This window comes from Neptunicella marina (assembly GCF_014270035.1).
Lineage (GTDB): Bacteria > Pseudomonadota > Gammaproteobacteria > Enterobacterales > Alteromonadaceae > Neptunicella > Neptunicella marina.
On the sequence record NZ_JACNEP010000002.1, the window covers coordinates 230,687 to 288,357 of the forward strand.

The 57,671-nt window shown below is 38.2% G+C and carries 45 protein-coding genes (2 of these 45 running past the window's edge); 9 read left to right on the top strand and 36 right to left on the bottom strand.

All coding sequences use genetic code 11. The annotated features are described in order from the left end of the window. From H8B19_RS19200 to H8B19_RS03500, 9 genes are all read right to left on the bottom strand, one after another. Positions 1-827, bottom strand: the 5' portion of a protein-coding gene (locus H8B19_RS19200; protein ID WP_186505387.1) for a glycosyltransferase. Its footprint begins 886 nt before the window's first position; only the first 827 of its 1,713 coding nucleotides appear in the window; it begins with the start codon at positions 825-827; the stop codon falls past the left edge of the window. 7 nt (positions 828-834) lie between these two features. Beyond that, positions 835-1,770 carry a sulfotransferase family 2 domain-containing protein gene (locus H8B19_RS03465; RefSeq protein ID WP_186505388.1) on the bottom strand — a complete coding sequence of 312 codons (936 nt, stop codon included), beginning with the start codon at positions 1,768-1,770 and terminating at the stop codon, positions 835-837. A 20-nt stretch (positions 1,771-1,790) separates the two neighbouring features. Beyond that, positions 1,791-2,675 (bottom strand): glycosyltransferase family protein, encoded by an 885-nt coding sequence (locus H8B19_RS03470; RefSeq protein ID WP_186505389.1) that lies wholly within the window; start codon positions 2,673-2,675, stop codon positions 1,791-1,793. 11 nt (positions 2,676-2,686) lie between these two features. After that, a complete protein-coding gene (locus H8B19_RS03475) occupies positions 2,687-5,137 on the bottom strand; it encodes a sulfatase-like hydrolase/transferase (RefSeq protein ID WP_186505390.1) in 2,451 nt (816 codons plus the stop codon). Between the two features lie 7 nt (positions 5,138-5,144). Continuing rightward, the gene (locus H8B19_RS03480; RefSeq protein ID WP_186505391.1) at positions 5,145-6,320 is read right to left on the bottom strand and encodes a glycosyltransferase family 2 protein; all 1,176 of its coding nucleotides are present in this window, start codon (positions 6,318-6,320) and stop codon (positions 5,145-5,147) included. A gap of 11 nt (positions 6,321-6,331) precedes the next feature. Further along, positions 6,332-7,318 (bottom strand): hypothetical protein, encoded by a 987-nt coding sequence (locus H8B19_RS03485; protein WP_186505392.1) that lies wholly within the window; start codon positions 7,316-7,318, stop codon positions 6,332-6,334. Between the two features lie 24 nt (positions 7,319-7,342). Further along, positions 7,343-9,289 (bottom strand): rhamnan synthesis F family protein, encoded by a 1,947-nt coding sequence (locus H8B19_RS03490; protein WP_206683161.1) that lies wholly within the window; start codon positions 9,287-9,289, stop codon positions 7,343-7,345. 3 nt (positions 9,290-9,292) lie between these two features. Beyond that, positions 9,293-10,348 carry an HAD family hydrolase gene (locus H8B19_RS03495; RefSeq protein ID WP_186505393.1) on the bottom strand — a complete coding sequence of 352 codons (1,056 nt, stop codon included), beginning with the start codon at positions 10,346-10,348 and terminating at the stop codon, positions 9,293-9,295. An 83-nt stretch (positions 10,349-10,431) separates the two neighbouring features. Then, positions 10,432-11,358 carry a glycosyltransferase gene (locus H8B19_RS03500; protein WP_186505394.1) on the bottom strand — a complete coding sequence of 309 codons (927 nt, stop codon included), beginning with the start codon at positions 11,356-11,358 and terminating at the stop codon, positions 10,432-10,434. A 101-nt stretch (positions 11,359-11,459) separates the two neighbouring features. Here H8B19_RS03500 and H8B19_RS03505 point away from each other — a divergent pair, with 101 nt between their 5' ends. Continuing rightward, the gene (locus H8B19_RS03505; protein ID WP_186505395.1) at positions 11,460-12,230 is read left to right on the top strand and encodes a sulfotransferase family protein; all 771 of its coding nucleotides are present in this window, start codon (positions 11,460-11,462) and stop codon (positions 12,228-12,230) included. Between the two features lie 43 nt (positions 12,231-12,273). Here the strand turns inward: H8B19_RS03505 and H8B19_RS03510 are convergent, their stop codons facing one another. From H8B19_RS03510 to H8B19_RS03570, 13 genes are all read right to left on the bottom strand, one after another. Further along, complete coding sequence (locus H8B19_RS03510) at positions 12,274-14,949, bottom strand: hypothetical protein (protein ID WP_186505396.1); 2,676 nt, start codon at positions 14,947-14,949, stop codon at positions 12,274-12,276. 52 nt (positions 14,950-15,001) lie between these two features. Then, complete coding sequence (locus H8B19_RS03515) at positions 15,002-15,832, bottom strand: sulfotransferase domain-containing protein (protein WP_186505397.1); 831 nt, start codon at positions 15,830-15,832, stop codon at positions 15,002-15,004. Between the two features lie 123 nt (positions 15,833-15,955). Further along, positions 15,956-17,923 (bottom strand): SET domain-containing protein, encoded by a 1,968-nt coding sequence (locus tag H8B19_RS03520; RefSeq protein ID WP_186505398.1) that lies wholly within the window; start codon positions 17,921-17,923, stop codon positions 15,956-15,958. Between the two features lie 44 nt (positions 17,924-17,967). Next, positions 17,968-19,713: a tetratricopeptide repeat-containing sulfotransferase family protein gene (locus tag H8B19_RS03525; RefSeq protein ID WP_186505399.1), complete on the bottom strand. Its 1,746-nt coding sequence runs from the start codon at positions 19,711-19,713 to the stop codon at positions 17,968-17,970. 11 nt (positions 19,714-19,724) lie between these two features. After that, positions 19,725-21,131 carry a hypothetical protein gene (locus H8B19_RS03530; RefSeq protein ID WP_186505400.1) on the bottom strand — a complete coding sequence of 469 codons (1,407 nt, stop codon included), beginning with the start codon at positions 21,129-21,131 and terminating at the stop codon, positions 19,725-19,727. 247 nt (positions 21,132-21,378) lie between these two features. Continuing rightward, positions 21,379-22,824, bottom strand: a complete 1,446-nt coding sequence (locus H8B19_RS03535) for a hypothetical protein (protein WP_186505401.1) — start codon at positions 22,822-22,824, stop codon at positions 21,379-21,381. A gap of 384 nt (positions 22,825-23,208) precedes the next feature. Continuing rightward, entirely contained in the window at positions 23,209-24,144 is a 936-nt protein-coding gene (locus H8B19_RS03540; RefSeq protein ID WP_186505402.1) for a type II secretion system protein GspK, read from the bottom strand. A 2-nt stretch (positions 24,145-24,146) separates the two neighbouring features. Beyond that, positions 24,147-24,725, bottom strand: coding sequence for a PulJ/GspJ family protein (locus H8B19_RS03545; RefSeq protein WP_186505403.1), 579 nt, complete (start codon positions 24,723-24,725; stop codon positions 24,147-24,149). A 22-nt stretch (positions 24,726-24,747) separates the two neighbouring features. Continuing rightward, positions 24,748-25,170: a prepilin-type N-terminal cleavage/methylation domain-containing protein gene (locus H8B19_RS03550; RefSeq protein ID WP_186505404.1), complete on the bottom strand. Its 423-nt coding sequence runs from the start codon at positions 25,168-25,170 to the stop codon at positions 24,748-24,750. Beyond that, entirely contained in the window at positions 25,154-25,564 is a 411-nt protein-coding gene (locus tag H8B19_RS03555; protein WP_241737457.1) for a prepilin-type N-terminal cleavage/methylation domain-containing protein, read from the bottom strand. The genes H8B19_RS03550 and H8B19_RS03555 overlap by 17 nt, the downstream gene beginning before the upstream one ends. After that, the gene (gene gspG / locus H8B19_RS03560; protein WP_186505406.1) at positions 25,524-25,943 is read right to left on the bottom strand and encodes a type II secretion system major pseudopilin GspG; all 420 of its coding nucleotides are present in this window, start codon (positions 25,941-25,943) and stop codon (positions 25,524-25,526) included. Before gspG ends, H8B19_RS03555 begins: the two co-directional genes overlap by 41 nt. A 16-nt stretch (positions 25,944-25,959) precedes the next feature. Further along, positions 25,960-27,150, bottom strand: a complete 1,191-nt coding sequence (locus H8B19_RS03565; protein ID WP_186505407.1) for a type II secretion system F family protein — start codon at positions 27,148-27,150, stop codon at positions 25,960-25,962. Further along, positions 27,147-28,856, bottom strand: coding sequence for a GspE/PulE family protein (locus tag H8B19_RS03570; protein WP_194362612.1), 1,710 nt, complete (start codon positions 28,854-28,856; stop codon positions 27,147-27,149). The genes H8B19_RS03565 and H8B19_RS03570 overlap by 4 nt, the downstream gene beginning before the upstream one ends. A 99-nt stretch (positions 28,857-28,955) precedes the next feature. Between H8B19_RS03570 and H8B19_RS03575 the strand changes: the two genes are divergently transcribed. The 5 genes from H8B19_RS03575 (at position 28,956) to H8B19_RS03595 (ending at position 33,666) form a co-directional block, all read left to right on the top strand. After that, positions 28,956-29,885: a hypothetical protein gene (locus H8B19_RS03575; RefSeq protein WP_186505408.1), complete on the top strand. Its 930-nt coding sequence runs from the start codon at positions 28,956-28,958 to the stop codon at positions 29,883-29,885. Continuing rightward, on the top strand, positions 29,882-30,463 hold the full coding sequence (locus tag H8B19_RS03580) for a hypothetical protein (protein WP_186505409.1): 582 nt from the start codon (positions 29,882-29,884) through the stop codon (positions 30,461-30,463). Before H8B19_RS03575 ends, H8B19_RS03580 begins: the two co-directional genes overlap by 4 nt. After that, complete coding sequence (locus H8B19_RS03585; protein WP_186505410.1) at positions 30,456-30,944, top strand: hypothetical protein; 489 nt, start codon at positions 30,456-30,458, stop codon at positions 30,942-30,944. The genes H8B19_RS03580 and H8B19_RS03585 overlap by 8 nt, the downstream gene beginning before the upstream one ends. A 6-nt stretch (positions 30,945-30,950) precedes the next feature. Then, the gene (locus H8B19_RS03590) at positions 30,951-33,104 is read left to right on the top strand and encodes a type II secretion system protein D (protein WP_186505411.1); all 2,154 of its coding nucleotides are present in this window, start codon (positions 30,951-30,953) and stop codon (positions 33,102-33,104) included. Between the two features lie 97 nt (positions 33,105-33,201). Further along, a complete protein-coding gene (locus tag H8B19_RS03595) occupies positions 33,202-33,666 on the top strand; it encodes a hypothetical protein (protein WP_186505412.1) in 465 nt (154 codons plus the stop codon). Between the two features lie 438 nt (positions 33,667-34,104). Here the strand turns inward: H8B19_RS03595 and H8B19_RS03600 are convergent, their stop codons facing one another. From H8B19_RS03600 to wecA, 12 genes are all read right to left on the bottom strand, one after another. Continuing rightward, positions 34,105-40,785: an FG-GAP-like repeat-containing protein gene (locus H8B19_RS03600; protein ID WP_186505413.1), complete on the bottom strand. Its 6,681-nt coding sequence runs from the start codon at positions 40,783-40,785 to the stop codon at positions 34,105-34,107. A gap of 25 nt (positions 40,786-40,810) precedes the next feature. Next, positions 40,811-42,058, bottom strand: coding sequence for a hypothetical protein (locus H8B19_RS03605; protein ID WP_186505414.1), 1,248 nt, complete (start codon positions 42,056-42,058; stop codon positions 40,811-40,813). A 22-nt stretch (positions 42,059-42,080) separates the two neighbouring features. Next, positions 42,081-43,238 carry a polysaccharide pyruvyl transferase family protein gene (locus H8B19_RS03610; RefSeq protein WP_186505415.1) on the bottom strand — a complete coding sequence of 386 codons (1,158 nt, stop codon included), beginning with the start codon at positions 43,236-43,238 and terminating at the stop codon, positions 42,081-42,083. Between the two features lie 55 nt (positions 43,239-43,293). Then, on the bottom strand, positions 43,294-44,364 hold the full coding sequence (gene rfbB / locus H8B19_RS03615; RefSeq protein WP_186505416.1) for a dTDP-glucose 4,6-dehydratase: 1,071 nt from the start codon (positions 44,362-44,364) through the stop codon (positions 43,294-43,296). Between the two features lie 52 nt (positions 44,365-44,416). Then, positions 44,417-45,271: a dTDP-4-dehydrorhamnose reductase gene (gene rfbD, locus H8B19_RS03620; RefSeq protein WP_338401485.1), complete on the bottom strand. Its 855-nt coding sequence runs from the start codon at positions 45,269-45,271 to the stop codon at positions 44,417-44,419. Positions 45,272-45,285: 14 nt separating this feature from the next. Continuing rightward, the gene (rfbC, locus tag H8B19_RS03625) at positions 45,286-45,831 is read right to left on the bottom strand and encodes a dTDP-4-dehydrorhamnose 3,5-epimerase (RefSeq protein ID WP_186505417.1); all 546 of its coding nucleotides are present in this window, start codon (positions 45,829-45,831) and stop codon (positions 45,286-45,288) included. Next, positions 45,831-46,712 (bottom strand): glucose-1-phosphate thymidylyltransferase RfbA, encoded by an 882-nt coding sequence (rfbA, locus tag H8B19_RS03630; protein WP_186505418.1) that lies wholly within the window; start codon positions 46,710-46,712, stop codon positions 45,831-45,833. Before rfbA ends, rfbC begins: the two co-directional genes overlap by 1 nt. 38 nt (positions 46,713-46,750) lie before the next feature. Beyond that, on the bottom strand, positions 46,751-48,199 hold the full coding sequence (locus H8B19_RS03635; protein ID WP_241737458.1) for a KpsE/RkpR family capsule polysaccharide export protein: 1,449 nt from the start codon (positions 48,197-48,199) through the stop codon (positions 46,751-46,753). A 3-nt stretch (positions 48,200-48,202) separates the two neighbouring features. Next, positions 48,203-48,853 (bottom strand): ABC transporter ATP-binding protein, encoded by a 651-nt coding sequence (locus H8B19_RS03640; RefSeq protein WP_186505419.1) that lies wholly within the window; start codon positions 48,851-48,853, stop codon positions 48,203-48,205. Next, positions 48,850-49,635, bottom strand: coding sequence for an ABC transporter permease (locus H8B19_RS03645; protein ID WP_186505420.1), 786 nt, complete (start codon positions 49,633-49,635; stop codon positions 48,850-48,852). Before H8B19_RS03645 ends, H8B19_RS03640 begins: the two co-directional genes overlap by 4 nt. A 10-nt stretch (positions 49,636-49,645) precedes the next feature. Beyond that, the gene (locus tag H8B19_RS03650) at positions 49,646-51,382 is read right to left on the bottom strand and encodes a polysaccharide biosynthesis/export family protein (protein ID WP_241737459.1); all 1,737 of its coding nucleotides are present in this window, start codon (positions 51,380-51,382) and stop codon (positions 49,646-49,648) included. 502 nt (positions 51,383-51,884) lie between these two features. Then, positions 51,885-52,949 carry a UDP-N-acetylglucosamine--undecaprenyl-phosphate N-acetylglucosaminephosphotransferase gene (gene wecA / locus H8B19_RS03655; protein WP_186505421.1) on the bottom strand — a complete coding sequence of 355 codons (1,065 nt, stop codon included), beginning with the start codon at positions 52,947-52,949 and terminating at the stop codon, positions 51,885-51,887. Between the two features lie 564 nt (positions 52,950-53,513). Between wecA and H8B19_RS03660 the strand changes: the two genes are divergently transcribed. The 3 genes from H8B19_RS03660 (at position 53,514) to galE (ending at position 56,451) form a co-directional block, all read left to right on the top strand. Further along, the gene (locus H8B19_RS03660; RefSeq protein WP_186505422.1) at positions 53,514-55,061 is read left to right on the top strand and encodes a peptide MFS transporter; all 1,548 of its coding nucleotides are present in this window, start codon (positions 53,514-53,516) and stop codon (positions 55,059-55,061) included. 74 nt (positions 55,062-55,135) lie between these two features. Continuing rightward, positions 55,136-55,435 carry a DUF6170 family protein gene (locus tag H8B19_RS18945; RefSeq protein ID WP_241737460.1) on the top strand — a complete coding sequence of 100 codons (300 nt, stop codon included), beginning with the start codon at positions 55,136-55,138 and terminating at the stop codon, positions 55,433-55,435. Next, on the top strand, positions 55,432-56,451 hold the full coding sequence (gene galE / locus H8B19_RS03665; protein WP_186505423.1) for a UDP-glucose 4-epimerase GalE: 1,020 nt from the start codon (positions 55,432-55,434) through the stop codon (positions 56,449-56,451). Before H8B19_RS18945 ends, galE begins: the two co-directional genes overlap by 4 nt. A gap of 50 nt (positions 56,452-56,501) precedes the next feature. Here the strand turns inward: galE and H8B19_RS03670 are convergent, their stop codons facing one another. Beyond that, positions 56,502-57,521: an NAD-dependent epimerase/dehydratase family protein gene (locus H8B19_RS03670; protein ID WP_186505424.1), complete on the bottom strand. Its 1,020-nt coding sequence runs from the start codon at positions 57,519-57,521 to the stop codon at positions 56,502-56,504. Between the two features lie 22 nt (positions 57,522-57,543). Further along, positions 57,544-57,671 carry the 3' end of an MlaA family lipoprotein gene (locus H8B19_RS03675; RefSeq protein ID WP_338401486.1) on the bottom strand. Its footprint extends 661 nt past the window's final position, so 128 of the gene's 789 nt are visible here — the last part of the coding sequence; its start codon lies beyond the right edge, outside the window — the gene reads right to left on this strand; its stop codon occupies positions 57,544-57,546.

Here is a 57,671-nt window from a genome sequence, read left to right on the forward strand (position 1 = left end):
GCAATTCCACTGATTTTTTTCAATACTTTTGTGCCCACAAGATCCGTTATTAATTCAGCGTAATGAGGACGGTGCAACAGAGTAAAACTAATATGCGTAGGATAAAATTTAGCATTTTCGATGTACTGCTCTATAAACCAAGACGCGATACATCCAACATCTATATTATCTACAGACATCAAGAAATGTCGAACATTCCTGAGATAAATTCCACTCCTTATGTATGCTGTTGTTATCTGTAAATCCGGATTCCAGTCAGGATAAAATTTAGGTGAAAATCGACTATTTTTTTCCAACGAATCAGTATCAACATAGGCTATGTCAGCATTTTTAGTAAAGTGATTTAGGGCTATCAGTAATAACGAGTGAACATAATCACCATTAAAAATCAAAAATGTAGGATTTTGTATACAATCGAAATCAGCATCTCCAAAATGCAAAATTTTTGCATTTTCAAGGCTATTCTTAATTATTTTCTGAAATTTTGAAGAGAATTCTGGCAGTATAAACCAACAATTCGCAAATGGGGTTTCGAGATTTTTTATCCCATCAATTGTAATTTTTAAAGCTACTAAATCTGTAGTTGGACACAAAATAATTAAGTCGACTTTCTCATCAATTATCGGAAGTAAACTCAGCTCCGTGTTTTGTAATTCTATATTATCCTGGTATAGCTTCTGTTCCAGTTGCTCTCTGACCAAGCGATGCTGAATCAATTGGGTTCGATACCAATGTGCTATTTTAGTATGTTGTCTTAGTTTCAATCTCCAGGTAACTGGCATTAAGCGTATTAGTAACTTTAATGTTTTAATTCCAAAATATTTCACTTAACACCTAATACATCGGGAGTGGTTGTTTTGTATGATTATTTATTAGTTCTATCTTATCGTAAGGATTAGTTTTAATTGAATATCTAAAACCAACATACCCCAATCGATTTACACCAAGTTTTCTTAACGGTGCGTGAAAACCGTTTGCTACTAATGTTGATACTTTTTCCCCATTTATAATCATGTCTAGCATGACCGGTTCGTCTGAATTTTCATAAAAAGCAAAGCCATTGATGACATTCCGTTTAGGATTGACCTCCCAAGACCCATGCATAAAAGGTTGCCCTGAAAACAAAGATATTTTCTCCCTCCACATAAACTTTTCCAACAACTTATTATAAAGCTCGATATCTTTTTGATTTAATTTAATAACACTTTGAACGTCAGATTCAGTAGGAACAAATAAATCTCGCTTACTAGCTGTATTTACTTTTTTATGTCGGAGTTTCCCTTTATTAAGCCTACTTTCGAGTAATTCAATAGATTTTTCATAATGCTCTGCTACACCGACAAATCCAATTGCAGACCAAGGAACACCATTTAAAAACTGGCTTTGACTATTAACCATTCTTGGCATTGATATAAATTCATCAAACGAACCTTCAAAACCACTATATCGCCTAACATGTTTATATTCGGAAACAATACGTTCAAGAGGATTTCTCACAAATGTAATGAGATTCAAGCAATTTGATAAGTTTAAATAGCGGGAGACTGAAAAGTGACCATAAATAGCTTCAACGCCAGCATCAATAAATTGATACATGTCTTTTTGGTTGTAATAATTATTCAACACTAGTTGATTAGTTATTTTCTCTTGAGGCCCATAATCTGAAACAAAATTCTTTTCACCATAAACTTCAACCAGTGCTTCTCTTAAGCTGGTACCTGCAGTTTTAGGTATATGTACAAATAAAGAAACTGATTTATTTTGTATCAATGTAATATCTCAATGCTATTTTAAATGAATTGTTCAGCGAGTGTTTCTGCTACGCCTTTTGTTGTTTGTAACTGAGTTATTTCCTGTTGTTTACGCTGCTGCTCTATTCTTTGCATATCTGACCCAAGATATTTTTGAACAATGTTGGCCAGGCTGTCTTCATTTTCAAAACATACGCCAGAATAATGCCCCAATGCATCCTTGTTCCAATCGGAAATAACAAATGCCCCAGCCATCACAAAATCAACATATTTGTGACTAACAGTCCCCATCTTATTCATCATATTATGATGGTCAATCAAACAAATTTTACTACCTTTAGCCAACATTGGTATCTCTTCGTATGGAACGGTCCGCGCAACCCAGTAACTTTTTGCAAGCGGATTTCCTTCATAGTGATCCCAATTAGGACCATAAATATTGAATTTGAGATTATTTTGCTCAACTATCGGTAAAACAGCTTCTACGATCGGTCGCACTCTAGGTGTACCAATAAAAGAGACATCACATTGATAGCGAGGACGGGTCCTATTTGAAGGGCTTAATGAAGAAAACGGACGAATAATATCAATCTGTTTAGATGTCTTAAATTCGGCCTGAGTTCTTTTTTGCTCTAAGAATAATTTTACTCCTTCACTGCAGACAAATACTTTGTCAAAACGCTTAATATTATCCAGCTTTTCCGCATGGCAATATATCAACGCGATATTATTTGCACTTGGGTCAAATTTACCTACTTCAGGATAAAAATGACGTTGTGGCCCACCTAAAAAGTAAATCCTGTTTTTAGATGCTGCACGATATTGGTACCCTAAGGCGGTTAATGCTTCCTTTAAGTTAATATAGAGCCGATAGTCGTACCACAAAACATTCTTATGTGGAGATGCAATGCAAAAGTCTTTCATGAAAAATCTTACTATTGATAAAAGGGTAAATAGTCGTCATAGCGTCGCTGAAAAGGTATCTCAATTTCTTTTAAGGTTTCACGGCGCAACATGTTTGATGACCATTGCCAATATTTATGTTGCAACGACTTTGCAACATCTGGATAAAGGCTTATCAAATTGATTTTTTCTGTTGGATCATTTTCAATATCGAATAAATATTCTCTTTTGATACCAGCTTGCAAATATTTCCATCGGCCTTCCCTCACAGCCCTTTGGTTGTAGAACTTCCAAAATAATGGACGAGAAGATAAAACAGGATTTTCGTTACCGGTTAAGGTAGGGAACAAGTCAACTCCATCTAGCTCACTTAAGTCAGTCTCACCAGCCAATTTAAGGGCAGTATATGCCGCATCCAGGGCTGAAACAGGCTTTGAGATAACACTGCCGGATTGGAAATGTCCTTGCCAAGATACAATATAGGGTACACGGATTCCTGCTTCTGTCAGCATGCCCTTTTCCCCCGTTAGTGGATCATTACGGGACCCATCCCAGATCCCACGTATTTGAATGGGCTTATCGGGCATAGTATCGTCTAAAGGCGCACCATTATCACTTATAAAATAAATGATGGTGTTTTTTAAAATGTCGTACTTTGCTAATTTATCAATAATTTTCCCGACGCCATCATCTATTGCAGAGATCATGGCAAGTGCATAGCGTCGTCGCTCTGGCATGTCTCCAGGAAATCTTGACAAATATTCCTCTGTTGCGCTCAAAGGAACATGCGGCCCATAATGAGCCACATGCAAATAAAATGGAGATTGCCAATTTTTGTCAATAAAACCGATCGCAGCTTGAGTAATCGCATCCAGACGATACATGTTGTAATTGCGATACCCCGCTTTTTTAGACTGGCCTTTTAGATCAAAATTCGTCCAATAACGTAAATCAAACCCAAAAAACGTATCGTCATATCCTCGCTTATCGGGAAAATATTCTCTTTTCTCAGACAAAGGGACTTTATTAGCGTTAAAGGGTAATATTTCCGGATGATTTATAGCCCCCCACTCCTTTGAATTATTATCAATTTCCAGATGCCATTTACCTACTAGACCAGTTTTGTATCCAAGTGATTGAAATCTATCACCTAACGTCTTTACACCTTTAGGAATTGGAGTAAACACATTTTCTTCTACACCAAAGCGTTCCTGATATTGTCCGGTAACCATGGCAGCTCTTGAAGGTGTGCATTGCGGAGCAGTTACATATCCGTTTGTAAACCGCACTCCGTTATTCGCCAGTCTATCTATATTTGGTGTTTTTATGTCAGTTAGTTGATTTTGAACTCCTAGATCAGCATAGCCCTGATCATCTGTATATATAACGATGACGTTTGGAGGATTAGTCACTTGGGTTACGGCAATTTTTAATCCAGCATTTATAACTAAGTTACTGCCGGAGGCTAAAAAAGAGGTCGAGTTTATGGAAAGAGGTATTTGTACAACTTCCTTACTTTTTGTTGAAAGAAAATAAGCTGTATCTGATGAACGACGCACAACAGAAGGATCTGATATTCCATCACCGTCAAAGTCAGCAGCCAACACAATATCACTTGCCAGTTGGCCAAATTTCAACCGTTGAATTCCATCACGTTGAGTTGAATTATAATTACTACCAGAAGAATTCTTTATATACCACATGCCAGATTGAGGTCTTCTTACTGCTATATCGGCAATACCATCTCCATCATAATCAGCAGGTATTGGAATATCAGCCTCCTCAAGGCCAAAACGAAAAGTATTTACAGTTGAATCAGCCAGGCTTCTTTCTTTCGACTTAGAAGAGTATACGATATACCAGCGATAATTTTGAGGTCGTCTGATTGCAAAGTCTGTGATGCCATCTCCATCATAATCAGCAGGAACAGGAATGTCCCCCTTTTCAATCCCAAAACGGAAGCGTTGGATCCCATCTCTCAAATTAGAATGGAAATTGCTTCCAGAAGAATTGAGAACAAACCAGGTCCCAGTAGATTTTCTAAAAATAGCGACATCACTTTTCCCGTCACCATCAAAATCCCCTTTTACCGGAACATCGTTTATATCAAGACCAAACCTAAGCTTAAGGATACCATTTTGCTCGGGATTGGAAGAATGACTGATAAACCATTCACCAGTCGATGGACGACGAATAGCAATATCATCCAGGCCGTCACCATCATAATCAGCTAACACCGGAATATCGGTAGGTTGTAATCCAAAGCGTTTAAGTCTCTCTACAACTGAAAATCCCGTCACAGAAGAAAGAAAACTCCATTCACCGCTTGCAGCGTCACGCATCACTATGTCTGCTTTATTATCACCATCCAGATCAAACTCAGTAGCCACTGCATTGCATAATGGGGTGAGCAAGGAAATAGCGAATAACAGACAAATTTTCCGGATAAACAATATTGGTTCCCCAACCACAAAATAATTCATAATAATGCTATACGTGATTTGTTTCGTATTCTTTAAGTTTTTGCTTTATCTTGGGTCCCTTTGGCCTGTGAATCAAAGCTTGCTTCCAAATTGAATTGGCAGCGTGAACATCAAACTTTTCAACTATTTTAGCAAGTTCGATTAATTGATCAGGGTTATTACATTTAGGGAGCGTTTTTGAGCTTTTGATTGCTTCTACTAAACTATTTTTCTCGGTATCAGAGCACCCCTTGAAGACCTTGATCAAATCGGGAATATACTGCCAAGGTACCGATGGCAAATAACTCAATGTAAGATAATAACGATTTTTAACGAAGCTCTGAGCTTCCTGCAACAAACTATTTATCTCAAGAGACTCAACAAATTTCTTCTTCGCATCTAAATAGCTTTCATAACCTTTAACATTTAGCTCAAATATAACTTCTCTACCGGAACATTCATTATATCCCCCACGATTCAACTTAATTTTTAACTCATCAGATGGACGTCCACGGTTTAATAAAGATACATACTCCATAGGTGAACGAAATGCCCGGTGAATAATCATGACAGGTCTTAGATGTTGCAGTTTCTCATGCAGACCTTCGTGTATTTGATGATGTTTAACAAAGAGCTCGCCGTCAACAAGCACTGACTTACCCTGTTTTAGTTCTGGTTTATGAAACCGATGCTTTTCGACTTCAGAAGTTACTTTAATCAGAGTTTTAACCAGAGGATTAATTCTTCCTTTGATACTTTGAGGAAGTGGTTGAAACGAAAGATCTTGCCCAAACTCATTGATCCACTCAATTGAAATTGTGTCAGCGTCTGGATTATCCAGAATGCACTCTTGTACTGACTTAGCTAAACTTTTTGGGGTCCAATATTCGTCAATATCTAAAAACAAAACATAATCAGCTTCATCATTCGTTTTAGCGTCAGCGAATGCTTTTGCGTAAATGATGTATTGAAGATTATTTTGAGCATCTTGCGGACAAGTATCCACCCAGTCAGCGTTCAACCCACGTACATGCGGGTAAATGGTATTAATACGCTTCAATATATCTAAACTATTATCAGTCGTGCGATTCACGTACACATCAATGGCATTGAATCCCAAATATAAATGGTGTTGTACCCAATCAGTTATATATGCGCCTTCATCCTTGGCGACTGCAATAATCTTAACTCTAGGACCTGACATCGTAACTTTCTCTACTGTTCAATGACTGTTTTTAACTTTTGAGTAATATGTTGCAGTATATCCTGCGCTTTCGGTTCCAACATCCAATCAGGTTGGGCTATACGCAATGTTTTAATACGAGTATTAGGTTTGTAATTCAGAATATTTTCTTTAAATTTCTCTACTATAATCGATTCACAACGAACATCGATAAAATAATTGCCTACGTTTAGTATCTGTATATAAGATTCAACGATGGCTTTTAATTCCGTTAAACCACAATCATCTAAACTGGCCACATGTTTAGCATACTGGTTGCGTACCTCTGCTCCATGAATATCAAACAGCACTTTAAATCGTTGATTTAACGCTCGAATGATTTCAATATCAGTAATATCCATCGACCTATTCACTGCATCAGCATTTTGTTCAGGGGTAACAAAACCGGGTTGCCAGGACATTCCTGTTAATGAAATAAAATCTTGTAAAAGAGAATTGTTATCAGCAGATGCATCGTAATCAAGAATTCTGATGTTACGCAGACCAAACACATTGCTAAACATATTTAGTTTAAGATCTGCAGATAACATCTGACTAGCCCCAGGACGAGCTAAATGTTCATGATAATAAGAAAAGAATGATTCTGTGCCCCCGTGCTTAATCACTTCCTGCCAAATAGAGTAAAGCTTAAAACTTGCTCTTCGCCAACTGAAAAGCACAACAATATTTTTACTTTTAATTGAGTCTTTTAAATAGGAAAAATCGTCTTTATTTAACGAAATAAAATCCTCGCTGGATAAAATAAAATCGTGCTCTTCATCAAAAAAATCAACAATTTCCTGAGTCAATTTTCGCTCTGCAATTAACTCGCGAAACTCGTGGTGACCAAATATTTTTTGAAAACGCTTAGGGTATACAACATTTTTCTTAAACAAGTGACTTTGATTATCAAGTAAAAATTTCTGAATTAATGTTGTTCCCGTTTTATGCGGACCAACATGTAAATAAAGTGTGTTCATTAAATATCCTGATGTGGCGCCGCTTTATTCACCAAAAAATGGATAACGACCTAAATTACTCATCAAAGGTCCCCATTTTAGTATATTTGTTTTATCCATTTCGGATGAATCTTTAAATTTAGGTTTAAGACCAGAGGCTTGCCATTTGTCAACTGGGTTTAAAATATGCATGTTAGTAAAACCATAATCGCCACACAATTGAGCATCGGCGCGAACATTATCACCAATGTGAATACATTTCGCCCGCAAAAAGTTAACTTTTTCGCTTAACATTTTCCACATGGTTCCATTGTCTTTACGTAATTGTTGTTCACAGGACAGGAATAACGAATAGGGTGCCGAAATACCAATTTTACGTAACATAGTCCGAATCTGGCTACTAGTATAATAACTGTCACTCACTAACCAAATCTCTTTACCTAGATCACTTAAGTGATGTAAAACCTGTACCATTTCATCTTTTGGTAAAATACTATTCAAATCAAAGCTAAATTCTAACTCTAACCAAGACATGGCTTGCTCTTCATCACACCCCAATAGTTGACCAAGTCTGTGATAAATTTCAATAATATTAACATCGCCAATAAATTTTTTCTGAACCCGAATCTCGTGTTCAGCTCGATTCCGAAAATCAACAAACGCCTGCGGAGTGGCAACAATAGATTGTTCTGTAAGAACTTCACCTACCTGAAACTTGGCAAAATCAGGTTCGGTATACTTTCGTCTTAGAATGGTGTCGAAAATATCAAATGATATCACCTCAAACCCTTGAAGCTCTGTAATCAACTGTGTCGGTGGCTTGTAATAATTGGCAAAAATATATGACTTGTCCTGAGTAAACTTTGCAGCTTGTGGATGATAAAAAAATTGTTCATAGTTATTTTTTTCTACCAAAAGACCAAGAGCTCTTTCCAGAGCATGTAGCCATGACCCATCATTCGGCAGGGGTTCTTCGGGGAAAGAATCATAATCATAATTGGTTTCAAGAAGTTGTTTTATCGCTTCGGGTCTAACCCAAAACATTCCTCCAACCGGATAGTTTAGAAAGTTGTCAGAAACATCAATTCCCCAATCCTCAATAAAAGACTTCGCAAATGGCTTGTTACAAGTCCAATGATTTACCCACGATGGCATCATCCAAAACGAAGTAGGGTAATACATGCCTAAGTTTTTATGTTCAGCAAACAAACGCAACATGCAAGCAACCACATGCCTGTCTTTAAATAAATACTGATTAAGATAATCAAACCACTGAGTTTGCTCCCTTCCCGAATACAATGACTTTTTGGAATGTAAGTGACAAAGCAAGTCATAATTAAGTAACTCTTTACCAAACTCCACCAGCATGGGACCGAAATTTCGTCCTCGGTTTGGCACAATCGCAACCTTCAGTTTTTTAACAGTTAACAATTGAGCATATTGCTCTTCAACTTTTTCTTTTATTTCTTGAGATGCGGCTGCGACAAAGACATCTACATCGATGGGAAATGATTTAAGACAATCTGCGAATTTATCAACAAAATCGTCATAAAAAATATGCAAACAAATTGCAATGTTTTGTAACTGCCAGTCAACGTTATCTTTTGCAATTAGCTGCGACTTTGGTTGCCAACGCACCGTAGCAGGGGCAATCTGCCTATTTTCTTTCCTGCCATAATTGAAATAATGAAGTAGTGGACTAACACCTTGGAGATATATGTCTAAGTTGTTTCGCAAATAATGCTCGGTATCAAACCCTGAAGACGGATTTACGTTGGCAAACGTAGACTTATACAAATAATCTTTAAATGCTTCGAAATCATTAGGAAAAGCACCATAGTGCTCCTGGTACCAGGTCGCATCAAACAAATTATTTGATACTGACAAAGTCATTAAGCGTTGAAGATGTTTATTTTCTCTATATTTGGTTAGTTTTGATTTGTATTGTTTAACAGAGAGTATTTTGACTAATTTTTTTGAGTAGGCTTTCATCACTTACATACCAAATAACTGCAATGGGTTAACATTTCCATGGCCTGAAATCGCGTCATCTATTTCAAATAATGACCAGGATACGCGGGGTAGCATATGTCTGTTGGAAACAAAGCTTTCATAAAGTTCTTCAAGCTCATCTATCGAAAACCGAATGCCATGAGTTAAATAATGGCAAGTGGCGTCTTCCGCCCCTTGCATGACACGATCCAACTCATGGAAGTTACGCTGGGTATATGCGGGCCTGCCAAACAAAAAGTCAAATGACTTGCCTGACTCTACAGGCAATTTAACAACATCCATCAATTGTCCATCAGGAGCCGTTAACAATGATTCCAAAAACAAAGATCGGTCCAGCATTTTATAGCCGTCCCCCATTGAAACCTGATCTTTGACTACGTGCTTCATATGCGCTTTAAAACGACCAACTGTATTTGCACCACCATTTGTCGTAATCAAATAAACACCATGAGTATCGAGTTCTAACATATGGGTAAGTAATTTCTGAATGGTGCCGGAATACCCAATATCAACAAAGACCAAGTCCTGACTGGCATTAAAATCGAAACCTCTTAGATAATCCAGATAAGCATGCCGACTTTCTCGTACCATTGCTCCAAGCTCACCAATATATTGATTTAAGAAATTGGTAAGTTCATCCAATTCTCTTGGCAAGACCCATTTTTGTTCTAATTGTTTTTGAGAAAATACCTGTTTAACCAGATCTAATTTAAAACCAAACCGACCAAGCAGGATCTTTGACAAAGTACCTTTGAACTTATAATTCAAACTGAATTGCCAGGTATCCACATCGGCAATATTTATACGGAACAAAAAGCTACGAGAAACATATAAGTAATTATTAGGATGATTGGGAAATTCCCCCAATTTCACTAACTGATCAAAAGCACGATTAAAAAAATAGCCTTCTCTCGCCAAAAATATAATGCGCGGATTATTGAGCTGATTGGTATACAACTTCAAATGATGAAAATATTCACTACTCAATGGGCCCAGAAAATTGTACCCAAAATCAAAAAGCGATGTATTTTTGTCCATAATATAAATAACTTAGATGAAGTGACTTTTAAGATGAGTGTCCTTTGACAACAGGGAATACTAACATAATAAAAGCAGACGCATTACCAAATCTGATCGATATCTTTCATGAGAGAAGTTACACAAATTCGCTCTTTGCTTAGATCGTAGGACTTTACTCGCTGCAGGCCTTTGTATTTAAAAAACATTCGTCTAGTAAACGATAACTCACCAAATACTTTACTAATACTCACCTTACACGCCTCAATTGAATGCTCACATAATGTAATATTTGCTCCGTTGCTTGCATACTCCCGATTGGCTATACAATCAGGCACAACAACCCAATCACTCAAAGCCATAGCTTCTATCCCAGGAAGGTAGAACCCTTCTGTTTTGTTTGGCAGAGCTATCGTTACCCGGCTTTTAGCCATCGACTGATAAACCAGATCACGTTCAACAGGCCTGGAATGAGTGATAACACTAAATCCCTTATTTTCAGCCCATGATCCTATTTCATTGGCCATTTCAGGTTGTTTTGTGCCCAGAATATACAAATCATTGTTTTTAGGCATTTTCAATTTCGCAAACTGATGCCCCATTTTAATAGTAAAACAAGGGCCATTAGCGTAAGGAGATATTGCGTCCTTAACGGCATCTGAGACACAAATACGAATGGCCCTATGTTGTAAAAAATCAAATAAAGGATGTTTAGGATTACCGTGTCTTACATGCTGTATGAGGTTAATAACAGGCTGATTATTATCTTTAAAAGGCAAATATGCATTCCAGTCCAATCCGGCTAAAAATATGTAGTCAAAATCCCGGGGATCATAGTTTTCAACTTGCTTAATTCCCGCAAGATTGGAAAATAGCCCAGTCTGAGTTTTGGCTTTATTTTCCAGCCACAAGTTAACATCATATAACCCGGTTGACTGTATGTGATGTAGATAATCACAGACTTTCTGATGTCCACCAGTATAACCATGGTACCAGCGATGAAATAAAATCGACTTTTTGGGAGTAATCATAGTAATTAACGTAAATTCACATTATTGTTGACTTTATAAATGGTTAGCTTATAGCTAAACGCTATTTTATCCATACTTTTTAGTTCTTTTTATTAGATTTGATGCGACAAATAAACCTTCACATAATCGGTGTTCAAAAGGCAGGCACCACTGCGTTAGCTAGCTTCTTACATCAGCATCATGATATCTATGTAGTAGATGGTAAAGAAGCACATATATTTGATCACCCGCATTTCGAGGAATGCCCAGATCAGACCGTGTTTACAAATCGTCAATATAGAAAAAGACTAACTCAATTCAAAAATGAAAAAATTTTGTGTGACGCAACGCCAATAACGATATTCAATCATCACTTCCTAAGCGCTTGTTATCGCTATAATCCGCAGGCTAAATTTATCGCTATATTACGAGACCCGGTTGAAAGAGCGATTTCTCACTATCAAATGTCGAAAAATAATGGGCAAGAGCGTCTCAATATGCTGAGTGCTTTTGTAAGCGAAACTCAGCGCTTGAAAAAGGCTAAACATGGTAAATCCTGGAACTTTGATTCTAGCTATAGAACACAAAGTTATCTTCAAAGAGGCTTGTACACCACACAACTTAAGACACTATTTGACATTGTACCGGCAGCGCAAATATTAGTGCTCAGGCAGAATGATTTGAGAAATAAACATCAACTAACGCTTAATCGTATATTTGATTTTTTAGAAGTAGAACATCAATCTATTTCCACTGCAAAAGTGTTCGAATCAACCTACACCAAGTCACATTGGACGGATCAATTAGCGAAATTGTACGCGACGTTTTACTTTTGGATCCGCAGGGAATCTCCCAAAAACTGGGAACGCATAATTAAATCGGCCCAGGGTTAAGCATGCCACTCTAACTGCACTAAGCTCGTTACAACGAGGCTGCTTAACGGCTAAGGGGTCTATGAACTAACTGATGGCAAAATCGAATATCAAATCCATTTTTCCTTATTAAAGCACTTAATTTACCGCTGATAAAACCATCCACTTCGTTATCATTTATAGTCACTGAGTCAATTGATTTCAGTGACTGGCTGCGGAACCAGAACATTTCACCGACAAATGGCAAATTATTGCTCTGCAACAGCTCAGTAAGCTGCTTACTCTCCGCATTAACAATATGGGGATCAAGTGGCGGTAAAATCACACCAAGTTTTTCATTTTCTTGAAATTCAGACAAATACTCATTTGTCCAGTCATCATTTCCAAGCAAATAATACCATTGTTGACTGCGCCATTTACTAAGCTCTCCAGGACATGCAGAGGTCGTTAGACGACAGATTATGTACTCTCTATCAATCACTCCCAACTCTTCAATTAACTTTTCTGATAGCGTTGTGGCAGTTTGATATGCAATCACGTGAACAAAATCAGGCAAGTTGAATTGCTGCATAAGCGTCTGATGTAAATTATGTTCTGTAAAAAGATAGACTCTTGCGAATGAGCAACCACTCACCAAAGCATCAATAGAGATAAGAGAGTCGATGTCGGTAACGTCGATCAGTAAGATAGCATTTGTTGCTTCTGCTTTTATTGAATGAAATAACGCTTTCACTGACGTTTGTTCTAAATTCAGATCTGTACGCAAAAAACACTCAGGAAATAACTTTAACCAATGTCTGTAGATATTGTTGAATAAATTCAATTGTGCCTGCGGTGTTACCCTTTCCAGCCCTTTCTTAAGCCACAACCTGTTATTACGAAGTACAAATGCATTTTGACGATATTCATGGTCAGCTTTGCGTCCCAGTCGGTAGTCCGTTCTCATAAGCTCTACAACACTTTCATAATGACCATTTTGTGGAGTGCAGAGTTGCGATAAAGCAGGTTGAGATACAAACTCGCTTTTATCAGGCGTGATAATCTCAAACTTAGCCTTAACCCTGCGTAACATTGCATGATTAGGGTTTATTTTTTCCGCGAAAGCAATCTGTTTACTCGCTTGTTCGACATTTCCCTGCTCATAAGAACAATCTGCAATCCTTGTAATAACGGCAATATTATTTTCCAGCTTTTGAGCGACGTCCAATACGCTTAAAGCTAGGTCATAAAGGCGATTTGAACGATATAAATCTGCAAGCTTGATATAAGCCGGCTGTTCCACTTTTTGCTTCAGACGCAACAAAAGCGCATATTCAGTCAAAAGCCACAAATCATTTTTTACAGCTAAATTGATTAATTCGTCATAGAAACCGATATTATTGATTTCCCGATAAAGCAGGATTGCAGAAATCGATTCTTCCAGTTTGTCTTTCTGCAAGCGATTAAGTTGCTCAAGAAGTGAAGTTTCACTTTGTTTAAGCCATTCCACTATTTCCTGCCTTTTAGCAGCCAACTCGCTCAAGGGCCTTAATGAGAAAGGATTACCCTTAGGTAAATCTTTACGCTTTAATAACGACCAATTTTGATCATCTTTGGTGTAAAGGGACCAATCAGCCACTACAAAAGTATCAGAGCATTTCTGCATAGCTCGCATTTTAGCCAATTTTGTTATTACGTAGCTTTCAGCTTTATGCGCAACTTTTGCCAGAGTATTCAGCTGTTCAACGTTAATTGTTGCCCGGTTCAATAAACTAACTAATAACGCGTTGTCGAATCTATGAGGAGGGATCCTAACCAAAAAACCAAATGCCTCATCGATAGTTAAAGACCTAATATCAAAGTTTGGGAAGGGTTGTGTAATTGGATGCCTTGACGCAGTATCTGCGAAATGCTTTGGTGAAACGGTTATTCTATCATCAATTATGTTGGGGACATCTGTAGCGTTAACATCAGCAGCTTGTTGTAACTTATCCCATAAAGCATCCAGTTTTAATCGCTTTGAAGCAGGGGCCATATCTAACGTTGATTGGTACGCTTCATCCATCAGTAAATTAGATTTAAAGTTTTTGCATTTTAAGTTTTCGGGACTGAGACCTATTTTCTGACCGGCTCCTTGCACAATACTGTTTGCGCTTACCAACGCGTCCTGGGCAATCATCAAGCATTTATCCGGATGATCAAGGTAAAATTCAAGCATCCTTTTATTTGACGCATACCACATATCGAAGGCCAATTCAGGGGTTTGCCAAAAACTAAAGTTTAACTTGTTAGCGTGAATATCTTGGGTGCTGTTAACTAAATGCTGACTATGTCGTTTAAATAAAGATTGACAGGATGTTGACCAATGACGGTATACAAAAATAAATCGAATATTGCTTTTTAGCGCGAGTTGCCAATCTTTTAAAAAAAACAATGCACGAGGATCTTTAACGCCTTTAAGCTGCGCATTACTGCGTTTTTCGTTGACATAGTGGGCGATATAATTTGATAGCCAGTTAGGCTTAACTAAAGGTGCGTTATCATGATATCGCCAATCAACCCCGTTAATCTCAAAAATCTTGTCATGCAATCTGACAATAGGCAAATCTTCCACATGCCCTAATGGATTACTAAAACTAGCCCCCATTAACTCATCGCCCATTTTCATACCATTATCAGAAAGTGTCTGAGCTATTAGTGATGTTCCGCTTCGATGAAAACCTGTGCAGAGATAAAATGGAAGTTTGTTATTTGAGGACATTTATTAATCTTTAATATATTGAAATATTCAAACTAAAATTAACACATTCAATTTACTGATTAATCACTTCATCGTAAGCCAATTGAATACTTTCTTTGCTATACAAGCCATATAAAGACAAGTTTTTTATTTTATCAATGCAGTGAGTTAATTGCTCAATAATATGTGGTTGAAACTTTCGATGCTTTTTTTTCAATGGTGCCTGAGCTATTTCCGGTAATCCCAAAGCAACATGAAGCGCGCCTCCTCCAGTTACAAGCACATCTTCATATCTAACAACAGGCAATGAACTATCCATAAATTTATCAATAAACCATTGATAAATTACCAGTTGTTTATCTATTACTGATTTATTTTCCAATGCATACCGAAGTTGTTGACTAAAGCGTTCACCAGCAGGCACTCGTCCTCGGTTAACAGGTAAATCTACTGTCATCCAGGACAACAATACATCAACTGGATTTCTGACTATGCAAACCATAGGATATTGGCTGGCCAACTCCGGCAATAAAGCAGTGAATAAAGCATTTTGTTTAACAACAAGGTGAAAACTCCCAGCTGGTCGTGGTTCTAACGTGAGTTGCCCACGACGCGCAACCACCTGCCGGATACCACCTTTAGACTCAGTTCCAACAGGATTATCAATAAGTAACCCTTGTTGCTCTCCATTTTCAAAAGGTTGTCCTGTGACAATCGCGGAATAAAAATCATCAATTTGTCGCTGAATGGTTTCAACAGCCTGAGTAGTACTGAAGTTCTTTGGCCAGGTTCCCGGGTTGATTGGCTCATGCAAGGCAATAATATCTTTACTTTGGTTGAGCAGTTTACAGCAAAGTGTTGTTCCAGAGCGGGGAATGCCAGTAATAAGTTGATGATTAAACAATATTAATACCTATGATAAATATTAGCGTTACACAGTTTTTGGATTCTTAATCAGTGGCATTAACATTATCCGCAGGAAGAAAATATAAGTAGTAATAAAACTACGCACTGTTTACATAAACTACTATATGCGTATAAAACAACCTGCTTTTTCAATACAAGTTTTTATATGGCTTATTGAAAACTTACAAAGATCATTGAGTTGTTTGTATACTGCTGCATGTATCGATTGACTATTTTTTACTAACATTTTTAGTTCAACCCAATATTCTAGGTTAGTCTCAAGAACTGAGAGCTCTAGTCTAGCAACTTCCTTTTGAAGCTCCTCATTATCTAAATACATACTACCTTCAACTATACTTAAAACATTTGTTAGCACACTATTTAAAATTCCGCGGCCGGTAACCTCAGGGATTACGAGTTTACTGACGTTATAATGATCTGCGTTATTCACCGATATTGTCGGCATAAAACCCGAAATATCTCTACATGCCTCAGGAATTAATTCCAACTTGGCTTGACTAACGACATTTTCGATATCAATCTTTCTACCGTTCTTCGTTGTTAGTGTATGAGGAACGCTGTATATCCAATCTGAATTGCAATCAATAAAACCGTATGAAAGAAAAGTTACAAGCGGATCGTAAGAATTGTACTCAACAAAGACTTCTCTACCGGCCCTCCCAGCCCCGGTATAAGTAATCAAAGAGGATTTTTGGGTATCTATATAATACGGATCCTCGCCCATTTTATGATTAATTAAATCGATAATTGGTAGAAACGCAGGTTCAAAGTTATTAGTTGTCTTAATACCGGCCTTTCTTAAATCATAAGATTTAAAATTAAAAACTCTAGACTTAATAAAGCTATCAATAATAACGTCATCATCAATATCTTCAAATTGATCAGCATAAAAATGGTAATACTCATTTTTATTGCTGCGCGCACTGACCAATTTTTCAAATAATTTATAATTACCAGCTAATTGGAATAATGGATAAGATTCTTTCCAACTAGTGAGCTTGTTGCATGAATTGTAAAGTTCGACTAAATGACGCATTATCAGACTAGACTTAGGATTAAGCATTTTATTGTTCGCTTTTGCCACTAACATCCCAGCCCGATCTAATGAAAGTTTGAAATCTGTAACGAGTGGCATACAGTCTATAGGAATGTCCATTAATGTTTCAGTTTTCGCAGTTTGTTTCGAAAAACAAACTTTAATTTCCCCATTAATTTCAACAATGTCCATGTGCATATTAAAATTAGCGCCTTTCAACTCTAATTCTTTTCGTAAGGATCTTAATGCGTTCTCAACCTGGAAACCTTGCACACCTAATTTAGGAGCAGACTTACCGTCCAACAATTGATCTGTAAAACTGCTCTTATCTGAGGAAACACCAGAGGAAATTTCAATATTTTTAAGTCTTTGACTCTTTTCTTCCAAAAACCATTTTTCGGAGCCAATTTGAGCCTCCAACAAATATAATAACTCCTTTACTCTAACGAGTTCGTTATTAAGATTCAGTTCATCGAGTAGAGCAATAATTAGTTTACTATCACTGTCATCAATAGTTCTTGTTTTAATCTCAGCCGTTAGTTTGTTGTAATAAGTAATGGTTTTCTCAGTTTCATCACTTTTAATTGTTGAAATAATAAGCAAAACCAAACTATTGAAAGCATATTTTGAAACATTAATTAACAGCGGGGCAAAGGCTACAACAGAAATATAGTCTTTGATCTCAAATGCAGCTCGTATCAACAAATATCTGTCTTTACATGTATTAAGTGAACTGTCAAGTTCAAGTATTTTTGCTAAATATATTACAGACTTATCAAGTAAATTTAGCTTCTCATATGCAAATGCAATATTCTGATAGATTCTTATTTTATCTTTCGGATCATTACTTTTAGCCAGCAAACCTTCAAGTTTTAATAAAGCAAGTTTCGTTTTATTCAAATGCAGTAAACAAACAGATTCCAATTCTAAAACGCGATAATCTTGCTCTTTGATTTTTTTGACCGCTGCTAAAGCTTTATTATATTTCCCCTGTAAATAAAGCGACTTAGCCTGTTCATACTTTAAGCTCATCAAATCCTCTAACATGGTTGTGGTTGATAATCACAATCTTCTAGCTACATAGAATTTTCAATTGACTCTTCTATTTGATAAGTTGAATAACCAAAGTATTCAATATGGTGTTTCACTTCGTGCCAATATGGTGCAATATAATTGACGTGTTTTTCCCAATTGAAACTCCTATTGCTATATATCCCTTTTTTAACTTGGTTAATCGAAGGCGTTGTAATGATTTTTTTCTGAGATTTTTGACTATACTGCATAATCTCGTCTCGCTGCATTTCAATACCAAGAAACTCAAATATTTGACCTATTTGCTCTTCGAAATTTTGCGTCAGCTGTTCATAAAACACCCTATGTTCATTCCATTGCCATTGCTGCCTGTAAATCATGTAATTATCAAATACATCACGATATCTAACAAAACTTGATTCCCAATCTGTAAAATAAGCGAGGTTGCGCCTAAAATGAAAATTTTGTTGAAAACAGCTAATAATACAGTCTAGTGGATGTCGTATAGCGAGTAATATTCTGGCGTCAGGAAAAAGCATTAGTATTAAAGGTAATTTCATTAACAACTGAGGATTTTTATCCAGTACAACCTCATAATCAGACAACTCACTGTCACCTAAATACTTGCTAATATTGTCTACATAATGCTGTCTTAGCTCATCCAAATAATCATCTGACAGCTTAGGCAAATCTTCTGGATATTGATAACCATCTTTAATTATTTTATCAATAACCGCATCTATTGTTACTTTTTCCCCTAAAGCAAAAACTTGACTATGAGAGTCCAATACATGCTCTAAAAGTGTGGTACCTGAACGAGGAAAACCAACTAGAAAACACAATTTAAAAGAAAAAGGCTTTGAAGGACCCCTTTGAGGAATACTTCCAAGCTTTCTCAATTTGGGTAAATAATCTCTACTCTTCCAATTATCAGGGAAAGTACTTGCCATTTGATTATTCATCTGTTCAAAACAACTAAATGCATTATCGATATCATCCAGTGCTAAATAGGACTTTCCTTTCAAACTCAGGAAACCGAGCTTCAAATGGAATGTGTCTATATGTTGAGGCTCTATTTTTTGTAAAATAGTGAGCGTTTTAGAAGCATCACCCGATTTAAATACACTACGTGCACGCATGTACAAAATAAACGAATTATTCACTCCCCGACTTGAAGCAACTCTCAACAATGGCTCAATATCATCATCCAAAAATAACTCGCACCTATCTATTAGTAGTTTTAAATCATCTACATTTAATTGTTCGATGTGACCTTGCATCAACCTTAAATGATGCTGAACAAAAGAAAAGTCAGATAATGTAACACCAATAGCTATGAGGTTTTTTAATGACCTAACGGTATATGGTTTATAAACCATTAGTTTTTTATAAAGGTTAATAGCCTTTTTATTCTCGCCAGTTTCCAGATAACAGTTAGCCAGTAACCATTTAATCTTGATAGCCTTTTCAGACCTAATTCGCTCCAAGCCGAATAATAAATATTCAACTGCTAGTTCGAAACGATTTATCTTCCGAAAAGCGTGATAAATATTTTGACAAACAAAATCTAACGTAGCTTCACTGTTGGCATACTGTATCAATTCATTTAATTGACTATTACCAAATGATATGTTGTTTAATTCAATGTGACATAATGCTTCTGCAATAAGTGAATAGTATGTTTTAGTCGATTTATTAGCATTTAGCTTTTTCACTGACGTTAAAGCTTGTTTCGCTTTATTCGACTCTAATAATTTAAAGACCTTTACTAGCTTTGTATTTTGCTCCATAAATCAATGACCTAATTATCCTTTACAACAATATGCTCTGTCGGAGGAACTCCAGAATTCGATACAGACAATAACTGAGAAGAAACAGCCAAATTTTTCGCTTTTGTATCAAAAAAGAATCGTGCGCTGGCACGTTTAACTTCACCTTCTATTTCAACTAAATCAGTTGTATTAAGCTTTAGCGTCGTTTTAGCTGGAATTATTCCGTTTGCCGCGTCTTTTAAATTTAAACTAATCACTTTTCCACTCTCAGCTATAAATTGAGTAGAATAAGCAACTGGATAGCCAGCATAATTTACAATATAGATTTTCTGTTTATAGTCAGAAAATGTGGTTATAAAAGGTAAGTCCGCTGTTGCAGCATCATAGCTAATAGCTCCTAACAATCCTTTACCTAAACTCCCACCAAAATCTAAATAATATTCAGATGGTTCTATTACTTGCGTGTTACTGGATGCTTCTATACAAAACACAGGATGATCGATTAATTCATCAATACTGGTAAGAACTGAATTTTCATTGGAGAAACTCAACAGTTCAATTGCTGCTCCACTACAATCATCATCCTCATTTAAACTAGCAGTAATACTGGAAAAATCGCCGCTTATACTTACTGACTTTAAATCTGTTTTAACCCCTGGAATGATTTTCCGATAATCAGAAATTGCATTAGATGTTGACGGCAGTAAAGTGTTAACAGCAACCAATTGGTCAAATCTTATTTTTCCAACTGATGCTAATGTTTCGCTAGCATCACCTAATTTGAACGTGCTGGGAGATCTAAATGTCGCAGAGAATCTTAGAAAGTTGTTATCAAAACCAGAATAATGCTGAAAAGATTGTATAAATTTATTACCTGCAGCTCTAATAAACTGGCTTAAAACAGCATTTTTTCTGTACAGGTAGCCAAGATGATTTACTGCTGCATCAGCCGTATCATAGAGCGTATACTGAATTTCCAGCGGTGTACCAATATCATCCCAATTAAATGAGGTTGTATCAAAAAGTAATTCTGTATCAGCTCCGACACTTGGGGTTGCAGAAAGCTCAATAATAACAAACGAATCACCAACGCCGCCCCCTGCTACTAAAGTTGATTTATAGTTTGCACTAATTTCGACGCCGGAACTTGGAAAAGCACTGTTAAAAGTACCATTAATAATATCAAGCCGTGCATAACGGAAGTCAGAAGAAAGACCAAACCCCACCTCTACTTCCAGATTTAAAGTGTCAGAATTACTGGAGATTACCAGTTGCCCTTTGTTGTTATAGTCATTACTAGTTATAGATTCGACAGCGTAATTCAAAGTCTGACTTGTTGAAAGATTAAACTTCGCAACTGCATGATTACTTACCCCCCAAAAAAAACTTAGTAATAAGAAGAGCGTAAAGTACTGTTTATTATTCATCAACATCATAAATACAGGCCTTAACTATTTTTATCCAACCAAATACTTTTCATACATAAAAATACTAAGTAGGTATGAATATATCTGAGTGTCTCCGGTCAGACTAATTACCAAAGCTCTACGAACAAAAATAAGAGCTATCATACGAAAATTTTATAAAAAGAAGGTGGATTTACCAATAAAAAACCCCCCAATTAAGGGGGGTTTTGTAAATACAAAATTTAAGTAGAAAATTCTACATTAAACTAAGTAAGGATTACAATGTATCAACTTTTGTTTTGATAGCATCAGTAGTTGTCTTAAGAGTGTCAACTGTTGAATTAATGGATTCAACGCTAGAGTTAACATCACCGTACAGAGCAACAGTATCAGTTGTACCAGTAGACTTGTTAACAGTCTGAGAAGTAGCAACTACACTAGTACCCTGAGCTTCAATTTCAATAGTAGCTGAGGTACGAGTTGCACCACTGATGGTAACTAAATCAGTTGCTTTAATCGCAACCATTTCACCTGCTGGCACAACACCACTAGCTTGAGTGCCGGCAGTGGTAGTTACACCATCTTCAGACTTAAAGCTGGTAGAGTATGCTGCATCCTGAGAACCAGTGTTAACAATATATAAACGCTGGTTGTAACCAGAGTAAGTTGTTAAATAAGGAACCTGAATAGTAGTTGTATCGTATACGATAGAACCAGAACCTTCAGTAAAAGTACCGATAGCATTAACTGGGTTAGCAACACCAGTTACAGCAACACCAGATAATTTAACGGTATAACTACCTTTAAGTGCAGCATCTACTTCTGCGTCTACGTCAGTAGTAGAAACTACTAAGTCCTGAGCGCCATAAGCGACTTCAACAGTACCATCATCATTCAGAGTGGCGCTAGTTCCATCAAATTCACCGTCTTCATCATAACCCCAGCTCGCACCACCAAAAGTAAACTCACCAAACGAGAAGTCACCAGAGAAAGTTAACTTAGCAGAACCAGTAGCCAAATCAGTATCATCAAAAGATGCTGTAGTATCCGGCATTACATAAGTATCATCTGTATCATCAAGATCAGCGATATCGATACTGTTTAAAGTGGTAGAAGCTGAACCATTGAATTTTTTGAATTCATCAGCAACAGTAGCAGTTACTTTTTGAGCATCTCCGAAAGTACCAGTTAAAGCAGACTTGATAGTAGCAATCACACCGTCAGATTTAGCCAAACCGTTAGTTGTATTATCAATGGCTTGCTGAGCAGTTTCAAACAACTTGTAAGTCGCAGACAAAGTCTTGTTGTTCTCCATTGCGTAAGTTGCAGTCAGGGTCATAGTATCTCCCTGAGCAACATCACCTGCATCTGCAGCGAACTCAAAAATTGCATAAGACTCACCAACACCACCCGCAGAAACAGACGTTACATTTGCATTAACGCCATCAGCCAAACTAGTAATGGTAAGGAATTCACCGTTAGTCAAATCTACACGAACATACTTTGAAGTACCTTTCGCGATAGAGAAACCCGCCTTAGTGGTAACGATTTGAAGAGGCGCACCAGTCAGTTTTACCAAACCGTTCGCATCTAAATCACCTGAAGCAACAGATTCTGCAGCAACAATAAAGCTACCAGTATCCGCATCTAAATCAACCGCAGCTTGTGCGTTCATTGTAAAAGCAGCTGCGATAGTAGCCGCTAAAATCTTTTTATTTAACATTCCAGTCTCCTGCAAGAGTAACTATAGTTTTTTGTATCATGGCACTAGGCCACCAAGTCCTTGGTGACAAAACACCAGATGACTTATAATAAGCTACAACAGTCAGTTGTAGTAATCAACTCTATATTAATAGATTTTATCAGAATTAACACAAACTTAACTGTTAATTCGACAGGTCAAGTTTTAACACGCTAATTTTGATGAGGCAACTATAGATGAGATATTGCTCCCAGACAATCAGATTATTGCAAAAAGTTGCCTTTTTTCAGGCTTTTAGACTCTGTTTTGACTGGTAAAGATTAAACTCAGGTATATCTGGCAATAACTAAATAATTACAATTTAAGTTGCAGGCTATAAATCTCGACAATAAACACTTGAAGAATTCAATGATAAACAGTGACTGGCTTTGCCGTATCGTTTCCTATTTTGATCCTTAATTTATATATTTGATTCTTTGTTTCGAATCTTAGCTGATACCAATAGCCTCCAAGTACGGACAAATACGTGTCCACTTCTGAGTTGAACGATGGCTCAGCGAATGTCGCATCACTTAGTGTTGTAAACCACTTATTTGTATTTCTTAATTGACTAATTTTTTGCTGACTCTGCGGCCACAATATTTGCCAAAGTTTTAATGGAACAGCGTTCAAATTAATCATTGCTGTACGCCGTAAACTACAAAAATTCGTGATATCCGGATGAGAATTTAGTAGTCGCGGCCAATTCAATACCGCGTATAGCTCTTGGCATTTTTGCAATAAAAAATTTGGGGGTTCGGGGAAGCTAAGCTTTTCATATTCTTTTTTTTCTGCACCTGAGGGTTGTCGCCAATTGTCCGCGTCGGCATAATCGATCAAGCTATTAGTGAGCCGAATTTGACTAAAGTTATCTTCTTTGTAGGCCGTTAGTAATTTTTTAATCCAATAATTATCTGATGTGTTAAACGGAATTAAGCCTGATTCATTTTGTATACTAAAGCTAATGCCATTTTCAGTGTACATGAAACCATCTGTTCGCAATTCATCACCAATGATATCGACTAAAAAAAGCCCATCATCATCAACCTTAGTGCCGTTTACATTTGTCCCCTGACTAACTCCCGCAACCGTAATTCTTTGTGTTGCCAATAAATAGGAAAGCTCACTTAGTTTGTTTTCTATTTTTACTTTTTCGTCAAATATGTTCTGCGCCTCAAATGCAAGAGCTAAACGTTTCGACATTGCGACTGAAGCTACTGACATTAAAATTGTCATAATTATCGCTATTATAAGTACAACTAATAGTGCCGCACCTTTTGGTTGATTTGGTTTACTCAACATTATTAAAACTCATACTCACCAAATAAAGGCAACTCTACTGGTATATCTGCATCAACAGGTCGCCCAACGTTCGCCTGTAACCAAATTTGATCGCCAGCAACAATTCGAATCGCTTTGGGCAGTAGTCCGCCAGATGGACTAAATTCACTTAACCACGCGCCATCCACAAAATAAAAAAAGTAAGGTTGCTGTTTAAAATAGGCAACAGTGATGTACTCAGCATCATTATAACTTTTAAACTGCAACTCCCATTGGCGACTGTTCGCCATTATCTGCCAGGTCATAGCCTGTGGTAGATGCAAATGTTCACTGGGGACATTTGCACTAACAAAACTAAATTTCGCTTGGTTTCCACTAAACAATGATGTTTCCGGATGATACAGCACTGCCCCCTGCACACTAGTGTTAAACCATACTTTAGGAAGCTGTACAGAAGAAAACATTAAATCGCGCGCCCCTAATCGATCAAAATTACGCCATGTATTTGATAATCCCTGAGTCATAAGAACAGTTGTTAGAGAAAGGATCACTAATACAACTAACATCTCAATTAATGTAAAAGCCTTGGGCATTTTAGTCATATCAATGCTGTACCAAAAATGATTAAGGTGTGGGTGGTTCGACATAAGTTGGATCGCGCCACTGGGTTGTGAGTTGAACATCAAACACTTTAATGACACTGTCATTCTTTTGAATAACGGCGTGAACGCCAACCAATGCAACAATCCATGCTAATTGACGTCTAAATGAATTTGTGTCAGAACGTTTAATAATTGAAGACGTCCAATTTATGGTATACGTATCAATCACATATTGACCTGAATTATCTTTTGATAAATCTTCAAGCATCAATCGATTTTTAAATTGCTCAAATATCTGTGGTAAGGCTAAGTTGTTTTCAATGCTATTAGTAGAAGTTACCGCAGCGCCATACCACCCCCATACGGCAGTATATATCAGTGACAATATAACAAGCGCCACCATGGCCTCAAGAAGTGAAAATCCTCGGCTAATGTAATTGAGCACGCTCTAGCTCACAAAATGGAGAATTAATATTGTACAAGTGTTTTACACCATTGTTACTAAGCTTGAGTTGGCCTCGGTGACAATATCCATTAGAGTCGATAATAATAGGTTGTTCAATTTCTAACTCGATGCCCTGTAAATTGAGATCTGCGGCACTGGATATAACAATTGATTTTCCTGAATTAGCAGCCTTAATGGGCAACATGGCAAATCCAGCTGACAGGGATAACTCCTGCGAAGACAATTCACGAGATTTCAACCATGCATCCATGCCTGGAATAACAAGTGCGCTAATCAGACCGAGTAAAACCAGCGTCACCAAAAGCTCAATCATACTAAAACCGGTGTAGCGCTTATAAGTTCGGCACATATCCAACATCAGCGTTATTGTCATCTCCTCCAGCAACGCCGTCAGCACCGTAGCTGTATAAATAAAAGCCCTGTTCTGCTACAGAATCCCTTCTATATTGATAGTCATTATTCCAGGGATCTTTAGGAATTGATTCATCTAAATAAGGGCCACGCCAGTAATCGCCAGCATCACTAGGTTTTGTTCTCAAGTCTTGTAAAGCATTAGGATATCGCCCCATATCAAGACGATATGTTTGTAAAACCATTTTAAACATTTTAATTTGTGTTTCGGCCGTCCTAACTTTCGAATCATCAACCTTACCAAAAAACTGTGGGCCAACCAGGCCTGCTAATAATCCTAAAATAACTAAAACGACCAATAATTCAATCATTGAAAAACCACGTTGTTTTGTAGGTTTCATATTTCCTCTTTTATTTTTAAATTGCTATATCTGTAGATGCTGTTATTGCTTGGACAATACCCAAAATCATTACACCAAGTAAACAACCTACAATAAGTATCGCTATCGGCTCCATTAAAGTCAGCACTTGCTTCATACGCCTTTTACATGATGTATCATGTAATGCTGCTACTGCATCCAACATTTCGGCAAGCTGACCGGTTTTATCACCAACTGACACTAAATTCTGAGAGGTACGAGGTACCAACCTAGCTCGTGATAGTGCCTCGGTAAAGCTCATACCTGATTCAATATCATCGATCATAACATGTGCTCTTGCCTTTCTTCGGGTGTACTCACAAGAAGCAGAAGCTAACTTTAGAGCCGCAATCAAATTAACACGAGCCAATAACATTGCAGAACATAAAGCTGCCCAACGAGCCGCATCTTGCTCTGATAACCAAGGTCCAATTACAGGTAGTTCAATCGCTAAATCTTTTAGTTTTTGCTGAACGGTCTTATTCGCAAAAAGTACAATTAAAGAAATAACAATGGCACCAACCAAACCAAACACTGTATAGGCTGAATCATTTACATAACGTCCAGCTGATAAAACTGCTGTAGCAAGAGCGGGTAAGTTTTTACCGGAATCTAGTAAATGTGAAAATTTAGGCACCACAGCAAAAAAGATAATAAGCATCGCCGCTAAACCTGCACAAATTAATACAACAGGGTATGTAAGAGCGCTTTTAACATCACTTTTGACTGACTGCTCATAGTTAAGTTGATACGACGCTTTACGTAATGATGTCGCAAGTTGCCCGCTCAACTCACCAGCAGCAACAAGGTGTGAAACATATTCAGGGAAAGGTAATGTAGACTCAGAAATCGCTGTAGAAAAACTTTCTCCACTTTCAATTAAACTGACAATTTTAGCAAACCCTTCAGCAAGTAAAGGGTGCTCATCATTTTGTGCAAGGGCTTTAACTGCTTCCACTAATGTTACACCCGACTCTGTCAACGTAGCCAACTCTTGTAAAGGTACAGCTAAATCAGCGACAGATACCTTTTTACCTCTTTTTTTAGATTTCACATACGATTCAATGTGAAATACTTCAATTCTCATTTGTGCAAGTTGACGCACTGCTTCTTGTTCACTGAGGGCTTCAACCTCACCTTCCAGCCGACTGTTGGTTCCAAGCTCAATACCTTGATATTTAAACTTCACTCCTGATCCTCACCGGTATGACAAACACGCAAAACCTCGTCAACTGTGGTAATACCTCTAGCCGCCTTGAGCAATCCATCATCAAACAATGAACGATTACCTGAGTTCTTAGAATGCTCTCTAATTTGGGAAACAGGCGCCCGTTGAGTAATCAATTCTTTCATTTTCAAGTCAACGGGCACCAATTCGTATATACCGATACGACCTTTGTAACCTCGACCGTGACAACTTGAACAACCAACCGGCTTTCTCCAATTGCCTTGCATACCTTCTTTGAGAAATGAAGGGGGGTCTGTTGGCTCGCTGCATAACTCACATAATTTACGAACCAGTCGTTGAGCTTGAACGCCTTGAATTGTTGCAGCTGTAAGATAAGGTTCGACACCAATATCAGCAAGCCTCGGGAAGACTGAACAAGCATCGTTTGTATGGAGTGTCGATAACACCAGATGCCCTGTAAGCGATGACTGTACAGCAATATCCGCTGTTTCTTTATCCCTAATTTCGCCCACCATGATCACATCAGGATCTTGACGTAAAAAAGTTCTTAAGGCCTTGGCAAAGGTATAACCAATATCAGGCCGAGCTTGAACCTGAGTAATCCCATCCAACTGAAACTCAACAGGATCTTCAACAGTGACTATTTTTTCCTGTCCGGTTTTAATATCAGCAAGTAATCCGTAAAGAGTTGTCGATTTCCCAGAACCTGTTGGCCCAGTGACCAATACAATTCCATTACTCAACGCCCCCCATTCCCGAATAAGTTGCAAATGGTCTTGTTCAAAGCCCAACCCTTCCAGTTTTAATTCATCACGCTTTTTCGGCAGTAGTCGAAGTACAATTGATTCACCATGAACATCAGGAGCTGTTGATACCCTTACATCAAATTCCCGATTGTTTGCTCGCGTAGTAAATCTGCCATCTTGAGGCAATCGTCTTTCGGCAATATCAAGCTCTGACAAAAGTTTAATTCGTGAAGCAATGGCTTGAAATCGAGCCATTGGCTGTTGCATGAATTCAGTCATTCTGCCATCTACACGAAACCTTACAACCATATGCAGGTTTCCCGGTTCGATATGAATATCTGACGAGTCAGCCTGTACAGCCCGCTCAACGATACTATTAACTAAATTCACCACTGGTGCTTCCTCGGCTAACGCCGCAATATCGGATGTCGAATTGCCAAATAATTCAGACACAGCCCTCTCTCGGTTAACATCGTCAGAGATATTGGCAGCCATTGCAGGAGTTACTAAGTGAAAATACACGTCCTTATCGTGGGTCAGCGTTTTTATAACTGACATCTCAAAACTTGCATCGGGCTTAGAGATGTAAATACAAACGGATTGATCGTCAACTGTTATATAGACGTTTCGCTCAAGACACCAATCAATGCTCAATCCAAAATGCTGGCAGGCATCTATAATTGAAGGGGCAAGAGGACATTGCGAAACATTCTCAATAAGCTCCCACCTTAATTCGCGCGAAAGTGCCATATACAGGGAATCTTCCCCGCAACAGCCTAAACGTCCAATAGATTCAATCACACCACAATTCAGTTGTTCCATAGTTTTGTTAATGGCAACAACATCATTGTTTGAAATTAATTTGGATTGAAGAAGGCTTTCAATCAGACTTTTGTTTAGTGAACTAGTGTCAATCTGAAATTGATTTTTCAAAATTTTCGTGTTGTCCGGTTGCTGCATATAACTTGTCTACAAAGATTGTAAAGAAGCATTAAACATTCAAATTTAATGAGTTATATTACACCATAGAAAATTTAAAAATGAAGTGATTTTAACTTAATGCCCTCTTTTGTAACTCAATTAAAACATTTTAAAGATCGCGGCTTTGATATGTTAAATAAACTATTCTGGCCGGTGGCGGAAAATACTGACCAAGACTCGATTAGTTTTTATACATTTAAAGCAAAACCAAACTATTTGAAATCGGGAGAGGATAAAAAATGGATTGCCTTGCAAATAAAAACGCTGTCGCCATTTGCACAAGGGGATCACTATGTTTACTTGAGCAAAATTGGAGTACACATCTGGTTTGCCCGAAGTACCTTAAATGGTACACCTGAAACAGCGGCACAAATAAAATTACCTGATGGCGAGCATTGGATAAAAGGTCAGAAAAACAACTATCATCAAATTTGGAAAAACGGCGTAATGACCGAATGCACGATAGACATGAACACTACGTCACCTAGTAAACCTATTCAATTCCCATCATCAAGCAGTGGATGGGCTGTGCAAAGAAAACTGGATAAAGCTGTCAAAAAGCCACTGTTTTGGTTTTTGACTTTATGTTTAGTATTATGCTCGGCTGCATTGTGGGCAATTGTTGGGCTTATCACGGCAACAGTTCAGGCAGAAATTGTAGACCGGGAAAATCAAGCATTGTCGCTTGATTTAGGCGATAAACTGAACATACAAACTCAATACCGGACTAATCAGCAATCGATTAAAAAAATACAATCCTGGCAAACTGAAAACGGCTATTTTCCAGAAAGTTTTGCTGTTGTCGCCAGAGAATTGTCTAAATTGGGTAGTTGGAAACTTAACCAAATCACATGGCAAAACAAAAGATTAGAAGTCGAGTTTTCTACAAAAAAAATGGACATAAGTAGTTTAATAGAACAAGTAGAAAAACAAGCATTAGTGGCTCAGGTTAATATCCGTCCTCATAATGCACAAGATACATGGGTTCTGGAGATCCAAATAAAATGACGAGAATCCAAACAATTCTAAATTCACCCGTCATGCAGGAATTTAAACGCAACTTAAGATTGCAGTGGTTACTTTTGTTAGTCATTGCAATATTAGGTTTATCCGCCACAAAAGCTCTGTTTGATAAGGTCGAGACAAGCAAACAGACAGTAAGCCAACAATTAACGTTATTAAGTCGGTTAAAACTGGCCGCAAGTGTGCCATTAGAAAACACCAAAATTGAGGTTGTCGATAAATTGTTAATGACACATCTCGAAAGAATTCCTGCAGTAGCATCTTCAAGCATCGCTGAAGCGAAAGCGCTGGAAGATGTTGAAAAAAAAATAGGTATATTATTAAAAAGAAAACGAATAAATTTACTAGGTTCAGACCTAATTGAACTTCCATCCACCAATTTATGGTCAGTTAGACTGGAAATCGCAGGACAACTTACACCTGAAGACTTTATTAAGTTCATCGAACATTTTGACATTAATTCAGAAAACATGCGCATATCTTCATTACAGTATTCACCAAAAACCTCAAACTCTATCTCCATTGTTATAGATATCTTATACAAGAGAGAGGCGAATGAATAAAAAGTTATTCGTTATTTTAACAAGTTGGGGTTTATCGCTAATGTTGCTCTCAATTTTATTCAACACTCAACAGTATAAAATACCCCTCTCAGAAGCCGCTAGATCAGAAATGAATCTAACACATAAATATGATATTGATTGGAAAGCAATTCTAAATGAGGTAGCCCAATTTAAAACCATTAGCCAAGTAGATAAAATTGATGAAAAACCCATCGCAGTAAAGGCTAAAATCAGTGATAGCCGAATTATCGCAATTGTTGCCGATACAAAAAGGTCGATATCAATTTTAAAAGCTAAAGAACAAAATGTAATAACACTTGGAGTTGGGGACTCCTGGTTAACGCCGTGGGTTTTGCAAGATATTTTCCCAGACCGTGTGGTTTGGTTTAATTCTGAAAACAATGAAACATTCGAACAATTCATATTCGAATCAGTACCCATTCCTACAAAATCTTCCAGCAAGAAAAAACGTGGACAGTAATCGAGAATGCATCCAAAAAACCAAGTTAAAAATAGATTAAAACATTTGTGTTTGTTAATAGTGGCAAGCGTGAATTTAAGTTCATGTGCTCAATTTCGAGGGCCAGCTTATGAAGCGGCCAAGCATGATAATAAAATATTTAGCACCCCTCTTCGCGCTCCCAAGAAATTTGCCCAAGATGTTTCTACCATTCATGAAGGTACAGAACAAAACAATCAATACAGTGAGCTACAAGTATTTAAAACACCAAGTTTAACGATAGAGCAAGCAGAAGAACATGCTAGAGATATTGTTATGCCTTATTTGCCTGACACGCAAGTCAGTCGATTGAGCTTTAACAATTTACCCGTTGGCGCTTTTATCAATGAAGTTTTTGGTAATCAACTAGGCTTAAATTTTGTAGTTGAACCAAGTGTTAAAAATACACCTGACCTCATTACAATGCGCATAACGAAACCAGTAAGTCAAAAAGATTTATACGCTTTAGCGACACAAACATTGAAATCTTATGGAGTAACAACTTCTTTAAAAGATAACGTGCTAATTTTTAACTTTTCTGAGTCTACTGCCGGTAATGAAACTCCAATATTGGTTAGCGGGAGGGCATTACCTGAAGTCCCCTCCAGTAGCCGCCCTATTTTTTATATATATCCTTTAACGTCTGTGACAACGCCAATGGTACGTAGCTGGATTGCACCGATGTTCCCTCGCAAAGAATTAGAAATTAAAGAAGATATAACGAGAAATGCGTTGATATTTGTTGGCTCACAGAGGACGGTCGAACAAGCATTAGCTGCAACTCGATTACTGGATAAGCCAACAATGGCAGGAATGGATAGTCGAATCTTAAAACCTAGTTTAAGCAATGTAACTGATATGGCGAGCAACCTTGAGCAAGTATTGAAGTCTGAAGGATATTCAGTAAAACAAGGAGACGGTAATGCCGCAATCAGATTATTACCTTTGGAAAGTGTTGGGCAATTAATTATTTTCGCTAAATCAGATGCAGTGCTTCAACACATTATTGAGTGGGCAAGACAGCTTGAAAAACGTCAGTATAACAAAGTAGAAAATGGGCTTTTTAGTTACCAAGCTCAGAGTACTCCAGCCGTTCATATTGTTGAAGTATTAAACAGTTTAGGGGTTGCAAATTATACAAGCATTGACAGACCTGACTCACAAAGTTCTTCCATGGGTGCAACTGGAACAACAAACAGTAACAGCAACATAAAACGTTCAAATCTAACTCAGAATAGTGATGCAAAAGGTAGATATGCTGTCGATCAACAGCTGAACACTATTTTATATAGCGGAAGCAGTAAAGACTGGTTGCAAATTCTGCCGATTATAAAAAAACTTGATCGCCCAGCCCCTTCAGTGATGGTTGAAGTTATCCTTGCAGAGGTAACACTAACAGATAATGAGGAATCCGGCTTGGAGTGGGCAGCCAATGCTGCGTTAGGTAAATTTGACTTAGGTTTCGGCACATTGGATAAATTAGCTCTTGGAGGGAAAGGTTTTAATCTTAATTTAGATAGCCCAAGTAGCACCAGAGCAATGCTTAATGCATTTTATACCAATGATAAAGCCAATATTCGTTCTCGCCCAAGATTAATGGTTAAAAGTGGTGGGGAGGCTTCTATTGAAGTAGGTAATGAAATACCAATTATTACATCAAATAGCCAAAGCACCACAAGCGAAAATGCACCTGTCATTCAAAATATTACATATCGCAATACAGGTATTCTGCTTGACATAAAACCGACAGTCCACGCGTCCGGCTTTGTTGATATAGATATCAGTCAAGAGCTGAGTGAGCAAGGTGATGGATCTATAGGTGGCTCTCCAATAATTCTGAATCGTAGCTTAAAAACCACAGTGACACTCCGAGATGGAGGTTCAGTGTTACTGGGTGGTTTAATTTCATCAACTACATCAAAAGGTCAACAAGGCGTTCCCGTTTTAGGCAAATTACCATTAATTGGAAATCTTTTTTCTACCGACAAAAACAGTCAAGTGAGAACTGAACTGATGATTATGATTATTCCCTATGTTCTTAATTCTCCAGATGAGGCAGAGAGGCTTACAGATGACTTACAAAAAGCACGTATCGACAATTTAGCTATTGATATAGTTCCACAAGAAAGTTCATCGAAATAACTATTTAGTAAGAATTCGGTGTAAAACGACATGTAACAGATTATACGTCGGTTACTATTGAAGTTACTTTTGAAAAATAAAATACAGGCTTAATTAAATGAGAAAACTTATTTCTTTTACGGCTGCATCACTTCTTTTAGTACAAAGTTTATCGGTTTTTGCAACTAAAACTAATGAATCTTCAAATCCAGTTAAAATGAATGGTTTTGAATGTGCCAATGAAGTTTTAGACGTAGTAGGACTGCTCGGCAGAGGAGATGATTTTCCTCAATTTTTAGCATCAGATATTGAAGCAGAGTTAAAACGTCAAGATAATAATTCGATCTTGGGTTATGTGAAGTGTGTAGGGAAACCAGAATTAAAAGCAGCAACCAAGCAGAGTATGGTAAATGGTGAGTATCAAAATATTATTACAAAATTTTCTTTAACCTTTCCTTTAAAGCTCAAAGTCAAGAATGGTAAAAAGACGCTTTTTATTAACGTATCACAAAATTATGTAGTGAATAATTTTGACCAGCCAGATAAACGGACAGTTACGCAAAACTTTATAGTTGAGCAATAAAGTCACTTAAGTTCTAACCTATAAAAAGCTGGGATTTCCCAGTTTTTTTTATTGGCAACTCAAAACTATCTCCGATGGAGGTGGTGAGCGTTTTTTTAAGGCTTTGCGTTGATGAAGCCCATACTACAACTCGTTTTGTTTGTTAGTAGCAAATGAAAAGGCGAAATAGCATTCGCCGATATGAATCCGCATCACACGCATTTTATCGCTATCTATATCACATCATGTAAACACAAGAGTACAGGTACAAAATATTGACCGATAAAGTAGGAAAGGATTTTTACCGCAGTATTTATGTTTAAAAGGCAGGTCTATTCACCCATAGAGGATCACATAGTAAAAGCCACCTTCAGTGAAGGTGGCATGTTACTTACTTATTCACGTTAAATTCATTGAATGATGTTAATTGGGCTTTCCATACTTGGAAAGCCTCTCTGGTTAATTGATACCTTCAATATATTCTATGATTTTTGTACCACCAAACTCTGCATCGTCTGCGGGCAAAGTTAACTGCATGATGGGCCCTCCATCAAACTGGAATTGTGCATTGCCTGATTCTGGCTTGGCATGTTTGTTTACCGTCATATCTTTTACGGTTTTCCAGCGCGCGAGAAGCGGCGTTAATAATGCATTTGTGCCAAAGGTTTCTGCGATAACCTCAGACGTTGTCGATTGCAAGATATACCATTTGAAAATACTGGGACGACGCACGGCGATGTCGGCTTTACCGTCACCATCATAATCCGCTACCACGGGAATATCCTTGCTATCGAGCCCAAACCTTTCGACGTGCATGCCATAGCCGGGTCGGCTTTGCAAAATATACCAGGTGCCATTCGATGGGCGACGTACTGCGATATCCGCTTTGCGGTCACCGTCGTAGTCAGCTACAACAGGAATATCACTGCTTTGAATACCAAAGCGTGTAACCTGAACCTTTCCAGTTGCACTCAGGCGAATATACCAGGTGCCATTTGAGGGACGTCTAATCGCGATGTCGGCCTTACCGTCTCCGTCGTAATCCGCAGGGACTGGAATATCTGACTTTTGTAAACCAAATCGATATGTGACTAGCTTGTCCGTTGAGCTGTTCAAAATATACCATGTCGAATTCGAAGGCCTGCGGATTGCGTAGTCAGTGATTCCGTCACCGTCATAATCAGCAAGCACTGGAATATCCCCGGATTGCAAACCAAAGCGCTTAAACCCAACCATACCGCCAGCAGATTGCATACTATAGAAGGTGAAGTCGGTGGTACGTCTTATAGCAATATCTGCAATTTTATCTCCATCAAAATCGCCAAGTACCGGTATATCGGAAGATTTGCCAAACGAGATGGTTTGGTGAGAATCTTCACCCACAGGTTTAATATATGTATCGCCATTAAACGGATTTCGGGCGGCTAATTCTGCTTTGCCATCACCATCAAAGTCACCATTAACGGCCGGTTTATTGACTGGTAAATAAATAGAATCAAAATAAACAGGGTAATAAGCCGATGTTCCTGTTTTAGGTACAACAAATTCTAATTTTTTATAACCCGCCGACATTGCAAATGAATAGAGGACCCATCCACTACTGGTAATTTTTGTCTGCTCAATATTTTGGCCAGGAACAAAGACACCATTAACTTTCACCAATGGATCAACGCTGCTTGCACCGCGGATCTTTTGTCCAACCCAGCTCACTACTCCTTTATTGAATGTTGCAGTCATTTCAATTGTGGCTTCAGGCTGGCTATTGCGAGTATCAATGGCAAGCGCCCAATTTCCATGTATAGAATTATCAGGATAGGGGTAAGATTGATACCAACGACCCTTTATTGTTAAGGGATTTGGTTCACCTGGCTCAAATGATAAAAAAGTACCCAACTTATCCGGATGACTTGATGGATCAAAGAGATCTGTTCCAATTTCGAACTCTAAAATATTAATAAAACCATCTTCATCGCTATCGGCTTTTGCATCATAACTATTTAATGGATCTAATCCGTTGGCAATTTCGAATTCATCACTCATTCCGTCACCGTCATCATCCATGTCGGAGTTGTTTCCAACGCCATCATGATCGGTATCATAAGTTTCGTTTGGATCATTGGGGAATGCGTCAAGTTCATCAATTACACCATCTTGATCAGAATCTTTTGGCACATTAAAAAATTCAGATTCAGGTGAGGATTGACACCCAACCGGATTACAGTAGACAACTTTAAATTGAACTTCGTCACCTTGGTTATAGCGGTCAACAGCCCATAAGTAGTTTGTAAATCCATTTAACAGCTTTGTAGATATAATATCTAAATAAGACAATGTACCTAAATCCACCCATGCTGTTTCATTTTGGCTTTTCGACCAAAGTTGATAAGTGTCTGCATAACCATTAGGTCTTAACGCAATTGAGACTTCAATTAATCCAGCAGCTTTAGGGTAATCACGATCCGGTGCTCTTAAATAAGATAAATTGCCATATCCAGGTGTTTGAACTTTATTAAAAAACAACGGTGAACATTTTTCATCAAGGCAATATTTAACGAAAAGCGAGTTGGATGCAGATGGATTTAAATTCGTAACATAACCATAGGTGTTTTGCGAATGGTCTGGTGAATCTATTTGTTTTATTTTACTAAATTGATTCTCTTCACGATTCCAAACTTCACTAGAAGTTATCCCCATTTGATTCACTTGAACCATTCTTGGGTGCTCTGCACTATACTTGAGTTGTTGAGTATCAAGACGAGTAAACAACGCACTATCAAATTCATTACTATTGGCATCAACATTAACCTGACTCAATCTTGATGTTGACGCCGAAGTTACTTCCCAAGTGAATTGTGAATATTTAAAGCCATCAAGCGAAATCGCTAAATCCGACGATGCGATTTTAACGCCATCTAACAGCACATCAAATTTTTGCTCTTCGTCTATAACAACCTTTATTGTTTGCCACTTATTAAGCCATGATTCGTTGCCATCAAGTAACACTGGCTGACTAAAGTAATCCGACAAAAGATATAAATGATAAGGTTCCACACCGGATAAGTCATCACAGCCGGCGCCTGTGTAAACCAATCGTACTAAGTCAGATTGATAAGTTTCTACTGCCCAATAATCTGGACTAAGAATACTATCGAGGGTAAGTGCTGTTCTTGAAATGACCTGACATTGATTGACGTTGTTACTTAACGCCCAATATTGCTCTGAAGACACACTAATGCCCTGACTGATATTAAACCAACTTCGCAGTTGCAACGTGCCTTGCAGTGTATCAATACGACCATATGCCGATCCTGTCGAGCCTGACACACGCCACATGCTATCACGAGCATTACTATTACTGTTTACAAGAAATAGCGTTTCGCCAGAGATACTCGCTGTTTGTTGCGCTTTCGAAAATGTTTTAGCTGACACAGGCTCTGACCATTCACTACAGCCAAGGCTGTTACATGCCTGAACCCGTGCAAAGTATTCAGTGTCCTGTTGCAGATTGGTTAGCTCAACATCAAACGCCAATCTGCTAGCATTTAATAAAGCAGAAGAATTAAAATTGTTGGCATTTTTGCCATATTCAATTTTAATTTTTTCGGTGCGGATATCATACTCACCGCTCAAGTCCAGGCTGTCAAATTTGGACCGTTTGGACTGAAGCACTACTGCCGTTGGTACGGCGGGAATGTCATTAGGAGCAACATTCAAAATCCTTACAGACGCATTTGATAATTTGCTACACAATGCGGCGCTGCACGCGCGAATATAATAACTATTAGATGCGCCAGCTTTGGCTGTGCGATCAATATATTCAAGCCCTATCCCAGATTCACCTAACCCACTTTCGTCTAACGTGGCCAGGAGATTGGGCTCACTGCCGTCAATCGATCGATACAACTTAATGAACTTAACTCCCTCATTAAATTGCTCTCGGGTTATTGAAACGCTTATGCGAGTTTGAGCAGTTTGATTAGTTGACTCATCGTACACATAGAAATTGGGTATTTGAGGCGGGTATTGCCCGTCTGCCGGAATGGTCAAAACGACCGCTTCACTAAATTCGGAACAGTAGAAGTTGGGATTGTATGTGCAATAACGTGTTTCAATTGAAAATGAAGTACCGGGCTTTAGGTCTGTACGATAAATCGAGTAGTTTCCATCCTCATTTTCTAATCTGTAGTTATTGGTATAACCGTTGGAGGAAACAACGCGCGCTTCTATGTAACTAACATATTGCCCTTTCAGTGCATCCAATTCTATTTTGATATATTCGCGGTCCACAACGCTCAAAACAGGCGTCACAGCAGGCAGAGCACTATTTACAGGTGGGTAAAAAGTATACGCCTCCGTTTCTGCCCCCTCTGTACACTTATTCAATAAAATCGAACAACCCACGACTTTAAAGCGATATTGCTCTTTTTCAGGAGCGAATATTTCTAGTATTTCTCCATAACTGTCAAGGTAACTTACTTGCTCATAAAAACGGTATTCATCTTCCGATTCTGTTTTTATATAGATGTTCAAATAATCAAACTCGTATTGAACGTTGGCAGACAGTTCCAACTCTTGAGAAGAGACTTGTTCCGTTTCTAAAAGGTCTACTTCCGCCAATGTTGTATTTTTCGCAGAATTAATTGTGTCGAAATACGATGTAAACACAGGTAATGACAATATGCGCGAGTACGAACTATACAAGCTATCTGATTTCGCCAAGCCACTTTGCACTGAATATTGAATTCTTAACCCGGCACGATCATTAAGATGATGAACAAACTGGTTACTTTCTCCATCTTCTACCACCCACTCATTTAGCAGGCTCCCCAAATGGTCATAGGCTCTTACAATATAGCCATCGACACCGTCGACAGCATTCCAACTGATGGTGTTTGCTAAGAAGTGATTGGTTGAAACAGTGACATTCGTTGGCGCTTTAACTTCAGGGTAAGCATTAGAGGTCGAATTGCTGCTACCAAAATCCATTTCGTAAGAACAGTCATTTTTATAGCAACCAACAATACGATAAATATATGAAAAATTGTTTTTCCTTTCACTATCTCGATACACTCCCCCAGCGGGTGACAAGTTCGCTATTTTTACAGGTGCAGCCTGCAAACCAATTGAATATCGGTAAAGTTCAACATGGTCAAAATAGTAATTAAATTTATAAGTGAGTACAGCCGCACCATTTTTATCACTGTTCGAAATCGATAATTCATGCAGCTTAGCGTATCTGTTGGCTGTTCTCACATACACTTGATGAGTATTACAGTACTCCTGCTGACATAATGACAATTGGTAGGTAACAGAATCTCCCTGGAAATCGTTATCGACAAAACTTTTGTCGGCCCCCTCATAAATTAAGGTTTCTTGATTATATCCAGTGGTTTTATATAAGGTAACGTGCTGATTTTCTTTACCTTCCCAGGAAATTCTAGTGCCACTAAAATCTGGCAATATTTGTGCACGAAGATTAATTTTGGGCAAGCCGATTTCATCTTTTACTACTTTGAGCGGGGAAAAGTGTCCACATCGATTTAACGTCGAGCCTGGCGTTTTTTGAATACAAAATCGAGCCTGAATCGCGTTGTCACGATCTCTTGGGTCAATTCCAAAGTCGGTTGAAGACGTGTAAGAAATAGTTTGTTTACCCGCGTGTTTATATTCAAGGCCGGTTGCCTCTGCAGGTTTATTGGTGACATTAAATCGCAGTCTATTACTTAAATTTGAATTATCAATTGTGATGTTAGGACGCTCTGCATAATCCTTAACGTCTATGTTTTTTTGTACTCCATGGGAAAAATCACAAACTTGACGGCTATTACATGGCCAAACTGTATATTTTGCATTGCCTGCATTGGGGCCTTTTTCGATATCATCAAATTCGTTTTTGTCTGCCCAAAAATAAGTATCATATCTTGAATTGATCTGCTCTCTTTTGACGAAAAAGAGGTCAGAAGTACCGTCAATTGTAATATGAGTTTGTAACGGCAATTTGCTTTCAATACTGACATCATTAACGCTATTGATAACATTGAAAATATCATCAAACTCCGCCAGATAAACGTTTTGGCTGTCACTAAAAGTCACTATATTATCGCTAAGCACAATTGGATAACTGTAAACGCGTGATGTACCTATATCTTCACTTGATATATTGGCCAGTTTTCCAGTGGCTAAATCCATCCAATACACGTCGCTGCCTGCTTTGGTAGAATCAAATTTAGATTTAGACGAAAATTGTGCAGACGCATACAAACCCGAATCACTAAAATTAATGCGATTATTGACGGTGATATTTGCTTGTATGTTGCTTATCGGAATATGCTTTGTATGTAATGTATTTTCAGCGACAGAAATTTGAGTAATCGCAGAACGAGACGAGCTTATAAAACTGACCAATGTTCCATCTGAACTTATATTTGCACCACTATTCGTTCCACAATTTTTAATGCTTTGTTTCGATTCATAACTATCGATATAAACAAAGCAATCACTATAGCTGCTTTTAAGTAAAAGATTACCGTTCGTACCAACACCAACTAATGACAGTGAATAATTGCCATCAAAAGAAATAGTTTCCCAACTATCGGACGCTAAAGCACCTTTATAAAGGATACTGTTTGATAAAAGATAAACATGCTGGCCGTCTTTAGAAGCACTAAAGCTATCGATAACAATATTGGCTGGTGTTGAGACTAAGGATATCGCCTTACTGGCAATATCATACAAATAAAGTCGCCTAACATTGGTTGTTGTACCCGAAACCAAATTACTTGCATTTGAGCTAAATAGAATGCGATCGTCATCAATAATTATCGGGTTATAGCTATTTTCATTGGCCGTTTTATCATCAACCCCAATTGTTATTTTTGAAATATCCGATGTGTCACGATCATACAAATAGATATCAGAATAAGCGGAATTATAGGGACTATTTGTAGACTCAACGTTTGACTTTGAGCTGACAAATGTGACTAATTTTCCATCCTCGCTTACACCGAGAATACAATTACCCCCATAGCTACATTTAGAAACACTAAATAGTGTTTCCTTTTTAAAGCTTTGCGCCCAGGTTAAATTAGGAAAAAACAGAATAAATGTGAAAAATAGACTACAAAATAATCTGTAAAGCATAATACATCCTTGTAAATTTAAATGACTAAACCGCTTCCAATACCTTTAACTTTTCCTGAATATAGGGTCCTTTAGGTCTCTTAGAGTGTGCTGCTTTCATAAAATGCAAAGCACTTACCTTGTCTCCCATATCTTCAAAATAAGATGACAATTGGAGCAGAAAATTAATTTCAGAATCGACGGATTTTTCAACATTAATATTGCTACGTATTTTTTTCATTTGAAGGCAGCAAAAGGTTATCTCAGGATCTTTTTTAAGTATTCCTAACAGATCACATAGTTGAACTTCAAAATAGGACAACGCGCTAGAAACCTTAACAATACTTTGAAGTTTATTAACTAGGACAGAATAATTTTCATTTAAATAAGCAAAGAGTGAAACAAATTCGCTGGTAAGGGTACCTTGGCGTATAAAGGGGACACTATCATACTGCTGGCTTCTAATTTGTTCCATCAGTCCCGTCAGTGAATCAATACTATTTGCTGCGGAAAATCGTTGAAGTTCTTCAAGCGTGGTAGATTTTAATCTTTCGAATTTAGTTTTGTTAAGTAATCTAAACTTTTTTGTGCCGCCAGAATAGGATTGAAGCGCTAAGTCTAAGTCTTTATTGATATTTCCAATATTAAATTTATTGAGGAATCGTTTTAGCTCCGGGGCTTCATAGCAATATGAGCGATTAATCGTTTTATTACCATCATGTCCTCCTCGATATCCAACTTTAGATAAAAAGTCTGTAACGATACTCCCCGATTCAAAACTACCTCTGTCATATGGATAAATATGAAAAGCACTATTTCCCATAGCTTCTATAGAACGATTTAAGTAAATCAATAAGTTGTTTTTAAATTTGGGTGGGATGGTAAAAGGCTTAACCTCCATTTTTCTTTTTACATTCTGATTATAAATAGATTGGAATATATCCAAAGGATTTCTGATATAAACGGCAAATTCAGCTTGTGGAATGGCATCTTTAATAATAGCAAGTTTAGTTAAGAACAATTCAGATGATAATAACAAAGTATGAGCACCACTTTGTTCAAACTCCATCATTACATTATCTAGCTTATTTTTCGATAACTCGAACAACCTGGACGATACTTTCTCAAATATAGCTTCTATGTTCCCACTACCTATATTATTCGAATCAACGCCATGCTTAGGATAAAAAATGCCCTGATTTAAGAGTTCATCGGTATTTGAGTTGCACCAATATTGAATTGCTGAAGTTCCAGTTTTGCCTGGCCCAATATGAATGATTATCTTCTTATTCATTGAAATCCTTTTCCTATTTTAATTAAAGCTCTATTACATGATGCAATTTTAAAAATGATTCTCTTACCATTTGCTTCTGTTTTAAGACGATGTCGTCATAACCTTTATATGCTTCCATACGCAATTTAGTTGCTTCTGCAATTTGGAAGAAAGGGACACATCCTTTTAAGTATTCAGGTGCCCAAGTCATGGTGTAAGCTTGGACTTTTTTAACCGCCTTGTTGACCGGAACAAATGGATTACCATAGGACATTGATACAATCACACCGTGTAGACTGGTTCCAATATAAACAGCGGCGTTTGCGATAGCGCTGGTGATTTGGTCTAGCGTATCACAAGGTAAAACGTGCACCGGAAAATCGGCATGTTTCTTTATCCAATCAACCATTAACTGGTCATCATGACCCGGACAATTCCCAATAGATAATAATCCGATCGCTAGTTTTTGATGTCGGTAAATTCTACGCAATTGATTTAATATTGTTTTCTGTTTACCTTCACTTTTGTGAAAGCCAAACTGAGCACAGGCGTATGGCTTGTTTAAGCTCTTTGGCAGGGTATGCTTAGGTTGCATATCGCTCAACACCATCACCGAATCTGGAACCAAACTAGCATTCAATCCGAAATTATTCTTAATTGCACGCTGAGCATCGGTTTCTCGTACACTCAAATAACCAGCTTGTTTGAAACTAGGCGCAACTTCATCACGCAAAGCCTTAGATTTTGGTATACCACCACCTACAGCATGATAAGCGATTTTCATGTTTTCGAGAATGTTTGGTGATGCCGGCATAAAAGGTAACGACACTTCACCATTGCCAAAATGTAATTTAAGAATGTTTTCTAACCTATCCCCTTTAAACGCTTCATACAGATCGTAATAAAGTGGATCTAAATAACTCACCAAACGTGCCCAATCTGCATTAAGTACTTGCCCACCTGCGATGATTAGTGTTGAGTCTTTAGCAATATTCTCTGGATTTAATAGTGTTTTAAATCCCTGGGTTGGCATCGCTCCGACTTCGGTTAAATCAGAATCTATCGTTGCAATGTTATGAAACGTGTAATTACCAAGTTTTGCTAATTCGTGTTTAGCTACTAATGGAAATAGCAAATCACCATAATTAAAACGATCTGAAGCACTCAGTAAATAAACATCTTTTGGAGATGGGTTTGTCATATTAAAACTCAAAATAAAGCCGCTTTCGCGGCGCTAATATCCTTGTTACTTCACCCTACTTGGTCAGTAAAGGTTTCCACCAACTTTCGTTGTTAAGATACCAATCCAACGTTTTGGTAATCCCACTTTCAAATGACTCAGCTGGCTTATAATTTAATTCTCGTGTTGTTTTGGTAGCATCAATCGCATAGCGGCGGTCATGCCCTGGTCTGTCAGTTACATAGGTAATCAAACTAGCTGAATTAGCTGCCTTGGCGCATGAAGCATTGGGGAATTTTTCTGACAACGAAGAATCATTTGCAAAAGCTAAATCCATTTTTTCACATATCAATTTTACAATATCGATATTAGCCCACTCATTGTGGCCACCGATATTATAATTTTCTCCCACATTACCATCATTAATCACTAACTCGATACCTCTAGCGTGATCTTCAACGTAAAGCCAGTCACGAATTTGCATTCCGTCACCATAAACGGGCAGTGGTTTGTCATTTAATATATTGGCAATAATTAATGGAATTAACTTTTCAGGAAAGTGATATGGCCCATAATTGTTAGAACAGTTACTGGTTGTTACCTGCAATCCATAGGTGTGGTGATAAGCCCTGACTAGATGATCGCTAGCCGCTTTGCTTGCCGAATAAGGTGAATTAGGGGCGTATGCCGTGTCTTCAGTAAATGCGGGATCATTTGGACCCAACGTGCCGTAAACTTCATCGGTACTGACATGATGAAAACGATGACTCAATAATGGTTGCGCACTATCTAACCAAACTTTTTTCGCCACTTTTAACAGACTATATGTGCCTATGATATTAGTTTGGATAAACGCATCCGGCCCTGAAATTGACCTGTCCACGTGTGATTCCGCAGCAAAATGCACAATAGTATCAATGTTATACTCAACTAATAGTCTTTCAACCAAATCGCTGTCACAAATATCACCATGTGCAAATACAAATTGATTATTGTCCTTCACAGGCTCTAAGTTTTCGATATTGCCAGCGTATGTCAACGCGTCCAGCACAACAACCTTATCTGCGGGATTAGATTTCAACCAATAATGAACAAAATTGGCCCCGATAAAACCTGCACCACCCGTGACTAATAATGACTTACTCATGAATTACCTTCATTTATCCAGAGCATCATGCTCTATTACTTAAATAAAACTACTATTTCAATTTGCTAAGAACAGATTCTAACTCGGCTTGCCAGTGACGAGGCTCTATACCAAATGCGTCAATCATACTGTGTTTATCCAGCACGCTGTATGATGGTCGTTTAGCAGGTGTTGGATAGGCGCTAGTTGGAATGGCTTTTATAGGAATGGGGTGTTCTAACAATCCATTATCTAAAGCACAACGTTGAATAGACACAGCAAAATCATACCAACTGGCAACGCCTGCATCAGTGAAATGGTGAACACCGCTAATGTTTTTCTCAACCGCAGTTAAACATGCCTGCGCCAAAGCGATTGCAGATGTTGGAGAGCCAATCTGATCATCAATGACACCAAGTTGAGGCTTTTCCTTCATCAGTCTCAACATGGTTTTAACAAAGTTGTTGCCGAACTCAGAATAAACCCAACTCGTTCTTATGATACAACCCAGCTCTCCTAAAATGTCTTTCACTGCTACTTCACCGGCCATTTTGCTGGCACCGTAAATACTTTGGGGGGCGTAATCATCAGTTGGTAAGTAAGGACTGCCTTTTGAGCCTCCAAATACATAATCGGTAGACACATGAATAAATCGCAGGCTTTTGTTTTTACAATAAACAGCTAAATTTTTTACCGCTTTTTCATTTAATAAAAAGGCGCTGGTTTCATCACTTTCTGCGTTGTCAACTGCGGTATAAGCCGAAGCGTTAATCACGGCTGTAATTTTATGGGTATCAAGAGACAAAGACATTTTATCAAAATCGACAATATCGATATCGTCACGCCCCATAAATACCATAGATTGAGGGTCCGCATTAACACGAATAGCCTGTGCAAGTTGTCCGGACTTACCTATTACAACAATCACGTTAGGTCGCTCTCTTAGAATGTGGGTGCACTTGAAAAAGACATACCGTTAGCATCTTTTTCAGATAAAGAAGGCATATTGCCACCAGCTATAGGCCAGGCTATCGCTAAATCAGGGTCATCATATTTGATACTAATTTCTGATTGAGGATGGTAATAATCAGTACACTTATAAACAAATTCAGCAGATTCACTGGTAACAAAAAAACCATGGGCAAAGCCAGCAGGCACCCATAATTGTCTTTTGTTTTCTGCGGATAGAAACTCACCAACCCATTGACCGTAAGTAGGTGATGAACGGCGCATATCAACGGCGACGTCAAAAACCTCACCGCTAACCACCCTTACTAATTTTCCCTGAGTATGTTCCATTTGGTAGTGTAATCCACGTAAAATACCCTGACTGGATTTACTGTGATTGTCTTGAACAAAAATGACATCGGCACAATTGTCCCGAAACCAATCTTCACGAAAAGTTTCCATAAAAAAACCACGTTCATCACCGAAGACTCCAGGCTCGAGAACTTTAACCTCTGGTATTTTGGTATCAATTACTCGCATTACTTCACTCTATCACTTAGCAACTTCATCAGATATTTGCCATAACCGCTTTTTTCTAAAGGTTTAGCTAATCTGACTAACTGCTCGGCATCTATATATCCCTTGCGGAATGCAATTTCTTCTGGACAGCAAATTTTTAACCCCTGACGCTTTTCAATCGCAGAAATAAAATTACTCGCATCGAGCAAACTATCAATAGTCCCAGTGTCCAACCAGGCTGAGCCTCGCCCCATCAGTTCTACACGAAGATTATTCTGTTTTAAATACAATAAATTAAGATCGGTAATTTCTAGTTCACCGCGCTTAGAAGGTTTAACTTGTTTTGCCAGTTCTACAACTTGGTTATCATAGAAATATAATCCAGTAACCGCGTAATTAGACTTAGCAACCTCAGGCTTTTCTTCAATCGACAGCGCATTCCAATTATCATCAAACTCAACCACACCATAACGTTCAGGATCGGTGACATGATAACCAAAAACCGTAGCACCCTGCTCCTGTGCAGCGGCATTAAGCAGGGACACTTGAAGATCATGACCATAATAAATGTTATCGCCAAGCACTAAGGTACAAGCATCACTACCAATAAACTGTTCACCTAATAAAAAAGCCTGAGCTAAACCATCTGGCGATGGTTGAGCTACATACGAAAATTCGACACCCCACTGATGACCATTCCCAAGAAGGGATTGAAAACGAGGTAACTCCTCCGGTGTAGCAATGATCAAAATTTCTCTAATACCAGCTAATAACAACGTTGAGATTGGATAATAAACCATGGGTTTATCGTAAATTGGCATCAATTGCTTACTGACTACTGAGGTTAGCGGATGAAGGCGAGTACCTGAGCCTCCTGCTAAAACAATACCTTTTCTGTTCATTTGTAACTTCCTGTACAGGTAGCCTCGACGCTCCTGTTTTATTTTAATTCTTCGATTGTTGCCAATACGATACGAATCACACCAAATAGCATGCTAAGCAACACAATAAATAAAGCGCAATTATATAAAATCTCTGGGTAGCTTGCATCTTCAGGGACAGTGGGATTTTCGACCACAACCAAATACTTAAGTTGACGATATGCCTCAATTCGAGATTTCTCGAGCGAAACCTGTGATGCTGTATAAGCTTCAAGTGCGAACTGCAGATTCATTTTATATTCACTGAATTTTGCAATCACCTCATTGACACTAATATCTGACTTTTCAGATGATGTCTGCTCCGATGGACTGATATCTGTTAATCGCTCTCTCTCATGTTCCAACTGGGTTTCGAGCGCTTTTAACTGTTCATTAGCCAACATAACTGCTGGGGCTTGTTCACTCATCGACGATTTTAACGCCCGCAGCTCAGATTTTTTTGTTGCGATCTGGCTTTCCAAGCCATAGGTAATTTGTGCTAGTGCAGCACCTTCGGCTTCAGGATCTAAAAAATTGTATTTGCTTTGAAAAGCTAATAATTCACTTTTAGCACGCTGCAATTTATCGATAACAATTTCGTGTTCATTTTGCACAAACGTCAATTGTGCCTTAGCCAAGTCGTGCCCGATTTTATTGATATACCATTCGGCTCTATTTACGATAGCCTTAGCGAGTTCGTTTGCATATTTTGGCTCATACGCCTGTGTCCTGATCGTAAAAACCGATGATTTTTCATCAATTTCAATTGTCACATGTGATTTAAAATAGTCCAGTTGGTCTTCAGCACTTGCGTCCGACGAGAGACGACTTACCACATCATAATTTGTATCTGAGAAATGCTTTTTCCAATTATAATTTTCATTTAAGTACTGCAATAAATCGTTGGAATAAATAAAAGCTTTAAGTAACTGAGTATCTTGACCAACAGCACTTCCGCCAGAAAAACCGGACAATAATGCCAGTTTTGGGTCAAGCGTACTCATGCCATTGGGTTGTTGAATTATTATTTGCGCGTGGCTCTCGTATCTGGCACTCGCAATGAGTGCTTGATAAATAAAAAATAATAAAAAAGGAATCAACACGAATACAGAAAAGGGCGTTGCAAACCATTTTTTTAATCGAATTGGGTTTTGAACAGATTGTTTTGTGAATCCGGAATCACTATTCGCATTTGGCTCGTAGTCAGTTTCATTTGATGAACTTGACATAATATCCGGTTCTGTTTTTTTAAGTTCGTTACTTACACGTGAAATTTCAACAAGTATTTTCTTACTGGGTTTTAGATTTCTTACGCGTTGTAAAATCCGCAACGCCAATGGCAAATTAACTCGCTTAAGTTCTTCCGCTTGTTGCAATAAAAATTCAGCGTCTGTCCACTGACCTTTATCTAGCCCCTGCTTAAATAAACTTAAATCGTTTTCTAACCGTTGTTGAGATGATTGAGTCATATGTTAAAGCGCCTGATATCTTTTTATACCTTCATTTATATCGTTATAAAAAGTAAGTTGTCCCTTATTAATTACAATTGCACTATCACAAAACTGTTTAAGCTCTTTTATTTGATGACTTATCATAATTACATTGGCTTCCCGACTACGCTCCAATAGTGCTTGCTGAGCCCGCTTTTTAAAACTTGCATCGCCAACGGCAGTCACTTCATCTATTAAGTAAATATCAAAATCGATTGAAAGTGAGCACGCAAACGCAAGCCTGGAACGCATACCACTTGAATACTTGCCTACAGGTACATCATATTGCTTACCCAATTTAGCAAAATCTACAACCTTGCGTTCGTAAGCATGCAAATCTTTTACACCATTTATTCTACCAATAAACCTCGTATTTTCTCGACCAGTCATGGCACTGTGGATTCCGGTTGCCAACGCAACTGGCCAGGAAATATGTTGATCAGTGATAATTTTCCCGCGCGTTGGATATTCACTTCCTGCAATCAAGCGAAATAAAGTAGATTTACCAGCCCCATTGGCACCAAGGAAAGCAATATTATGTCCTTTTGGTATTTCAAAACTTAAATCCTGAAATAAAACATGCCGAGTATTATTGCTCGTATAAATTTTTGTGATCTTATCTAAATAAATCATCTACTAATCGCCTGTTTCCAAGCAATTTGATAACAAGACAATGCAATAAAAGTCGTTGTTAGCACCACAATAAAAAGAAAGCTTTCACTCACACCACTATGCCCATATGCAGGGTAAGCTGAATACCTTGAAAGCTCAATCGCGTGGAGAATAGGATTCCAATTTAACACATGCCAATAACTTTGAGGAAAATCCTGCAAAGAGAAAAATACACCTGAAATGAAAAACAGAGGCCTTGTAATGAGTAATTGAATTTTCTTAACTTCTGGAACAAACGCTATCATTAAGCCAAATAAAATACCTAAGGACATTGCAAACACCCAAATCAAAAAGATGTACAACATTATTTTAAGGGGGTTGGCGGCATGTAGTTCTATCCCTAAAAAGTACATCGCAACCATCAGGCCAACAATGACAAAAATTTTTACTAATATTTCAAAAAAACAAGCAGCTAGAATTGCGCTTATTGGTTGCACTTGTCTAAAAGCAAACAAAGCTTTGTGTTTTTGAATCGCTGATGCGCCAGCACTAAAGGTTTGAAGGAATATTTGAATATTGATTAGACCATAGGCCATAAAAACGAACGTAGGAATGGTATGAGTCTCCCCACCATCTAACCTTCCGCGAAGAAATGACAATACCAAAATAAAAATGACAGGGTTTAATACAGCCCAGCTAATACCAAATTTATCGTTAAAACCAATGCGGATTTCTCTGACTAATAACGCATAAATGACATCAAACCATATTTGCCACTTAGTTCTTTTTTCTAGTGTTGCCATATATTTGCGACTACTTGATTGCCACGTTTGCCGCAACTGCAATTTGGTAAATAATCTGCGTTATATCCTTAACAGCCTGAAGCATTTTAGTATCAACTCTTGGAATAACCAGAATCTTATCCCCAGGTTGTATTATGTAATCATTATTACTTCCAAACCATCCACTCCCTCCATTTATAGTTACAAATGTCGTCAGGCCATTGGCATGGATAATGGCAACTTTTTCGGTGTTTGCTCTCTCGCTGTACCCGCCAGACCAATTAATGTAATCTAAAACTGAATAATTTTTGTCGTATACGATGGCTTGAGGTAATAAAACTTCTCCTGCGATTTGCACAAGATCTGAATACTGTGGAATGACAATTTCATCTCCTTGTTCCAAGTTGATGTTAGCAACATCATTATTACCACTTAAAACCACTTTCCCAAGAGGTTTAATTTGTCTGGCATGTTCAACAAACTTCATCACTAACTCGGCTTCCTGTGCACGAATTCTTGATTCACCATCAGAGGCTGCGGGTGCAGTAAAAACAGATCGTTCAAGTCTTTGTAGAGACATTTCTAATAATTCTTTTTGCTGTTGAGCGACACTTTCCCGCTTTATATATATTGATCTAACATCAGCTAAATTAGGATCTACTTCGACATAATCGAGTAATTCTTTCAACTTAGTATTTTTACCAACTGCGTAAAATGAGGGCCCCAAATAACTGCCTGAAATTTTAACGCTAATAACTTGAGGACGAAGGTCATCATTAAACAAAACCGTGTCCCCATCTGAAATAATAAAGTCATCAAAATCTGCAATTGGAATATAATCAGAAAAAGGTCCTTCAGCTCTATTCCCATTAATTGCTACGTGACTGGTCTTACTGAGAGGTCTGGCAAACTTTATTAAATCACTACCTTTTGAATGCTGTTGAGTGAGTTCGAATGTAAGTGGGTACCTAGCCGCACCCTCCACTGTAACTGTTGCCCCTTGCTGCCCCACTAAAATCACATCGCCATCTTTAAAATTAAACGCTGCCAAATTACCTGCGCGTAAAAATTGGTAAAGATCAAAATTCGCAACAACTTGCTCATTTCGCTTTACAAAAATACGTCGATAACTTCCTCGTAATGGATCAATTCCACCAGCTTGCTTCAAATAATAGAGTAAAGATTCATTAGCCAGCCCTGCATATTGCCCAGGTTTTAAGACTGGTCCGGTAACATAGACATTAACAGGTGTTGCTGAGAGCAAATTGACATAGATGCTTACATTGTTAGGATAAATTGCTTTAACCTTTTGACTTACCGTATTGTTTAACTGACTAGCGGATATGCCAGACACATGAATTGGGCCGACTTGCGGTATAAATATGTTACCTTGATTATCAACGGTAAAAACATTGGCTAGTTCTGTAGCTCCCCACAATTGAACAGCAATTTTGTCACCTGGAACTATGACATAGTCGGGATTTAATCCATCGGAACGTGCCGAATTTAAACCACTTTCAAAAAGGTTTGCACCGAAAGGTTTAATACTAATTCCTTCTGGTTGCTCATTTTGGGCATTTAATTGCGGTGTACTAAATTTACTTTCCCTTTGTATGTAATCAGACACATCAACCTGTTTATTTACTGCTGTTTTTGCATCATCCGCTAGTTGGGCTTCATCATAATTCTGTGCGAAGATGAGCAACGGGCAAAATGTCGAAACAGAAAATAGAAAAGCTTTAAGTAAACGCATGTAAAAGAGGTTCATAGATTTTCCTCCCGATTCACGTTTGACTTATATTTTTGATTATTTGAGAAAATGGGGGTAGCAATATACCAGTTTTTACTATCATCTCTCTGACACACGACCAAATATTTTTTCGATGAATTTAACTTTCTACTTTCTTCAAGAACTCTCACACAGGGTCTACCATTAGCTGACCAATAACGTTTGGCTATGGTACTATTTTTTCCGAACGCTACTTTTCCACTTTGAGCAACAAGACTGCTTGATATATCACTAAGAGTTTGGGGTACATTGTGACTAACTATTCGAAACGTATGTTGTGGCTTTGCAACCATATTTGAAGGACTCGTACACCCAAACATCAACGCAAACGCGCCAAACAACACAAATAATCTGTAGGAAATCATAAAGCTAAAGCGTCCTAAAAAGGCATGCGAACAAATAAATTATTAAATCAGTATACAACAGCAATTTTTCAATAAAAACTGCTTACGTTTTAATGGTTTATTTGTACTTCACAGAATCAGGCTCTGGAGACTCGTCTCAACTTTCTCAAGACAACCCAGATATTTTGAATGATGAAACTATAAAGAAAAAGCACTCCAATAAACGACCAGAACATTATGTATTCAGGTATCGCAAATAACTCGCCCAAAATACCAATAGCAGCGTAAACAACTCCAATCAAAAGTATCACTATCAAAGTTGCATTTTGCGATAGTCCTGCCCGCATAAAAATAAAGTGCAAGTGTTGCTTATCAGGCCTTAGCATAGACTGCCCTTTCTTAGCTCTGCGATACATAATCGCTGCCATATCCATTAATGGAAGTCCTACCAGCCAAACTGCAGTGATTGGCCGCATGCTTGGATTCGCTCCCTGCGTATATTCGACTAATAACCACACAATGGTTAAGCCAATGAACATACTGCCAGAATCCCCCATAAAGATTTTATTTCCTTTAAAACCTTTAATGCTAAGATTGAATGCAAGAAACGGCACTAAAGCAGCAATGACTAACATCGGCCCCATAATTTCCGCACCATTATTCGACAAAAGTAAAAGCAGGACCAAAGCTAATAAAACGACTAAACTCATTCCGCCAGCTAATCCGTCAATCCCATCAATCATGTTAAACGCGTTAATTACACCTACTACGGCAATTAAAGTAAAAACATATCCTTCAAAGCCTAGAGACATATCACCCAATCCAACTATATTACCCAAAGAAGTAACATAATTTTGCGCACTCCACGCCATTATCGCTGCGACACCAAACTGACATATAAGGCGCCCTTTGGGACTCAAGTCAAAACGATCATCCAGCATTCCCAACAATACGATAAATGATGCCGCGGTGAAAAACATAGGATCATTTTTCAGCCACACATCGGTAGCCAAACTGGAGACAAGGATGGAGAAAAACATTGCCAATCCTCCGGTAAGAGGAATAATGCCTTTGTGAGCCTTACGCACATCGGGTTGATCAACTAACCCCCATTGATGCGCAACGGGATTCATAATAACAATCAAAAGAGCGGCAACAAAAAATGCCATAAAAAGAGGGGTAAATTCTAAATACACAAACATTTCAGTGGTTAATCCCTAACAACATACATTTATTTATAGTTCTTTTTTTAATAATAAGAGCAATGACACTTACGCATTAAATCTGAGCTTTTATAAATCATAACGTGTCTTGCAAATATTTCATTTGAACTGCTCTCAAGTAAGCTGGAAAGAAACCAAACCAAAATCCCCTGTCTCTGGCAAAATTAAAAAACAACTTATCCATAAGCTGCGATACATACTGACTCAATGCCTCTGCCTTAAATAGTATCAAACATAACTTGGTAATGACCAGTTATATAAACGCCATAAATGATCTAAATTGTTACTCATGCCCCAAACTCTCTCAAGAACGTGCTTAACTTAAGATGAGTTTGGTAAATCAAAATATATTCTTTTTTGAGATCAAACTGTTATAGCGATTAAATCGAATTATAGGTAAAAACGTGAGCAATGCTCTAAGGCAGATTTCTTGCTTTTCTTGCGTGGCAACGGTATAACCCACCGGTTTAGTTTTATAACCATTCAAGATAAAACCAATCTATAACAAAAATAATTAAGTTCAATTGCAATTAGGGGTACGTCATGTCTGAAACGACTGAAGACTTGTACGCAGGTTCGCAGAAGCGAACATTACTGGGCCATCCAATTGGTCTGGGGATCTGTTTTTTAACTGAAATGTGGGAACGTTTTTCCTATTACGGGATGCGTACCATTTTAGTTTTATATCTTGTTAAATATCATTTATACAGTGCTGGTGAAGCCAGCATGATCTACGGCGCATACGCTGGTTTGGTTTATATGATGCCTATAATCGGTGGTTACATGGCTGACCGGTATTTAGGCAGTCGCAAAGCGGTAACCTATGGCGCCATCTTGCTGGTAGCAGGCCACAGTTTAATGGCCGCACATGGTCCCGCCGCATTTATGGATGGTGACACCGTTGTTCGCAACGATTTCTACATCAGCATTTTCTTTATGGCATTAGCCCTGATTATCACCGGTGTAGGATTTCTGAAAGCCAATATATCAACCATTGTTGGTGCGTTATATGGTGAAAAAGATCCTCGTCGTGACGGTGGATTTTCCATCTTCTATATGGGTATCAATGTAGGTTCATTATTATCTACCGCATTAGTCGGTTATGTAGGTGAAACTTACGGCTGGAACTACGGTTTTGGTATTGCCGGCATCGGCATGTTATTTGGTTTAATGGTATTCCTGTGGGGTCAGAAGTATCTGGAAGGGCGTGCAGAACCAAGCAACCCGGCAATATTAAAAGAAAAATCTCCAATTGGTTTAAATAAAGAGCACACCATCTATCTCTTTGGTATTGTACTGGTACTGGTAAGCTGGTTATTAATGCAATACCAAAGCTTTGTAGGCTCATTGCTGGGGGTATCCGGCTTTGTAATGATCGCAATTATACTGGTATATGCATTCACTCAATGTAATAAAGTTGAGCGTGATCGCATTATGGTGGCCTGTTTTCTAATCGCCATTCAATCTGTGTTCTGGGCCTTGTTTGAACAACAAGCAGCCAGCTTAACCTTGTTAGCAGACCAACAGTTTGATCTGAATGTACTGGGCATGAATTTCCTCGCCTCTCAGGTTCAGCTATTAAATGCGTTATTCATCGTATTACTTGCTCCTGTTATGGCCTGGCTGTGGGTTGCTATGGCCAGGAAGAGCATTGAGCCTTCTACGCCGGGTAAATTTGGTATTTCTATGCTGTTAATTGGTCTGGGATACATGGTGTTCGCCTGGGGTATGGGATTGGATGATTCCACCAACAAGAGTTTCCTGTGGCTGGTATTTATTTATCTGTCCCTGACGGTGGCCGAATTGTGTTTAAGCCCGGTCGGTTTATCCATGGTAACCAAACTTAGCGTAACCAAGATAGTTGGTATGATGATGGGTACCTGGTTCCTGTTTACAGCTTTGGGTAACTATGTTGCCGGCTGGATTAGTTCTTTAACAGGGAGTTCAGGTCATGGCGCAGACAGTGGACAGCTGGATATTGCTGCAACCATCAGTGTTTACAATGACATTGGACTTATCAGTGTCGGTGTCGGTGTATTTATTCTGTTACTTACACCAATCATGAAAAAAGGCATGCATGGTGTTCACTAACGCTTAAGCTATGAAACTTATCGAATGCCGGATACACTTATCCGGCATTTTTTTATCCGCAAGAGAGTTATTCGATGCGCCTCATATTTTCCAGCAAGCAAATATCCAGCATTCAACACCTGCCTTTAACCACACGAATAGAGTTACTGCACAAAGCAGTAAAGCATCTAACCACACCTGAGAAAATGCTGTTAAATTTGTTTAAATTAGCTATTTTAATTCCGGTCTTTACCCTCCTATTACGGGTTAGTCAGGATTGGTCAGCATTAATATGGATTGCCTTACTTTTGTTGTGCTTCCCTTTATTAGTCAAACCTTTACAATACGGTCTATCTGAAAAATATCTGTCCAACATTTTAGCCAGGGAAACGTGATGAAGGTGTTAATCACAGGCGGCGCCGGATATATCGGTAGCCATACATTATTGCAATTACTAGAGGATAATTATCAGGCCGTTGTTCTCGATAATCTGAGTAACTCAAGCGAAGAATCATTAAAACGTGTAAAGCAATTAAGCGGTAAATCCTTTGAATTTATAAAAGGCGATATTTGCGACAAACCGTTACTGGAACAGATTTTTAATCAGCATAAAATTGATGCAGTTATTCATTTTGCCGGCTTAAAAGCCGTTGGTGAATCTGTACAAAAACCATTAACTTATTATCGTAATAATGTGATGGGTTCTGTTATTTTGTTTGAAGCGATGGCCGATGCACAGGTTAAAAACTTAGTATTTAGCTCATCTGCGACAGTGTATGGCGATCCAGTGGCGCTACCTCTAAATGAACAGATGCCGGAAGGAAAACCCACCAATCCTTATGGTCAGTCAAAGCTGATGATCGAAAATATTCTGAAGGATTTATACCTGTCAGATCCCAGTTGGAATATCACCCTGCTTCGTTACTTTAACCCGGTGGGAGCTCATTCATCAGGTCGGATAGGTGAGGATCCAACTGGTATTCCAAATAATCTGATGCCCTTTGTTGCGCAAGTGGCAACCGGAAAACGTAAAGAGCTATCAGTATTTGGTGACGATTATGATACACCGGATGGTACCGGTGTTCGCGATTATATACATGTTGAGGATCTGGCAGCTGGACATGTAAAAGCCATAAAAAACATGACACCCGGTAATGGACTAAAAACTTACAATCTTGGCACAGGCAACGGTTATTCAGTGCTGGATATGGTAAAGGCTTTTGAACAAGCCAGCGGCAAAACCGTGGCCTATAAAATCTGTCCGCGCCGCGATGGCGATGTGGCGGCCTGTTACGCTGATCCATCATTGGCAGCGAAAGATTTGAACTGGCGTGCAGAAAAAGGCATTAGTGAAATGTGTGAAGACACCTGGCGCTGGCAAAGTCAAAATCCAGACGGCTACAAAGCATAAATAAAAAAGCCTGTTTTAAAACAGGCTTTTTTATTTAATTAATGCAACCACTAAACATGCTCAACATACCAGGGCATAGTTAAACTGATACCTTCGACAATTCTGTATTGTGGCATATATCCCAGTAGTTCTTTGGCTTTGGATACATCAGCTTGTGAATGACGAACATCACCTGCCCGAAAATCACGGTATACCGGATCTTTTTCGTACGTCACACCTTGTTCACTCAGTGAGTTTCGAATGGCGTAATACAATTCATTTAACGTTGTTCTGTCACCAACCGCCACATTAAACACCTGGCTTTTGCCCAGGTCAGACGTAGCCGCAAGCAAGTTAGCCTGTACTACATTCTCGATATAACAAAAGTCGCGACTGGTCTCACCATCACCATTGATAAACACCTCTTGCTGTTTGGCCATCGCTGCTGTCCATTTGGGGATAACAGCGGCATACGCCCCATCAGGATCCTGTCGTCGGCCAAACACATTGAAATAACGTAATCCGGTAGCATGAAATCCATATGAACGGGAGAAAACATCTGCATATAGTTCATTTACATACTTGGTGACCGCATAAGGAGAAAGAGGATTGCCTATGTTTTCTTCTACTTTGGGTAATGCAGGATGATCGCCATACGTCGAACTGGAAGCAGCATAAACAAACTGAGTAACAGCATTTTCCTTTGCCGCGATCAGCATATTTAAAAAACCACTGATATTTACGTCATTGGTTGTAGCAGGATCATTAAGTGAGCGGGGAACCGACCCTAAAGCAGCCTGATGCAACACATACTTAACATCTTTACAGGCTAGCTGGCATACATCCGGGTCACGAATATCACCTTCAATAAAACTAAAGTTTTGCCATTGTTGAGTATTGACCAGCGTCTGAACTTCATCAAGATTTCGCTGATGCCCGGTAGCAAAGTTATCCAGTCCAATGACTCGCTGATTTAATTTGAGCAACGCCTCAAGCAGGTTAGAACCAATAAAACCAGCCACACCGGTCACTAACCAGGTGTGCTGTGTATCTAATAACTGTTGTTTGAGCTGTTCAAACTGAGTGGTCATATACAGTCCCTTGTGTAAGCTTTTATAAGTTTTCCAGATAAGCGTCGATATCGTCGTTTAACTGCTGGTCTTCTTTCTTGGGTTCTACTTTACCATCTTTAATTTGGTATTCCTGATCCTGAAAATACACATTTTTAACAAAGGCATAAG

Coding starts and splice junctions, on each gene's coding strand:
- H8B19_RS03575 (WP_186505408.1), top strand. CDS start 28,956: ATGCCCTCTTTTGTAACTCAATTAAAACATTTTAAAGATCGCGGCTTT.
- H8B19_RS03600 (WP_186505413.1), bottom strand. CDS start 40,785: ATGCTTTACAGATTATTTTGTAGTCTATTTTTCACATTTATTCTGTTT.
- H8B19_RS03475 (WP_186505390.1), bottom strand. CDS start 5,137: ATGAATTATTTTGTGGTTGGGGAACCAATATTGTTTATCCGGAAAATT.
- rfbB (WP_186505416.1), bottom strand. CDS start 44,364: ATGAGTAAGTCATTATTAGTCACGGGTGGTGCAGGTTTTATCGGGGCC.
- H8B19_RS03490 (WP_206683161.1), bottom strand. CDS start 9,289: ATGAAAGCCTACTCAAAAAAATTAGTCAAAATACTCTCTGTTAAACAA.
- rfbA (WP_186505418.1), bottom strand. CDS start 46,712: ATGAACAGAAAAGGTATTGTTTTAGCAGGAGGCTCAGGTACTCGCCTT.
- H8B19_RS03645 (WP_186505420.1), bottom strand. CDS start 49,635: ATGGCAACACTAGAAAAAAGAACTAAGTGGCAAATATGGTTTGATGTC.
- H8B19_RS03540 (WP_186505402.1), bottom strand. CDS start 24,144: ATGTTGAGTAAACCAAATCAACCAAAAGGTGCGGCACTATTAGTTGTA.
- rfbC (WP_186505417.1), bottom strand. CDS start 45,831: ATGCGAGTAATTGATACCAAAATACCAGAGGTTAAAGTTCTCGAGCCT.
- H8B19_RS03530 (WP_186505400.1), bottom strand. CDS start 21,131: ATGATGTTGATGAATAATAAACAGTACTTTACGCTCTTCTTATTACTA.
- H8B19_RS03640 (WP_186505419.1), bottom strand. CDS start 48,853: ATGATTTATTTAGATAAGATCACAAAAATTTATACGAGCAATAATACT.
- H8B19_RS03650 (WP_241737459.1), bottom strand. CDS start 51,382: ATGAACCTCTTTTACATGCGTTTACTTAAAGCTTTTCTATTTTCTGTT.
- H8B19_RS03480 (WP_186505391.1), bottom strand. CDS start 6,320: ATGTCAGGTCCTAGAGTTAAGATTATTGCAGTCGCCAAGGATGAAGGC.
- H8B19_RS03535 (WP_186505401.1), bottom strand. CDS start 22,824: ATGTTAAATAAAAAGATTTTAGCGGCTACTATCGCAGCTGCTTTTACA.
- H8B19_RS03470 (WP_186505389.1), bottom strand. CDS start 2,675: ATGAAAGACTTTTGCATTGCATCTCCACATAAGAATGTTTTGTGGTAC.
- H8B19_RS03495 (WP_186505393.1), bottom strand. CDS start 10,348: ATGGACAAAAATACATCGCTTTTTGATTTTGGGTACAATTTTCTGGGC.
- H8B19_RS03610 (WP_186505415.1), bottom strand. CDS start 43,238: ATGACAAACCCATCTCCAAAAGATGTTTATTTACTGAGTGCTTCAGAT.
- H8B19_RS03485 (WP_186505392.1), bottom strand. CDS start 7,318: ATGAACACACTTTATTTACATGTTGGTCCGCATAAAACGGGAACAACA.
- H8B19_RS03505 (WP_186505395.1), top strand. CDS start 11,460: ATGCGACAAATAAACCTTCACATAATCGGTGTTCAAAAGGCAGGCACC.
- H8B19_RS03660 (WP_186505422.1), top strand. CDS start 53,514: ATGTCTGAAACGACTGAAGACTTGTACGCAGGTTCGCAGAAGCGAACA.
- H8B19_RS03520 (WP_186505398.1), bottom strand. CDS start 17,923: ATGAGCTTAAAGTATGAACAGGCTAAGTCGCTTTATTTACAGGGGAAA.
- H8B19_RS03595 (WP_186505412.1), top strand. CDS start 33,202: ATGAGAAAACTTATTTCTTTTACGGCTGCATCACTTCTTTTAGTACAA.
- H8B19_RS03590 (WP_186505411.1), top strand. CDS start 30,951: ATGCATCCAAAAAACCAAGTTAAAAATAGATTAAAACATTTGTGTTTG.
- H8B19_RS03585 (WP_186505410.1), top strand. CDS start 30,456: ATGAATAAAAAGTTATTCGTTATTTTAACAAGTTGGGGTTTATCGCTA.
- H8B19_RS03500 (WP_186505394.1), bottom strand. CDS start 11,358: ATGATTACTCCCAAAAAGTCGATTTTATTTCATCGCTGGTACCATGGT.
- H8B19_RS03605 (WP_186505414.1), bottom strand. CDS start 42,058: ATGAATAAGAAGATAATCATTCATATTGGGCCAGGCAAAACTGGAACT.
- H8B19_RS03570 (WP_194362612.1), bottom strand. CDS start 28,856: ATGCAGCAACCGGACAACACGAAAATTTTGAAAAATCAATTTCAGATT.
- H8B19_RS03555 (WP_241737457.1), bottom strand. CDS start 25,564: ATGACAATAACGCTGATGTTGGATATGTGCCGAACTTATAAGCGCTAC.
- H8B19_RS03545 (WP_186505403.1), bottom strand. CDS start 24,725: ATGACTAAAATGCCCAAGGCTTTTACATTAATTGAGATGTTAGTTGTA.
- H8B19_RS18945 (WP_241737460.1), top strand. CDS start 55,136: ATGCGCCTCATATTTTCCAGCAAGCAAATATCCAGCATTCAACACCTG.
- H8B19_RS03580 (WP_186505409.1), top strand. CDS start 29,882: ATGACGAGAATCCAAACAATTCTAAATTCACCCGTCATGCAGGAATTT.
- H8B19_RS03670 (WP_186505424.1), bottom strand. CDS start 57,521: ATGACCACTCAGTTTGAACAGCTCAAACAACAGTTATTAGATACACAG.
- H8B19_RS03525 (WP_186505399.1), bottom strand. CDS start 19,713: ATGGAGCAAAATACAAAGCTAGTAAAGGTCTTTAAATTATTAGAGTCG.
- H8B19_RS03510 (WP_186505396.1), bottom strand. CDS start 14,949: ATGTCCTCAAATAACAAACTTCCATTTTATCTCTGCACAGGTTTTCAT.
- gspG (WP_186505406.1), bottom strand. CDS start 25,943: ATGAAACCTACAAAACAACGTGGTTTTTCAATGATTGAATTATTGGTC.
- wecA (WP_186505421.1), bottom strand. CDS start 52,949: ATGTTTGTGTATTTAGAATTTACCCCTCTTTTTATGGCATTTTTTGTT.
- H8B19_RS03635 (WP_241737458.1), bottom strand. CDS start 48,199: ATGACTCAATCATCTCAACAACGGTTAGAAAACGATTTAAGTTTATTT.